Origin of the sequence: Ruminococcus sp. AM42-11, from assembly GCF_003480145.1 — a bacterium.
Taxonomy (GTDB): Bacteria; Bacillota; Clostridia; order Lachnospirales; family Lachnospiraceae; genus Blautia_A; species Blautia_A faecis.
In genome coordinates this window covers 1-42,575 of sequence record NZ_QUIO01000036.1, presented here as the reverse complement: position 1 = coordinate 42,575, position 42,575 = coordinate 1, and the positions used below count along the sequence as shown (strand labels likewise).

The following is a 42,575-nucleotide window of genomic DNA, read 5'->3' as shown; positions in this document are numbered from 1 at the left end:
TGGCAGACAGCTCCGGATTATCCCATGGAAGTGTAGCCATCGGTGCCAGTGAAACTGCCCTCAATATTTTCCTGCTGGATAAATTAAAAAGTTTTCACATGACTTATCCTGGAATCCGGCTAAGACTATACAACCATTCCACACCGGAAGCCATTGAATCAGTTAAGAGTGGAAAGATTGATTTTGCAGTAGTTTCCACTCCGGCAGAGGTGGATTTCCCATTGAAACAGATCATGCTCATGCCGTTTCAGGAGATTCTGGTTGGAGGCACTACTTTTACCGCCCTTAGCAGTCAGGAGCTTTCCCTTCGGGAGGTAAAGAACTATCCGCTGATTTCTCTTGGGCGGGAAACTATGACCTATAAATTCTACAACAGTGTATTTTTATCACATGGTCTGGATCTTTCCCCGGATACGGAAGCTGCCACTGCGGATCAGATTCTGCCTCTGGTAAAATGCGAGCTCGGGCTTGCCTTTTTGCCCCAGCCGATGGCCGCACCTTCCCTTTTGAAAAAAGAGATCGTACAGATTCCATTAAAAGATGAAATACCGGAGCGCCAGATCTGCCTGGTGTATGACAGCCAGCATCCTATGGGAGCTGCGGCAAGGGAATTAAAAAATACCATTCTATTAGGGCATGTATAAAAACAGCGTATGGAAAAAATCTTGGTAATTAGAAAAAACTTGGAGAAAGTACTTTATGGATTACATAAAAGAAGCGAAAAAACTTGGTTTTTCAAATACGGCAATCATGGACACAAAAAAACTCGTATTCAAACCGGAATACCGAAAGTTTTGTGAAGAAAATCAGTGTGGATGTTACAACGTAAATCCAGCATGTCCACCTGAATGCGGAACGGTAGAAACTATGAAACAAAGGGTATTTGCCTATGAAAAAGCGCTTATTCTACAGACGATACAAAGTAAGGATATGGACTATAAAATGGCGAAGCTTGCGCACAATAAACTCACCGAACAGTTGGCCTCTAAAATAATGGAATCTGGAAATACCGACCTGCTGATCATGTCCGCTGGTCCTTACAGGCACTATTCTTGCCTGTCCGCCTACTGTGTTGATGCCCAGGAAATGGCAGATGCGGTGGGAATGACCTGCTGGGGGACCGATGATAAGATACGGTATTTTTCACAAATTTTATTTCATGGAAACTTATAATGGAAAACACTTACAACGGTCTGTGATATGGCAGACATAAAAATATGATATGAAAAAGAAATCTCTCATCCTATTGCGGTATGACTATAACAATGCTATAATCCCTCCCGAAAAGAGACAGGTACAGTTCTCATTATGATCCAAACAGAAAAAGAGGCGTTTTAGTATGAAAACAGTTTTACCAAGAGAACAAGCTGTAGAAGATATTTTTTCCAGAATCCTGGCTTCCCCGGAGGCATCAGGAAGGCTTCGGAAAGTGTTTTACCAATATCTGGACGATGAACATATGCTGGTGGATGAGGATCCGGACCACTTTTTGCAGGTACTCTTTCACGCTTACCAGAACGGGGATGTAAGTGCTCTTCTTCTGGAATTGTGTGGCAAAAGTATGTTTGATCTGCTCCGCGAAGCCTACCTGATTCCAAGAAAATTCCATGGAAAAGCAGGAGAGAACCCGGTTCTTCTTACTAATGTGGAAGGAGAGCTTCTTCCAGAAACAGGGAAGATGGTTTCCGCTCATGAATACGGAAAATTTAAAGAGACATTTGACAGGCATGAGTGTGTACCCAGGTCCGGGCTTTACCTTGCAGATGGATATGACATTGTACATTCTTACACGGACGGACTGGAAATTAAAGAAGAAAAAGAAGAACGCCAGCGTGGAATCTTGATCCTTTATGCACTCCCGGATACCTGTAAGCTGGGTCTTACAGAAGCCCAGACTTATGCCGTTGTATGGAAGACTTTCCAGGAAATCCAGCAGGCAGCACCGCATGCCGTCGTATTCTATGGACAGGAGACCGGTATAAAAAAAGAAAGTCCCGATAAACCCTTTGATGAGCTTGGCGTTCTCCTTCCTATCCATGAGTTTGAGAAGAAAATGCTTCAGCGCATGGAGGAAATTGATGGAATCGTCCTTGCCTGCAGGGAACGGATGATGGAACAGGCTGGAAATGACAGCCTGAAATTATAATGAGACTTTTTTGAAGGAAGTGGCTTTATGCAGTTGGAGAGGGTCAGAAAAAATCACATGGACGTGGAGTGGCATGAATACACCGATGAAAATGGCAAAAATACTCCCGTTATAAATGCGAGCATCACGGAAAAGGCTTCCATTATAGGACGTGTAGGGATTATGTTTTTATCCTGTGGAACTGGAGCATGGAGAGTCCGAAGCTCTATGAATGCCCTGGCGGAAGCGATGGGGATTACCTGCACCACAGATATCGGGCTGATGTCCATTGAGTACACCTGTTTTGATGGGGAAAACGGATTTACCCAGTCGTTATGTCTTACCAATACAGGGGTGAATACGTCAAAGCTGAACCGGCTGGAGCATTTTATCCGCAATTTTGAAACAGAGGGGAAAAATATGTCCGGGGAAGAGCTTCATAGCTATCTGGATGAGATTGAAAGAATTCATGGCCTTTATTCCCCGGTAGCCCTGGGGCTGGCTGCCGCCATTGCATGCTGTGGATTTACCTTCCTTCTGGGCGGAGGACTGGTAGAAATGTTCTGTGCTTTTGTTGGCGCAGGACTTGGAAATTTCTTTCGCTGTAAATTAACAAAGCATCATTTTACCCTGTTTCTTGGAATTGTTTCCTCGGTTTCTCTGGCATGCTTTGTATATGCAGGACTTTTGAAATTAGGGGAAATCCTGTTTGGGATTTCCATTCAGCATGAAGCAGGATATATCTGTGCCATGCTTTTTATCATCCCTGGTTTTCCCTTTATTACCAGCGGAATTGACCTGGCAAAGCTGGATATGCGTTCTGGCATGGAAAGGCTCACTTATGCACTGATCATTGTTCTGGTAGCCGCCATGTCTGCCTGGATCATGGCTATGCTCCTTCACCTGCAGCCAGTGGATTTCATAAAGATCCGTATGTCTGCTGCAATGTGGATCCTCACACGGCTTGCTGCAAGCTTTTTCGGCGTGTTCGGTTTTTCCATCATGTTTAACAGCCCAGTCAGGATTGCCTGTTCTACGGCAGTACTTGGTGCAATTGCAAATACCCTCCGTCTTGAACTGGTGGATCTCGTAGCTTTACCTCCGGCAGTAGCTGCATTTATAGGGGCACTTACAGCCGGACTTCTTGCCTCCCTTTTGAAAAATAAGGTGGGTTATCCAAGGATTTCCGTGACAGTGCCTTCCATTGTGGTCATGGTACCGGGGCTTTATTTATACCGTGGATTTTATAACCTTGGAATCATGTCCTTATCCGTTTCTGCATCCTGGTTTGCAGCTGCGCTTCTGATCATTGCATCGCTTCCGCTTGGACTAATCTTTGCAAGGATTTTAACAGATAAGACGTTTCGGTATTGTACCTGACTTGATTTGTGCTTGTAACAAAGACCGTAATAAATGTGATTGGTGAAATTGTGAAAAGGATATCTGATATTTTCTTCTGACCGGTGATTTTGACCATACAGGCATTGACTGGGAACCGATTGGAAATATGAATGATATGGAGAATCCTCCGCCTTTAGGCGGGGATTCTCTGCGTTTATGGATAAAGTTGTGCAAAATAATAAACCTTATCATACGGAAAGGCAGAAAAGCCCGAAAATACAGTATTTGTGCGGCTTTGGGGAATTTTGTACTTATCGTATTTTATCGTAATTTATCGTATCTTGATGAAAAAATGGTGTACTAATGGTTTAAAATGGACGTAATAAATGGGAATGTGCAAATTGAACAAAGACCAGATATCAAGATTAATACTGCCGAAGCAGACCTTATAGAAATAATCATCGTAAGACTTGGCGGAGAAAATCAAGATCAAAAAGGACTCGTTGATTTTTTATATGGATTGTTTTCAGGTAATCAGGAAAAAGTATTATCATATATTCCGGACTCTGATAAACCGGTCCGACAAAAGGAGGTGGCTGATATGTTAAGTATGATTTCCTATGCCGAGGAAAATGGTATAAAAAAAGGCGAAAAAAAAGGCGAAAAAAGAGTGAAAACCGTTTAGGAACATTTATGAATATTCTTCTGAAGAACAAACGTTATTCGGATGCAGAGAAGGCCTCTGAGGATGAAGAGTATCGTGAGGAGCTTTATAAAGAATATAAATTATAAGCATATTAAGAAGTACATCGGTAGAAATTATATGCACTGTAAAAAATAATAAAATATAAAAGGGCAGGTCTTTTTTAGGCTTGCCTTTTATAAATGGAAACTCAAGAGATTATGCAATTTCTGCAACAACTTGGACAAAATGAAACTGCATGTGTTCAAGCATTTCAACGTTGTCATTATGAATATCAGGATATCGGCTTTGCACATTATGCTGGGATAAAGGGAGACAATTAGAATAAAAGAGCCATTGATTTTACTGTTGAAGGAAACATTGCAGATATAACGATGTTAAAAAATATAAAATCGAAATTAAAATCTGCAGTTGAAAAAGCAATCAAACCAGCTGAATCAGCTAAGCATATAAGGCCATAATACTATATATTAAAACGATAATGTTATAAAAATCAGAACAAATTTTTGTATGTAATATACAAAATATCAATTCCTTTTAAAATTTAATTGACATTTCTAATAATAAGTGGTATTACTAAAGCATAGTTAATGCAAGCGCTTTCATAAAGGAAGCGCATATATTAAATCACATTATGCAACCGCTTGCATAATGCGTGAATGGAAGGAGGTTTTCACAAGAAAATTATTTTTTTACCATGGAATGCAACCGCTTGCATAATATCTGATATAAGGTTATAATAATGACACCAACAACACGGATAATGTAAAGAATCCTATAAAAATCAGAAAAAAATCTTATATCAGGGAGGATGTATATGGGGGCAACGTTAAATGATATCGCAAAAAAAGTGGGAGTTTCTCAATCTACTGTATCAAGAGTGATCAATGGAACTGCACCAATTTCAGATGAGATGAAAAATAAAGTTTATAAAGCAATGAAAGAGCTTAATTATCATCCAAACAGCCTTGCACGAAACCTTGCGAAAGGAAAGTCCCTTACGATCGGGCTAGTGGTAGATGCAGATAATGAAAATGCATTTGCCAATACCTTTTTCACGCGAAGTGTTTATGCAATGGAAAAAGTAGCACAGAGAAATGGATACAGTCTTCTGATCACAAATGATGTGGAAGAAAAAAGTTCTCCTGCATGCGAGCTCATTTTTGGACACAGAGTTGATGGATTAATTTTGACTGCGTCAGACTTGAACCAGAATATTTTATTAGCCCTGAGAAATGAAAACATTCCATGGGTGGTAATGGGAGAAACATCAGAGAAAAATGAAACCATGAACTGGGTAGATATGGATAATCTTCAGGGAGGCGTAAAAGCAGTCGAGCATTTACTTAAATGCGGTTATCGAAAAATTGCTTATGTTGCAGATGATCTGGAAGCCATGTTTACCAAACGAAGGATCCAGGGTTATGAGAAAGCTCTGGAGGGAAAAAATACCTGTATTATTTTTAAGGAAAAGAATGAAGAAGAATTGGAAAGAAAAATTATAGAGTCAACAGAACATAAACATGTAGATGCATTTTTATGCTCCAACAATATAATTGCCTTTCAGGTTCTGCAAGCATTGAAAAAACTTGGAAAGCAGGTACCCACAGAAATTGGAGTTGTAACTTTTGATAATTATCCCTTTGCAGAATATATGGATCCGCCGCTCACTGTAGTGGATATCGATACTTACAAGCTTGGGGAAATGGCAGCAGAGGTTTTGATAAATAAGATAAAAGATCAAAACTTTATACAAAGAGAGAACCTGATTTCAACTGAGTTGATTCCTAGGTTGTCTACTCGAAAGGTATAATAGAGTGAGGATATCAAAACCAATGCAGAATTGGAGAAAAAATGAATATACCGGCAGTACAACATCACGCAGGCTATCCGGATGTGTATCTTGCCAGCAGAAAGAAATTGGTGGTGACGATACATGCCGCTGCAGGCGATATTAGAACCTGCGAATTGCTGATTTTTTCAAGAACTTCACCAGAGAAGATCAGCAGTTACCTTATGCAGCGTGTTACTAGAGATGGTGTGAGAGATCATTTTACAGCAGAAGTGATTACAGAAGATACGTTAAGGTATTTGAAATATTATTTCAGATTAACTGACACCGCAGGAAAGATTTATTTCCAGAATGCATGGGAAACCAGTGAAAACGAACCAGAAGATGGATTTTATGAATTCCTCTATGCGAATGAAACTAATGTTTTAAAAGTTCCTGAATGGGCAAAAGGAGTTATTTATTATCAGATTTTCCCGGAACGCTTTGCTAATGGGGATTCTTCTAATGATCCTTCTGGCTGTCAGGAATGGGGAACATCCCCTAACAGAGAGAATTATATGGGAGGCGATCTCTCCGGAATTCTGAAAAATCTGGAATACCTGAATTCTCTTGGAGTGGAATGCCTGTATCTGAATCCCATATTCAAAGGGGATTTTAATCACAAATATGCTACAACGGATTATTTGGAGATTGATCCTTCTTTCGGAACAAAGGAAACATTTCAGGAACTGGTTGAAACCTGTCATAAATATGGGATAAAAATCGTTCTTGATGGGGTATTCAATCACTGTGGCATACATTTCGCTCCCTTTCAGGACATACTTGAAAAACAGGAATTATCCAGGTATTGTGACTGGTTTTATATCATAAAATTTCCTGTAGAAGTATCGGAAACAGATGCAGTTTATGAGTGTGTCGGGGACTATGGATATATGCCAAAACTGAATACGGCAAATCCGGAAGTACAGGCCTATATTTACAATGTGATGGTCTTCTGGCTGAACGAGTATCATATTGATGGATGGCGCTTAGATGTCGCAGATGAAATCGATCCCTCTTTGTGGACAAGAATCAGATATCGGATTAAGTCAGCGTATCCGGATTGTCTCCTTTTGGGAGAAACATGGGGAGATGGATTTTCCTTGCTGGATGAAAAATCCGTAGACAGTATCATGAATTATGTATTCCGGGATAGTGTGAGGGATTTTCTTGCCAGGGGCAGCATTGATGCAAAAATGTTTAACCACAGAATTTGCCAGATGCGTTCCCATTATCCGGAAGAAATCAGGCAGGCGCTTTTCCAGCCGCTGGACAGTCATGATACGGAACGATTTTTATGGAATTGCAGCGGTGATATTCGCCGTTTGAAACTGGCCGCTTTGTTCCAGATGTGTTTCCCAGGGGCTCCAAGCATCTATTACGGTGATGAAATTGGCTTAAATGGTGACAATGATCCCGATTGCAGAAGATGCATGGAATGGAACCCCGCAAAACAGAATGCAGATGTATTATCTTTTTACAAAAAAATAATCCGTATCCGAAAAAAGAATCCATGTTTAAGAACAGGAAACATTGTACCACTTGTATGTGAAAAGATGACATACGGGTATTTATGCCAGTCAGACAACCAACAAATTTATGTACTCATTAATGTGGCAGAAGAAGCGACTGAAGTGCGGCTTCCCGTTCTTAAGATTGCAGAGTACAAAGATTTATTGACAGGAAAAAGTTATCAGGCAGAAAAGCTGGTAAACGCAGGATATTTTAATGAAGACATGATTTCCTGCCAGGGAGCTTTAAAGTTATCATTGAGAGCATTTGAAGGCATCATTTTAAAAACAGGAGGAATGAAAAATGAGAAAAAGCAGTAAGTTATTTACCATTTTATCAGCAGCAATGTGTGTAACAGCATTAGGTGCAGCACCCTGTTATGCAGAAGAGGTTACCATCAATTTCTGGCATCATTACAGCGAACAGTCTGCCGAAAATGAGACATTGAATAATGTTTTGATCCCTGAGTTTGAAAAAGAAAATCCTGACATTAAGGTAAATGCAGTTTCTCATGAATGGTCAGATCTTCATGAAAAAATCCTGATCAGTGCCAAATCTGAGACGCTTCCAGATGTAGCACGACTTGACAGTGCCTGGGTACCTGAATTTGAAAAAATGGGAATTTTAGTACCTCTGAACCAGGAGATGGATGATTATCAGGAAGTAGCGGACGGTCTTCTGGAAAGTGCGATGAGTACCGCTCAGATTGGACAGGATACTTACGGACTTGCGTTAAATACAAATACGAAAATACTGTTTTATAATGTAAAGGCCTTCGAAGATGCCGGACTTTCTGCGCCGACTACTATGGATGAATTTATAGAGGACTGCAAGAAGCTAGCGGGCGAAAATGAAAATGGCCAGCAGATCTGGGGCTATGATGAACCAGCATTAGCAGGATGGAATTTATGTCCGTTTATCTGGAGCATGGGTGGTTCCATAACCAATGAGGATCAGACCAAGGCTACCGGATACTTAAACAGCGCTGAAACCGTAAATGCAATCCAGACACTTGCGGATCTGTATAAAGAAGGTGCGATCACTGGATGGAATAGTGGAGATATCCCAATGACGGATGGTTTTGGAACTGGAAGATATGCCATGATCATGGATGGTCCGTGGAAAATCTCTGAAATGGAAGGCTCATATCCAGATTTTGAATACGCAACAGCTCCAATGCCAGAAGGCGAGGGCGGTTCCCATTCTGTTCTTGGCGGCGAGGATATTTCCATGTTTAATACGGCAAACAAAGATGCTGCATGGAAATTCATGAAATTTATGACTGGTGAGTTTGCGCAGGAAGAAATGGCAAAATGCAGCCAGATTCCGGTAAATAAAGCTACTCTCGAAAGCGATACCGTAAAAAATGCTGATTTTGCACCATTTATCGAGGCTATTAAATCCGCAGAATCCAGACCTACCGTATCCTGCTGGTCTGAAATCGACAGCGAACTGGCAACTGCTGTAAGCGCTGTTATGAATGATGAAAAGAGCGCACAGGACGCCATGGATGAACTAGTAGAAAAAGTAGACGCTTTATTAGCAGAAGAATAATAGAACAGATTCTTAAGTTAACGGGAGGGATTGTATGAAAACAAAGAAAAGCCAAAATATCCAGATTGGATTTCTTCTCCTTCCAGGTATTTTGATTTTTGGATTCTTTACCATTTATCCAATCGTAAAATTATTTATCACAAGCTTTTTCAAATGGGATTTTGGCTCTATGTTTGATCAGGAGTTCATCGGATTTGCCAACTATAAAGAGGTTTTAACGGATCCATATTTTCACCTGTCATTTTCGAATTCCATTGTGTATACATTGGTAACAGTACCAGCACAAATGATACTTGGACTTCTGATCGCAATGCTCATAAACAATATTAATAAATTTTCCATTAGTTATCGAGTGGCATATTACCTTCCCGTTATTACTTCATGGGTAATTGCATCCTTAGTGTTCAAGTATGTTTTTAACACGGAAGGATTGCTAAACTATTTTCTTACCAAAGTAATACATCTGATCAGTGGAAACATCCATTGGCTGGACAGTCGGTGGGGCGGCATGAGCGTTGCAATGCTTTTGGGAACCTGGAAGGGAATCGGATGGAATATGGTAGTCTTTTTAGCTGCTTTACAGACTGTTCCAAGAGACTTATATGAGTCTGCAGCATTAGATGGTGCCGGAACTATTGCCAAATTTATCTATGTGACAATTCCTTCCATAAAAGGAACGATCCTGTTTGCACTGGTAATGCTCACCATTGGTGGATTTAATGTGTTTACATCGATTAAAATGATCACAGATGGAAATCCAGGACATAAAACAGAAAGTGTGCTGACCTGGATGTATTATAAGGCATTTAGTACAGGTGAATTTGGTTATTCCGCAGCACTTTCCTTTATTATTGCGGTGGTATTAGGAATATTGGCAGTTGTTCAATTCCGGATGATGGATCACAGTAAACTGGATTAGGGGGTGGGGAACTTGAAGATATCCAAAAAAGCTGTTTATAAAGGAATCACATACATAATCCTCACTCTCGGTCTTATCATTGTTGTTCTTCCAATGATCTATATGCTGAGTACTGCATTGAAGCCAAATGGTGCATTATATGAATATCCTCCCAGATTTTTTCCAAAAATAAAAGAAATTACCTTGGAAAATTTTCAGTATATTCTGCACCAAAAGAAGTTCGGAAACAATTTTATCAATAGTATTTTTGTTTCCACTGTGACGGTAACAATAGCAGCAATTGTTGCGGCAGCAATGGCATTCTGTATTGCGAGGTTTAAATTTCCGGGACGTAAGTTCTTATTCACGTTTATCATGCTGACCATGATCATACCTGGGACTACTTTGATTGTTCCCCAGTATGAGTTAGCGGTCAAACTGAAGGTGATCAATAAATTAAGCGGGTTAATTCCGTTTTATGTTGCATGGGTTATTCCCTATTCTACTTTCATGATAAAAGGGTTTGTAGAGAACATTCCCGGGGAGTTGGATGAAGCAACCTATATAGATGGTGGAAGTGTATTTACTGTTTTTTTCCGAATCATTCTTCCATTAACGAAACCAGGAATTGCTTCTGTATCTATTTTTAATTTCCTTACTGCATGGGAAGAATTTCCGTGGGCCAATACAGTCATTAATGACGATCTGAAAAGAACATTGCCCATCGCTATTTCCGGATTTTTCGGACAGCATCAGTTTACACAGTGGGGATATGTTTTTGCACTCTCTGTACTGAGCTTAATTCCAATACTTGTAGTTTTTATTTCCTGTCAAAGATTCTTTATTGAAGGATTAACGGCAGGAAGTGTAAAAGGTTAAATATGAAAATAGAAGAATCGGGTAGAAAGTGATTAACAATAGGCTTTCTGCTCGATTTTTCACGTTATAGGAAAGACCGCTTGCGGCGCTCTCCTAAATTGAAAAATGAGGCTGTCAGGAAATAGGCAGCCCCTTTTTTCATGAAAATTGGATATAAAAAGACAAAGGAAGAAAGGAACATTGGCCTCAATATGTAGTTGCATTTTTGAAATCTATAAAATTGACACATTTCTCATAAAAAGAAGCCTATTTTGTTTTAAGGGATTTTGGTAAAACATTATTAGAAGAATATGCAAAGGAAAAGAATAAGAGTGAGGTACTGTAAATTACAAATTGCCTGTTTTATTATTGTATGGTATATGATTTTTATTAATTCTTGATACATTTGTTTTGCAATGATTATGTATTTGATGCATTATCTTCCAGCAGATATTATAAAGAGCCAATGCCATTGAAGCAATGCTTTGAAATTAAAAAAAATGATGCAGGACAGGAATTTGATCCGTTTTTAGTAGATATATTTTTACAGAATCGTAGGCAGATAGAAAAAATATGTGAAGAAAACAACAATAAAAAGGAATTATTTCGAAAGCAGGAAAAAATAGATTTATCTTTTATAGAGTTTGAAATTTTGCATTTATTAATGCGAAGTCCCGGAAGAATGTTTAGCAAAGAACAAATATATGATATCATATGAAATGAACCTTATTTCGGTGATTATAATGTGGTTATGCGACATATCTGCAACATTAGAGAAAAGAAAACAAATCTCAGTGAGGTTTCTGTGACATTTGGATGCTACACTGAAAATGAAGGAGTGTGATACCATGCGAATTTTAGTAGTCGAGGATGATCGACTTTTGAATAATACTTTATGCTATAACTTGAATACTGCGGGCTATGCGGTTGATTCTGCACTGACAAAATCAGCGGCCAGTAGTTTCTTGACGAAGCAGGACTATAACCTGATTGTACTGGATGTAAATTTGCCGGATGGGAACGGTTTTGACTTCTGCCGGGAGGTAAAAGAGCGCCGCCCCGATACCGCTATTATCTTTCTGACCGCAAATGATATGGAAAGCGATATGCTCAAAGGGTATGAACTGGGCGCAGAGGATTATGTGACAAAACCTTTCCCTATGAGCGTCTTTCAAAAGAAACTGGCGGTGGTGCTGGGGCGGCTGACAAAACAATATGGTGGTGATACTTATGAGAATGGCACACTGACCATCAATTTTTCAGAGATGAGTGCTGCCCTGTCAGGAAAGCCACTTACATTCACCCCACTGGAATATCGACTTTTGAAAATCCTGATGAAAAATCCACAGATTGTTTTGACGCGGCAAGTCTTGTTGGAAAAACTGTGGGACGCAGACGGAAATTTTGTGGATGAACACGCTCTGACTGCGGCTATCAGCCGGGTACGAAACAAAATCGAAACACCCGACCGTCAGTACATCAAAACGGTATATGGTATGGGCTATATGTGGATCGGAGGGGCGCTGAAATGAATGTGCGAAAACTTTCCGTCAACAAAGCCTGTATCTTTTTAGCTGTTCTCCTGCTAGCAGCAATGGTGACGGTTTCAGTGGCTTTATATGCGTTGATCCAAGATATAACCGCTGTTTGGTATGTACTATTGTTCGGCATCTTTGTGCTGTTTTGCTCTATTTGTTTTATGGTGCTGGTTCGCCGCAAATTGGCGATGTTCTCTGATGCTTTTTGCAGTTTGATGGATGATATGTTGTCCGGGAATATGCAGCCGAAACAGACTGTGGAAGAAGAAAGCCTTTTCTATAAAATTGAATATCGGCTGAACCGTTTGTATGAAGTCATGCAGGAAAACAAGAACAGCATTGCACAAGAGCGGGCTGACTTGCAAGAACTAATTTCCGATATTTCCCATCAGGTCAAGACCCCGATTGCGAACTCGAAAATGATTAACAGCACCCTGCTTGAAAATGAAGTCCCTGTGCAAAAGCAAAAAGAGTTTCTTACAGCACAGGCCACCCAACTTGATAAACTGGATTTTCTCATGCAGGCTATGATTAAAACCTCGCGTCTGGAAACAGGTGTCATTTCTCTGGAAAAGAAAAGCCAGCCGCTTTATGACACGCTTGCCGCCGCATTGGGAGGTATCCTTCTTAACGCCGAGAAAAAACAGATCAATGTTCAAGTGAACTGCCCGGAGAGCTTGATCGTTTCTCATGACAGAAAATGGACAGGTGAAGCGCTGTTCAACATTTTGGATAATGCGGTGAAATATACGCCGGAGGGCGGTCAAATCCGGTTTTCGGTTGAAAGCCTGGAAAGGTATGTGAAAATTGACATTGCTGATACAGGCATTGGCATCTCAGAACAGCATCAGGGGGCAATTTTCAAGCGGTTCTATCGGGAGGACATCGTACATGATGTAGATGGAATTGGTATTGGTCTGTATCTGGCTCGTGAGATCGTAACCTTGCAAGGCGGTTATATTCGGGTAACATCCGAGGTTGGGAAGGGGTCAACCTTTTCTGTTTTCCTGCTTCGAGAACAGAGTAAGTACGCCGAAGAATAAATGTCACAGGCTTATGACATTTAGAACCGAATTGTCCAGAAATAATTTATAGCTCGTGACATTCCTGTGAGGTTTGGTCGTTACAATGGGCTTAACGAAAGAAAGGATGGTGTTCTTTATGAGCATTTTGCAAACGACTGAACTAAAAAAATATTATGGTTCAAAGCCCAATATTACGAAAGCACTGGATGGCGTAACCCTCTCCATTGAGGATGGGGAGTTCGTGGCTATTGTTGGTACTTCTGGCAGTGGAAAATCCACACTTCTGAATATGATGGGAGGTTTGGATACTCCAACTTCCGGCAGTATCAAAGTAAAAGGAAAAGAATTGTCGAAATTCAAGGATGAACAGCTTACCATCTTCCGCAGACGCAACATCGGTTTTATCTTTCAGAATTACAATCTTGTTCCTGTGCTGAACGTCTATGAAAATATTGTTTTGCCGGTGGAGCTGGATGGTGATACCGTTGATAAGCATTTCATGAATGAAGTCGTGAAAATGCTGGCTCTCGATGAAAAGCTGAACAGTATGCCTAACAATCTGTCCGGTGGTCAGCAGCAGCGTGTAGCGATTGCCCGCGCCCTTGTTTCTAAACCGGCTATCATCCTGGCCGACGAACCTACTGGAAACCTTGACAGCAGAACCAGCAGCGATGTATTGGGTCTTTTGAAAATGACCAGCCAGAAATTTCATCAGACCATTGTGATGATTACTCATAACAATGAGATTGCCCAGCTTGCCGACCGCATTATTCGTATTGAGGACGGCCGGATTTCCGAGTAAAGGGGGCGAAAACATGACGGATATTTTATTTGGGAATAACAACAGACTTGTCTTGAAACTTCTGGCAAAGCGCTCGTTGAAAGCTCAAAAAAATACGATTGCGGTATTGGCAATCATGCTTGCTACGTTGCTTTTTACCAGTTTGTTTACGATTGCCATTAGCTTGCAGGCTGCTATGCAGGAAAGTAATATGAGGACAACCGGCACTTCTGCCCATGCTGGTATCAAGCGTTTATCCTGGGAGGAATATGAGAAGCTATCATCGGATACAGGAATAAAAGACATCGGATATTCAATTATCATAGGAAATGCCGTGGGAGATGATTTCAATAAGACGCCGACGGAACTGCGATATGGTGATGAAACTTATTCGGAACTGACCTTTAATACTCCTGATACCGGACATCTGCCGGAACAAAAAAATGAGATCGCCACCAGTCGTATTGTTCTGGATGCGATGGGACTGCCGGATAAAGTCGGCACACAAATGGAGTTGACCTTTACAACCGATACGGATACATTTACCGATACCTTTACGCTTTGCGGCATTTGGGATGGGGATGCTGTGGCGTACCGTCAAACAATGCTATTATCCAAAGCATATGCGGAACAGGTAGCTCCGGTCATCCACGGGGAAACGGACGGAACAACCCCACCTGTGGGAACCGGTTATATTGATGCTGTTATGATGATGCCTACGGCATGGAATATTGAAAAGCAGGCATTAGAGGTGACTTCCAAATACGGTTTAGATGAACGGGTAAGTATTAACGACGCTTACCAAATGGCAACGGTCAATCTTTCTTCCATGCTGCCCCTTGTGACCGGTATTGCGGTTATCTTTATCGCAGGTTATCTTCTAATCTACAATGTGTTTTATATTTCTATCGCGCAGGATATTCGGTTTTATGGAATGTTGAAAACACTGGGAACCACCGCAAGACAAATAAGGAAAATCGTTTATAAAAAAGCAATTAAGCTATCTCTTATGGGTATTCCTATTGGACTATTGTTGGGATGGCCGATTGGTCGGTTGTTGTTGCCTGCGATTGTAAATATGCTAACTGATGATATAAGGGTCGTTACTACGGTAAATCCATTGATCTTTTTGGTAGCGATTGTCTTTTCTGCAATTACAGTTTTCATTAGCTGTCAAAAACCTGCGATATTGGCGGCTAAAGTTTCTCCGATGGAGGCACTGCACTATATTGAACAGACTGGTGGAAAGAAAAAGCAGCGGCGCAGTAAGCATATCAGCACAATGATGATGGCAAAGAGCAATCTGACTCGAAACAAGAAAAAAGTAATGATCGTTACTTTGTCTTTTGTCCTTAGTATTGTTCTCTTGAATAGCGTTTATACCTATGTGACCTCCTTTGACTTTGATAAGTTTGTGGCTGATTTCAGCCTTACAGATTTTACAGTTTCCGATACAACAGTAATTAACAATTATGCGCCATATAACACAGCGAATGTAAGCCAGGATTTTATTAGCCAGACAGAAAGTTTGAATGGTCTTGAAGATATAGGAAATATCTACTTATGGACTTCCAAACAGCCGCTTTCTGAAAACGACCTCGCCCGATTACAGGAACTCTCTGCTTCTTCCAGTGATATTGCAAATGAACTGGAAAATTATAGGGTTCGACAGGAACATGGTGTGAATGTATATGGCTTGGATGATTTTCCGACAGAATATGTACAGGTGTTAGACGGTGAACTAAACACGGAACAGTGGAAAGCCGGAACCGGCGTGTATGTAACTCCATTGCGAATGATGGGTGATGGTTCTCTTTGCTTGTATAAACCGGGCGATCAAATTAGCGTGACACAGCTTGATGGTACAAATAAAGTGTATGATGTGCTGGCTGTAGTACGTATTCCAAGCGCATTACAAACTCCTTTGCAGGTAGACATGGGATTGGACTATATTTTCCCGACCAATGAACTTTTGGGAAATATGGTACCCGCCGATCAGCCGGCCATGAAAACAATCTTCAATGTGGATCATGAACACCAGCTTGCAACCGAAAACTGGCTGAAAAACTACACTAAAAATACGGACACCTCTTTGGATTATCTTTCAAAAGTGACCCTGCGGCAGAACTTTGACAGGATGATCAATATGTTCCGTCTTGTGGGCGGCACTCTTTGTGCGATATTGGCTCTGATCGGCATACTGAACTTTATTAACTCCATAACAACGTCTATCTTGTCTCGATACAGAGAAATTGCAATGCTACAATCGGTAGGTATGACAGGATGGCAGGTTAAGCAAATACTGATATATGAAGGGATTGGTTATTCTATCTTGGGCCTTTTAGGTTCTCTGATACTTTCCGTTATAGCAAGTCTAACGGTGGTTCGGATGATGGGTGTGGAATTAACCTATTTTACATGGCATTTTACCCTGCTTCCGGTATTTCTCTGTATTATCCCTCTGCTCCTCATTACAGCCATTGTTCCTTTGGTCTGCTATAACAAAATGGCACAAAAAACTGTGGTAGAGCGGTTACGTATTGCTGAATAAAATACGCAGATACGAAACGGTCATCCAAAAGGGGTGGCCGTTTTCAAATGTCACAAAATTTGGGCAACGAGTGAAATCACTGCCTTACCTGTATTGTGTTGAAAAATTTCGCCTAACCTTAGAAAAAGTTGTTTTGTTGATTGCTGAAAACTCTATTAACTTATCATACAGAAAGGCGGAAAAGCCCAGAAATACAGTATTTGTGCGGCTTTGGGAAATTTTGTACTTATCGTATCTTGTCGTAATTTATCGTATCTTGATGAAAAAATGGTGTACTAATGGTTTAAAGATCAACATCATCTGCTTTTTCCAGAATCAAACAGTTGGAGTTAAATGGATATATCCGCAGAATCCCGGCATCGCCAAGAGCAATTGAGATTTTATAGTGGGGTGTCGGCATGAACAAAGTATATGTAGATGTAGTAGCAGAGTTTCGGAAAGACGGACAGCTGGTTCCCATATTTTTTACATGGGAGGATGGAAGAAAGTATAGCATTGACAGAATTTTGAAAATCGAGCGGTACGCCAGCAGAAAGGCAGGCGGTGTAGGAATGATGTACACCTGTATGATACAGTGGCAAGAAAACCACTTGTTTTACGAAGTGGATAAATGGTTTATGGAGAGAAAAACAGCATAAGGAGAGATTGGTATAGACGATATTATTTGGATTATTAATCGACAGGGATAGTCACTTTTCCTTTATATTCCTGCAGGTTTTACATAAGAAGATGGATTTCGGTCAGCAAAGGCAGCTCCCACAATGCCTTTTGGATATCCGCTTCTGCAAGTTGTAGTAAGTAATTGCTTCCCATCAAAATCATGAGATCGTGGTACCGCAGGCAAAGGATAAAAGATTTAAACCGTCACTGGGCGTTGAGGAAGAGTAGGTGAGTAATATGAGATACGAAGATTCGATGAAAGGTGTAGCTGATCAGATAATCAAAGAACAGCAGCGAGCCAGTAAAATTAAAAACAATCCAGAAGAGTTCCATTGGCATGACGAATATGCAACGTTGAATTTCTTTCGGTTTATCTGCAAAAATATCGGTAACTTGAGAAATGGAGAAATTGAAAAAATGGTCACACGTTTAAAGTACATAGATCAGAAAGCAGTGGAAAACCATGTGAATGGTGCTGTTTGGGCATTTGATTATGATAAGATGTTCTGTGTATTGATGGAAAATGAAATTTGTCGAAAGGTGTGTGAAAAGAATAAATATAACAGTTGGATGAATCTGATTGGACAGTATTGTGTTTCAAGGACTTAAAGACGAAGAGAGTTGTTGGAGAGAAATAATTTCCAGCAACTCTGTCTTTAATGAATAGAGTTCATTTTTTTATTCAACTATTCCCATGATATATACAATATGTAAATGTGCAATTCAAATATCAGTTTATGCTAAGTGTAAAAAATAATAATAATTACTATTATTGACAAAAGAATAATTATCATGTATAATACAGATACATAAGAAACAAAGTGTTAGAAAAATTGCTAGGAACTTGGTAACAAAAATAAATCGACATTGAAAAGGGAAAATGACTATGAAAAAATATGAATGTGAACCATGTGGATATATTTATGATCCGGCAGTAGGAGATCCAGACGCCGGTATCGCTCCAGAAACTGCATTTGAGGATATTCCAGATGACTGGACATGCCCAATCTGCGGATTAGGAAAAGATGTTTTCGTTCCTGTAGAAGACTAAGCAGAAAATGCAGGTACGAAACTGCCAGACATTAAAAGAGCCTAAGAGAACATATAAAAGAAATGGAGGTCAAATTATGACTTACGATTTAAACATTACCTTTGATGACAATTTAGTAACAGGAAATAAAACAATCGATACACAGCACAAAGAATTGATTGACCGTATTCAGAACTTTGTAATTGCCTGTCAAAATGGCGACAGCAAGGTAAAGGCGATCAAACTTCTGGATTATCTTAACGAGTATACTGACTTTCATTTTAAAGAAGAAGAAGCACTTCAGGAAAAAGCCGGTTATCCAGAGCGTGAAAAACATTATGAAAAACATGAAGAGTTTAAAAAGACAATTCAGGAACTGTATGAATACCTTCAGGAGTATGAAGGACCAACAGATCGGTTCAGTGAACTTGTACAGAAAAATGTAATCGACTGGCTGTTTGGACACATTAAAACATACGACCGCTCTGTGGCAAAATTTATCTTTATGAAGCAAAATCCAGATCGATGCTAAAATAAACCAGGGAACGAGTTCACTCAGAATGTAGACAACGTGATGAAGTAAACTAGGGGCTGTCATAATGCAGCCCCTTTCCTGTTATAGCGATATTCTAGGTAATATATTGCGCTGGCATGACATATTATTTTACTACTATATGGGAAGAGCAAGCAGCTCTTCTTTTTTTGTCCTTTTTATCCAATTTTAAGTTGTAAAGTCTCTTTTCATGCCAACAGAAATATGCTAAATTGATTTTATAGAACAAGATATAATTCCACTTATATATCTGAGGAAAATGAATGAGAGAGAAAACTATATATGAGAAGATTGCAGAAAAGTATAACACAACACCAGAAGAAGTACGCAGAAAAATGCAGATAGCCATAGATGCAGGATTTGTTAATCCTGACCCGGCAGTGCAGGAAGAATGGAAGAAAATGACACTTAAAGGAGACAGGCCTACACCGGAAGAAGTAATCAATTACGCAGTAAAAAAATTAAAAATATGAAGAAAAAGATAATTGCAGTAATTTCAGGAACAGCAATCTTGATAATTGCTGCAGGAAGTATTTATGGGAAATTTGAATCCAGTCATAAAGAAGGCGAACCAGATGTAGTTGGAACTTTTTCTGTAAATCGGGATGAAAATATAACCGTGGTCGCAAATAGGGAAGATATTGAGGATAGAGAAGCGTTTGCAAGAAAACTTTTGCAGATGTACAAGGATGATTCTTTACATTCGACAAAATTCTCCACAGACAGAGGATATGCGACGAGCATTGATATGAACATCTATTTATGGAAAGAAGATATTGAAGACGGGGAATCGGTAATGACAGCCGAATATAGACCTGTAGAATACGGAAAGGACTATGATGTTGTCAATAATCCTGATAAATTTCAACTATATATAGATGGAAATGAGATTAAATAGTAATCTCCTGAAAGCAAGCTTTTTGTCAATTATTTCAAAGAAAAATTAAAGGATAACAATACATAGTTTTGACAATAATATTTTGAAAAAATTTATAGGAATGTTCTATTATCAAATTGACATAGGAATATGGTAGCGTATAATTAGAATTGAATACACTGAAAAAATGGAGGAATTACATGAAAGCACATAAATATTGGTCAGTAGGAGCATTGATCACAATGCTTGGGACTTTTTACACTGGATATAAAAAGCAAAAATCAAGTCACAAATACTTTGCTTTAAGTTCTATGTTATGTATGGTAATGGCGATATATACAGGTCATAAAATGATTACCGGGAATAGGAAGAAAAAGGCGAATAAAGAGAAAGATACAGAAAGGGAGGGATAAATAATGTTGGAAGTAGGGGTTAAGGCACCGGATTTTGAGTTGCCAGATCAAAATGGGAAAATACATAGATTATCGGATTATACAGGAAAAAAAGTGATTTTATATTCTATCCCAAGGATAATACAGCGGGATGCACGAAACAGGCATGTGGGTTTTCTGAGCGATACCCTCAGTTTACCGAAAAAGGAGCAGTTATTCTTGGAGTCAGTAAGGATTCTGTATCCTCTCATAAGAGATTTGAGGAAAAATATGGATTGGCATTTACACTTTTAGCAGATCCAGAGCGGAAAGTTATTGAAGCATATGATGTATGGAAAGAAAAGAAAAATTATGGAAAAGTCTCTATGGGAGTAGTAAGAACCACATATCTTATTGATGAACAGGGGATTATTATAAAGGCAAATGATAAAGTCAAGGCTGCAGATGATCCTGAAAATATGCTCAAGGAATTAGATTAATGAAGATAATATTATCCCCTGCTAAAAAGATGATTACAGATACTGACAGCATAGCGCCGGATGGATTGCCTGAATTTATTGAAAAGACGACAGAGATACAAAGTTGGTTGAAAAGTAAGTCAAAAGAAGAACTGAAGACTATCTGGAAATGTAATGACAAAATTACAGAACAGAACTTCAATAGATTGGAAAACATGGATCTTTATCATTTACTTACCCCAGCTGTCTTATCATATGAAGGAATTGCTTTTCAATATATGGCTCCATCCGTGTTTGAGGACAGTCAGTTCGAGTATGTACAAAAACATTTGAGAATAATATCTGCATTTTATGGTGTGTTAAAACCAAGGGATGGTGTGACGCCTTATCGTTTGGAAATGCAGACGAAGGTTGGAATAGGAGAAACAAAAAATCTGTATGAGTACTGGGGAGATTTATTATACCGCTCAGTGATTGATAACAGCAGGATTATAATCAATCTGGCATCGAAAGAATACTCTAAGTGCATAGAAAAATATCTGACACGACAGGATAGATACATTACGATTACATTTTGTGAGTTATCAGGAGATAAACTGGTGACAAAAGGTACATATGCTAAGATGGCCCGTGGTGAAATGGTTAGGTTCATGGCTGAAAACAGAATTGAAAATCCTGAGGATATTAAGAAATTTGATAGACTAGGCTATTCATTCCGCTCTGATTTATCATCAGATGCAGAATATGTTTTTGAACGGAAAAAATGATGATTGAATGATTATTTTAAATAAAAGGTAATCAGTAATATTGATTATTATAATAATAGAAGGAGGAACAAACTAATGAAATATGTATGTGACGTTTGCGGATGGGAATATGATGAAGAGGAAGGTTATCCTGAAGGTGGTATTGCACCAGGAACAAAGTGGGAGGACGTTCCAGAAGATTTTGAATGCCCATTATGTAATGTTGGAAAAGATCAGTTTTCAGAAGTTGAATAAAATTCTGATTATTTAAATACGGCTAGATAAACAAAAACCCTGGTGCGTGTGAGCAACAGGGTTTCAGACTGTAGACAAACTTGGTGTTGGGTGTTATGCCCAGCACCATTTTTCTTTTAAAACTTCTTTTCTTTTTATTTTCTTCAAAATCAACAAAAATCTGGCTGTGTTCCAACCTCGTTTTTCCAGGATCTTTGCCAGTTTTTTCAGATTCATGCATGCAAAGGTAAGCCCGGCTTTCATTTCCATCCGTGCTTTTTTCCAGAATCTTTGAAAAGATATGCTCAAAAAGGTCTGCATCTTTGAAACGGCGGGTATAATTCTTTCCAAATGTAGAGAAATGAGGTACTGGATCTAACATGTCTAGTCCGAGAAACCAACGGTATGCAACGTTTACCTCGATCTCTTTCATGGTCTGACGCATGCTTTTTATCCCATAGAGATACTGAATGAATGGTATCTTTATCAGCATGACGGGATCCATACTGGGACGGCCGTTATCCGGACAGTATTTTTCTTCAACCAGATCATAAATAAAATTCCAATTGATTGCTTTATCAATCAATCGCAGCATATGGTTTTGAGGTACCATGTCATCCATGGAAAACATCATCATTTGTTCTCTGTTTTTATCTGCATTTTTCGTCATCATAAAAAACACCGCCCTTCTGATATTTATTATATCAGAAAAGCGGTTCCAACAATAGCAAAACCCTGCAAAAGCAGGGCTTTGTCTACAGTCTGAAGCAGCTGGATTACAGCTGCTTCAGTACGTTTAAGAGTTTTGTATTATCGTCGTGCATCATGATGCAGAAGCGGACAAATTCGCCGTCCAGGCACTGGAAGGAAGAACAGTCGCGGATCATCAGGCCTTTTTTGATGCAGGCCTCAAAGACATCGGCGGAAGTCAGACCGTCCCGGCGGATTTTTAATAAGATGAAATTGGCATAGGCAGGATAAACTTTAAAAGTAGGGATATTTTGAAGTTCCTGCTCCATGCGGTCACGCTCATCGAGGATCAGATCACGCGTTTCCTGAATGTAGTCGTGGTCACGGAGCATCAGCTCTCCGGCAAAGGCACCAAGACTGTTCAGTGACCATGGCGTCTGTTTTTCTCGCATTTTGGAAAGAAATTCCATATTTCCGGTAATTCCGTAACCGAGACGCATGCCCGGTGCAGCATAAAATTTAGAAACACCACGCAGTACCATAAGATTGGTAAATTCTCTGGTCAGAGGAATTGCAGTTATTTCTTCGACATCTGGTGCGAACTCTACGTAAGTTTCATCGATCATGACAAAAATATCTTTATCTGCACAGAATGCGATCAGTTTGCAGAGATCTTCCTGCATGATCGCAGAGGAAGTCGGATTATTCGGATTGCAGAGAATCAGGAAATCATAACCGTTTTCCAGAGTTTTGCACAGATCCTCTACATCGAGAGTGAAATTTCGTTCTTCTCGCAGATGATAATATTCCTGTGTGCTTCCGGAGAAAGAAAGTTCTCTGGAATATTCGGAATATGTCGGTCCGAGAATCAGGGTGTGTTTCGGCGCACGTTCCTGAATCAGAAGTGAGATCAGTTCACTGGAACCATTTCCCGGTAAAATAAATTCAGCGGGAATCCTGCAGTATTCTGAGATCGTATTTCTGAGAGATACATAATCTCTGTCCGGATAAGAAGAAAAAAGATCGACATTTTCTGCAATTTCTTTTTTTACAGAGGCGGAGAGGCCAAGAGGATTGACATTTGCCCCGAATTTAACGATATCTTCTTTATTTAAATGATAGTAGTCACATATTTTTTCTATGTCACTTCCATGAAAAACCATTTTTGTAATCATAAGGTTACACTCCTCATTATTTCGCTATTTACTATAATAAATCATCGAAGCGTTTTTTACAATAGACAACCGCCGAAGATGTGTTATACTAGAAAAACAGGTGTTGCTGTGAACACAGGCAGTATTCCGCGAGGTGTTTTGGAATGGATTTTGACCAAGTTGCTGTGAACGGAGTGAACAGTAACAAACAGGTGTTGTTGTGAACAGCAATAACTAATAAATATGCAAGATGGGGGAATGAATATGAGATTGCAGACAGTACAGGATGCATTGAATCAAAAAAATATCAGGTTTGAATATACCGAAGAAGACGGATGCGGAAGTCTGGATTTTATGTTCCGCGGACTGAAATTCCATGTGTGGGAATATCACGATGGAGTCTGGGGTGCAGAGACAAATATCTATGAGGCAGGCAGAAGTGAGGATATTGAGGGCGATTATGAAGAAAAGATTGCCGGAGAAATTCTGTCATGGCCGGATATGATCAATAATTAAGCAGGAGAGAAAAATGAAACTTGTAAACATTGCCGATGAAGGCGCAAAATATAAATGGCAGCTTTATGATCTGTATAATAAAGCATTTCCGGAACAGGAGAAAAAGCCCCTGCAGGTAATGGAAAACCTGGTAGCAGATGGAAAGATGGAGATGCTTGCAATGGTTGACGAAGATGAATTCGTAGGACTGGCAATCAATCTGATCGATGCGGAGCAGGATAGGGCGCTTCTGGATTATTATGCAATTGTACCGGAGAAAAGAAATTACGGATATGGAAGCAGGGGACTGGAGGCATTACTTAAAAAGTTCAAAAATCATAAATATATTTTTGAAATAGAAACACAGGATGAAAAAGCAGAAAATGCTGAAGAACGCAAAAAAAGAAAGGCTTTTTATCTTCGGAACGGACTTCAGGAGACGGGATTGTTTGTAAATGTGTATGATACAGATTTTGAAATCCTTACACCGGACGGTGAGCTGACTTTCTGGGAATATGTAGATTTTCTGCGAGAAGTAATGTATGAAGAATACGTACAGATTCTTCGCCCGACATTGATTGCGATGAAAAAATAATAAAAATACAAAAGGAAATTAAGGACAGGGAACGTGGGAGAAAATGTGGTTTTAGTTTATCTGGTAGTATGTTTTTTTGTATTTCTGGCAGGATTTGTGGATTCGATTGCCGGAGGAGGCGGACTGATCTCACTTCCGGCATATATGATTGCGGGACTGCCGGTACATACTGCAATTGCAACAAATAAAATGAGCAGCTCCATGGGAACTTTCGTGGCATCTTTTCACTACATGAAAAAAGGCTTTATGAAATGGAAAATCTGTATTCCGGCAGTTTTTGGTGCAATTGCCGGATCCTGGATAGGATCTCATCTGGCTCTTCTGATTTCGGAGAAAGCTTTAAAGATCGCCATGCTGGTTGTGCTTCCGGTCATTTTGTTTTATGTACTGAGAAGCAAAGCACTGAAAGGAAAAGACGAAAATGCAACAGAAGTAATCAATGGAATGCTGATTTTTAAAAGTATTCTGATCGCAGCTGTAGTTGGTATTTATGATGGGATTTACGGACCGGGAACAGGAACATTTCTGATGCTTTTATTTACCGGTTTCTGTCATATGACATTAAACGATGCAGCAGGTGCCACAAAGGCAATCAATCTGACAACCAATATCACAGCACTTGTCGTATTTCTGATCAATGGCAAAGTGCTTTTGCCACTGGGAATTGCAGCAGGAGTTTGTAACATGGCAGGGAATTATCTTGGAAGTCATAGCTTTACTTCAAACGGTCACAAGATCGTAAAACCGGTTATGATTGTGGTGATCGTGATCTTCTTCATTAAAGTATTAACAGAACTGATTTGAAACACACAAAAGGGGACTTATTTCACATTCACATCCCCCTTTGTCTACAGTCTGAAACCCTGGTGCGTGTGAGCAACAGGGTTTTTTATTGCGATAGTTTGTGATGATATCACAGAAAATGATTTACCTTTTGCTTATAATGTAACTACAAACAAAGTAAGGAGGTAGTCTAAATGAGATTAAAAGATAAAGTTGCAATCATTACGGGTGGAAGCCGTGGTATAGGATTTGCTACAGCTGATAAATTCTTGAAGGAAGGTGCTTCAGTTGTGTTGGCAGCAAGTTCACAGGAATCGGCAGATGTTGCTGTAGATAAATTAAAAGAAAAATATCCCAATGCAATAGTTGCTGGAATTAGTCCAAATCTGGCAAGCATGGAGTCTGTCAGAAAGGCTTTTAAAGAGGCAACTGAAAAATATGGATGTGTCGACATACTGGTAAATAATGCAGGGATTTCAGAAAACACCTCATTTATGGATTATACAGAGGAGACTTTTGATAAAGTCATGGATCTAAATGTAAAAGGAGTATTTAATACTACTCGTGTAGCAGCAGAATGTATGGTGGCAAGAGGCAAGGGGGTCATTCTATCAACTTCTTCCATGGTGAGTATTTCGGGACAGCCAAGTGGGTTTGCTTATCCGGCATCGAAGTTTGCAGTAAACGGATTGACTGTATCATTAGCAAGAGAACTAGGACCTAAAGGTATTCGTGTTAATGCTGTTGCACCTGGGATTACAGAAACTGATATGATGAAGGCCGTGCCAAAGGAAGTTATCGAACCTATGATTGAAAGAATTCCATTGCGTCGTCTTGGACAGCCAGAAGATATTGCCAATGCGTTTGTGTTTCTTGCTTCAGATGAGGCGAGTTACATTACAGGCGTTATATTAAGTGTAGATGGTATGGCAAGAAGTTAAGTTAATGAGGTATGGTGATGTAATCACGGAAAATAAATGAAATTAAGACTATAATAAATCTACAAAAAGAAAAAGATAAGGAGGACTGTAAAATGTCTGCTATTAATATCAATAAAAATAATTTTCAGAACGAAGTACTGAATTCCGATAAACCCGTTCTTTTAGATTTTTGGGCATCTTGGTGTGCGCCTTGCCGCATGGTAGTACCTATTCTAGAGGAGATTGCAAGTGAGCGTAGAGATATTAAAGTTGGAAAGATTAATGTAGATGAAGAGCCTGAACTGGCAAATAAGTTCAGTATTATGAGCATTCCGACTTTAGTGGTTATGAAGAATGGGAAGATTGTACAGCAGGTTTCAGGGGCGAGACCTAAGAATGCGATTTTAGAAATGCTTTAGGGAGGTGTGCTAATGGGATTTTTTGATCTCTTTAAACAGTCGAATATTAATCAAGGCATAGAAGAATATAAAAGGACTGATGATGCAGTTCTGCTGGATGTACGTACATCGCAGGAATATCAGGAAGGACATATACCAGAAAGTAAAAATGTGCCGTTGCAGCAACTTGACAATATTGCTTCTGTAGCGAAGAATAAGGATATCCCACTGTTTGTATACTGTTATTCCGGTTCACGAAGCCGCCAGGCAACTGGGATACTGCAACGAATGGGATATTCTAAAGTAAATAATATCGGTGGCATTGCAGCTTACTCAGGAAAGGTGGAAAAATAAGATGAAGGTAATAATTGTAGGAGGTGTAGCCGGAGGAGCTACAGCCGCAGCAAGAATACGCAGACTGAATGAACATGCTGAAATTACTGTGTTTGAAAGATCCGGATACATATCCTATGCAAATTGTGGACTTCCATATTATATTGGAGACGTGATCACAGACCCGGAAGAACTTACACTACAGACACCAGAGAGTTTTTTTAAACGCTTCCGTATTAACATGAAAATTCATCATGAAGTTATCTCCATACATCCGGAACGTAAAACGGTTTCAGTGAAAAATTTAGAGAATGGTGAGATATTTGAAGAAAAATATGATAAGCTGATCCTCTCTCCAGGTGCAAAGCCAACACAGCCGAGACTTCCCGGAGTAGGTATTGATAAACTTTTTACACTTCGTACTGTAGAAGACACTTTTCGGATAAAGGAATATATAAATAAGAATCATCCAAAATCGGCTGTATTGGCAGGTGGCGGTTTTATTGGTCTGGAACTGGCAGAAAATTTGAGGGAGCTTGGCATGGATGTTACGATTGTCCAGCGGCCTAAGCAGCTGATGAACCCTTTTGACCCGGATATGGCATCCATGATCCATAATGAAATGAGAAAGCATGGGATAAAACTGGTACTGGGCTATACAGTAGAAGGATTTAAAGAAAAAGACAACGGAGTGGAGGTCCTGTTGAAAGATAATCCATCCCTTCAGGCTGATATGGTAGTTCTGGCAATCGGAGCCACACCAGACACAGTATTAGCAAAAGAAGCCGGTCTGGAACTTGGCATCAAGGAAAGTATTATAGTGAATGACAGAATGGAAACCTCTGTACCGGATATTTATGCTGCAGGCGATGCAGTTCAGGTAAAACATTATGTTACGGGTAATGATGCGCTGATTTCTTTGGCAGGACCAGCCAATAAACAGGGCAGAATCATCGCTGATAATATTTGTGGCGGTGATAGTCGTTACCTGGGCAGTCAGGGAAGCTCCGTTATAAAAGTGTTTGATATGACAGCAGCCACTACAGGTATCAATGAAACCAATGCCAAAAAGTCAGGATTAGAGGTAGATACAGTAATTCTTTCTCCTATGAGTCATGCCGGTTACTATCCTGGTGGAAAAGTGATGACCATGAAGGTGGTTTTTGAAAAAGAGACCTATCGTTTGCTTGGTGCTCAGATTATTGGATATGAAGGAGTTGATAAACGTATTGATGTGCTGGCAACAGCAATCCATGCAGGGCTGAAGGCAACCCAGCTGAAGGATTTGGATCTCGCATATGCACCGCCTTATTCCTCTGCCAAGGATCCTGTAAATATGGCAGGATTCATGATAGACAATATAGCAAAAGGTACCTTAAAACAATGGCATCTGGAAGATATGGATAAGATTTCTAGAGATAAAAGTGTTGTGTTGCTGGATGTGAGAACTGTAGGTGAATTTAACAGGGGGCATATGAATGGATTCAAAAACATTCCTGTAGATGAACTAAGGGAACGTATCAATGAAATTGAGAAGGGAAAGCCTGTTTACCTGATATGCCAGAGTGGGCTGCGAAGTTATATTGCCAGTCGTATTCTGGAAGGAAATGGATATGAAACATACAACTTCTCCGGCGGATTCCGCTTCTATGATGCAGTTGTCAATGACCGTGCGCTGATTGAAAAGGCATATGCATGTGGTATGGATGATTAAAAATAATCATAATATTTTTATAATTTTCTCGTAATATAAAAAGATCCCCCATTTATTAGAATGACTTTCATAATTCTGATAAATGGAGGATTCTTCTTTATATGTTACAGAAAAACAATTTTATGACCTTTGGAGTGTTTCCAGTCTTTTTGGATCAAGGATTGTGATTTTGCCGCGGGAGAGTTTGACGAGACCCTCGCCTTGAAAGTATCGAAGCATTCGAGTGATAACTTCCCTGTGGGAACCAAGATGATTAGCAATCGTCTCATGAGTGATTTTCAGCTCGTTTGTTCCTTCGATAGAGGTCTCTTCTAAAAGAAATGAAGCAACACGCTTATCCAAACTCTTCCACATGATTTGTTCAATCAGCCACATGACATCAGAAAAACGGGTGGCTATTAACTCATTGGTATAGTTTGCGACGGGAGCAGATTCCTTCATAATGCCCTTATAGATTTCAGCAGGGATGATCCAAAGATCAGTATCTTTTTCTGCTTCAATGGTTACTTCAAATTGAATGGAGCGTATGATACATGAGGCGGATAAAAGACACATATCCATATCGAACAGACGGTAAAGTGTAATCTCTCGTCCTTCATCTGAAAGTATGTAGGTTCGAAGCTGCCCGGATTTAACCAGTAATAATCCAGTGCAATCCAGGTTTCCATTGTGAATGATTGTCCCTTTTTTTACATACTGTGTGATTAAATTGTCTGAAATTATTTTTTTCTGTGTTGTATTTAAGTCATTCCATAGTGGAAAACAATTTTCGAAGTTCATAACCGTTATCTCCTTTACGAACATAGTATACTTGCTTTTTTTAGATGCGTCAATTATATAACTGGCATATGCCATAAATAGAAATAAAAAGAAGTGTAATAAAGTAAATTATCTTTTCTGTGATATCATCACGGAAGCAAGCACTTATTTGGGGTATATTAAGTTCAAATAGGAGAAGGAGTTGAAAAATATGACATCTATAAATATAAATAAAGAAAAGTTTGGACAATTAATTCATAAGGAAAAACCGGTTCTGGTTGATTTCTGGGCACCTTGGTGTGGTTATTGCCGTAGAATTGGAGCGGCTTATGAAAAAATAAGTGAAGAATACAGCGATATTCTTATTGCTGGAAAAGTAAATATTGATGAAGAACCACAGATTGCAGAAGCTGAAAAGATTGAGATAATTCCTACGCTGGTTTTATATCGAGATGGAAAGGCAATAGGTTCTATTGTTGCACCTGAATCAAAAATAATGATAGAGAATTTTATTAATGAAGCATTGGAAAAATAAAAGGAGGACTGCTGTATGAATGAAAATCATGTTTACGATATGATTATCGTGGGGGGAGGACCTGGAGGGTATACTTCAGCATTATACGCAGCCAGAGCAGGATTTGATACAATTGTTTTAGAAAAATTATCTGCAGGTGGTCAGATGTCATTGACCTGGCAGATTGATAACTATCCTGGTTTTGAAAATGGAATTGACGGATTTTCATTAGCAGAGAAAATGCAAAAACAGGCGGAAAAATTTGGCGCTAAAAGTGAATATGCTGAAGTTTTTAATATGGATTTAACAGGAAAGCTTAAGAGAGTAGAAACTAGTTCGGGAATTTATATTGGGAAAACAGTAGTGATTGCTACTGGAGCAAATCCAAGAGAACTTGGTCTCGCTAAAGAAAAAGAATTGATAGGTCATGGGGTTGCTTATTGTGCCTCCTGTGATGGTATGTTTTATAAAGATAAGATCGTGGTGGTTGTTGGTGGTGGAAATTCTGCTGTATCAGATGCTGCTCTTTTAAGTCGAATTGCTAAGAAAGTCATCATTGTTCATCGTAGAGATACATTACGTGCAACGAAAATCTACCATGACCAGCTGATGAAAACTGAAAATATAGAGTTTCGATGGAATAATACAGTAAATGAACTGATTTATGGAGAACGATTGACTGGTGTGCGGTTGAAAGATACAGTTACAGGAGAAGAAAGCATTATAGAATGTGACGGCCTGTTTGTGAGTATAGGAAGAAAACCGACAACAGATTTTTTAGATAATCAGATAGAACTGGATAATAAAGGATATATTGTGGCAGGTGAAAACACTGAAACGAGTATTCCGGGTGTTTATGCTGTAGGAGATGTCAGAACAAAGTTACTTCGTCAGATAGTAACAGCAGTGGCAGATGGTGCTATGGCAGTACATATGGCAGAAGAGTATATGGAGAAATAATAATCAGAATTTGAATAGTGAACTTTTTATACTGAAATATGTACGATTTCAATAATGACATGAACTTATGGGAACGTATTGCGGATACTTTGTGAACTTTATCCTGATACAATGATTATGCTGATGAAAGAAGGCATTCAGAATGGAATTACACTAGAAATACTTATGACAAAAAAACATAAGAAAACACCGGAAGAAAAAGCAGCTGTTGCGAAACAAAAGAAACAACAGATGAGAGCAAAACTGAAAAAAGAAACAAGAGATAATCTGGCTAAAGAAGAGATCTTGCAAGATGACCGATTTTTCTTTATTGCCGGTTATACCTCCGGAGGTGCACCGTATGGTATCACCTGGGAGGAAATGGGTCTGAAACCTTGGGATGATTTGGAGGAAAATAAAATGGTGTAAAAGTGGTGTAAATAAACAAAAATCAGCTGTGAAGACTATTGAAAACTATTGAAAACAATACGCTTCTCATATAAATATGCAAAAAAAAGTGGGTTGTTATAATTTTTTACATATAAAAAGAAATTGTGAAATTTTTATCTTTAAATGTGCGAAAATTATGAAAATTGTGCGTATTCATATACTTATACAGAAGAATTTTCATGTAATAAGGCTAAAAAATGAAGCGTAGCGGTAGAATACGGAGCTGATTTGCACAATAAAATATAAAAAAACCAAATAAATCAATACGTCATTTAAAAACAAATTCTTAACAAATAATGAATTTTGTATATATTCAAACGTTTTTGTTGCACTTCTTTTGTCAATTTGCTATAATTGGTACAATAAACAGAAAGAAATGGGAGAGGTGAACTATGAATTTAGGTATCATTGCACATAATAGTAAAAAAGTTCTCATTGAAGATTTCTGTATCGCTTATAAGAACATCCTGGCCAAGCATGAAGTATATGCTACCGGCACTACAGGAAGAAGAATTGAGGAAGCCACCGGTCTTCATGTCCATAAGTTTTTACCGGGCAGTATCGGAGGCGATAAGCAGTTCATGGAAATGGTAGAGCGGCAGGATCTGGATATGGTAATACTTTTCTATAATCCTGTTATGATAGATCCAAAGGAGCCAGACATCACAGCTATTGTAAAGCGCTGTGACCAGTATAATATTCCGGTGGCGACCAATATCGCTACTGCAGAACTTCTTATTCTTGGACTGGCCCGTGGTGATCTGGATTGGAGACTGAATCTGAAATGAGAGTCATCGCAGGAAAAGCAAGACGACTGAACCTTAAGACTGTGCCGGGTATGGACACACGCCCGACCACAGACCGCATCAAAGAAACTCTTTTTAATATTCTTCAGCCTGAACTTCTGGATTGTCACTTCCTTGATCTGTTCAGCGGAAGCGGTGCAATCGGCATTGAGGCATTAAGCCGCGGAGCAGCTCGGGCTGTTTTTGTTGAAAAAAATCCCAAGGCATGCACATGCATAAGAGAAAATCTGACATTTACAAAACTTGCAGATAGTGGTACACTGCTGAATATGGACGTGATGCAGGCCCTTCGTTCCTTAGAAGGAAAGGGCGTTTTCGACTGCATATTTATGGATCCCCCATATAACCATGAGCTGGAGCGTCAGGTTCTGGAATACCTTCAGGACAGCAGTATTCTGGATGAGAATACACTGATCATCGTGGAAGCTGACCTTACTACAGATTTCGGTTATGTGGAAGATCTTGGCTACAGACAGCTGCGTTCCAAAGAATACAAAACTAACAAGCATATCTTTTTATGCCGGGGAAAGTGAGAAAAATACATGGTAATAGCTGTTTATCCAGGAAGTTTTGATCCGGCCACTTATGGTCATCTGGACATAATCAAGCGTGCAAGCGTATCTTTCGACAAAGTAATCGTAGGAGTTTTGCATAATTCTGCAAAAAGTCCGTTGTTTTCTGTTGAAGAACGTGTTAATATACTAGAAAAGGCAACAAAAGACATGGAGAATGTAGAAATCAAGGCATTCAAGGGTCTTTCTGTGAACTTTGCCAGAGAGAATCATGCACAGGTGATCGTGCGCGGGCTTCGTGCAGTTACAGATTTTGAATTTGAACTGCAGATGGCACAGACAAACCGGGTGCTTGCTCCGGATATTGACACCGTGTTTCTGACGACAAGCCTGGAATATGCATATCTTAGCTCTACTATTATGAAAGAAGTAGCAGGCTATGATGGCGACCTGAGCAAATTTGCTCCGCCAGAAATTACCGAAGCTGTTAAGAAAAAGATGCACGATTTGAAGAAATAGAATAAGGAGAGTTTACTATGAGCAGCAGAATTGAACAGATCATTGAAGAAATCGAAGAATATGTAGACAGTTGTAAATATCAGCCACTTTCTACAACTAAGATTGTAGTGAATAAAGAAGAAATCGAAGAGCTTCTTCGTGAACTTCGTCTTAAGACTCCGGACGAGATCAAACGTTATCAGAAGATCATCAGCAATAAGGATGCCATCCTTGAGGATGCACAGACCAAGGCAGATGCACTGATCGCAGATGCACAGAATAAAGCTCAGGAGCTTGTTACCCAGCATGAGATCATGCAGAAAGCATATGCGCAGGCAAACGAGACTATCAATGCAGCGAATCGTCAGGCTCAGGAGATTCTGGATTCCGCTACACAGGATGCTAACAGCATTCGTCTCAGCGCGATCACATACACAGATGACATGATGGCAAACATCGGTTCCGTACTTACCCAGACTCTTGAGGATGCTGGCGGCAAATATAAAGGATTCATCGATGCTCTTCAGGCATGCATGGATGTTGTAAACCATAATCGTCAGGAGCTTGCGCCACAGACTGCTCAGGCAGCTGCAATGTCCGGCTCTTATCAGCCGGCTGATACAGAGGCTTCCAAGGAAGATGAAGCTCTTCTGGACGAGATTGGCGATAACTAATTTTGCTACGCGAAATATAGCAGACTTTATCTGATTGTGATTCACTAAAACTATTCTATAAATGTTTTATGTGAGCAGTGATCATGTTTATAAGAATATAAGTATGAGAGCAGCAGTAACTGCTGCATTCATACATTTGGCAGAAGCGTACGGATGAAGGGAGAGTTCCTTTCCAAGTACGCTTTTTGTTTGCGCCATAATACAGAATCCTCCGAATGCACTCATACACAGTGCAAGAAGTACACGAAGTGAATAAGAAAACCCGGACAGCAGGAGCCCATGGAGACCAGTGGTAACTTCTATCAGTCCGAGAAGAATATATTTTCCCTGTGCCGGAAGATACCAGAAATGACTTATGGCTGCGGACAGAATAGAGAACATAAGAATATAACCCCCCAGTTTTGCCATAGTTTCAAAACTATTCATAATGACAAAATCCAGGAGCCCGGCAGAAGTATATTCCTGCTCAGATATTTTTGGCGTACAAAAGGAAAGCAGTGAGTTTTTTCTATAGAATGTAAAGCGAAAAAAACACATGCAGATCATGTCTGATAGAAACAGAATCCCCACAAGAAAACCAATATGTAATTTTCCCTCAAGACAGATATGTCCCACATAAGTAATAAGAAAGGCCGGACTTGGATTATTGCAGAAAGTTAACAAATATTCAGCCTCCTGCCGGCTGATTTTTCCAGCATAATACAAATCTGCGGTTAATTTTGCCCCCATAGGGTAACCGGTGAGAAGTCCCAGAAGAAATACATAGGCTCCTCCCGGAGAAAGCCCAAAAACGACCTTGAAAAAAGGAGCAGTTGGTTGTAAAATTTTTGTAATCCAATCTGTGTGCACCAGAATTCCTGTAAGGATCATAAACGGAAGAAGGGTAGGCAGTAAGGTCTCCAACCACAGTTTCAGTCCGTTTCTTGCCGCAGCAAGAGCTTCGGCCGGGTAACACAGAAGGAAGAGTAAAAGCAGGATAACAGAAAGCAGGATTATTTTTTTCTTCATTTTGACCTCGTTATTAAAATAAAAGCCCAACATGTGAAGTTATAGTCAGGTTGTGTTCAGCAGCCTGAAGTATGTTTAAAAAATCATTATATAAAATTTATATTCTGTTTCTGTCTTAAAATGCCGAAAAGATAAATACAAACCATATATAAAATTTTGGAGGTAACCCATATGGCAATTTTAGAAAACTTCGAACCCAAAAATGTGTTTCACTATTTTGAGGAAATCTGTGGTATTCCACATGGTTCAGGAAATACCAAACAAATCAGTGATTATCTGGTGAATTTTGCAAAGGAACATGATTTGAAATATGTTCAGGATGACATGAATAATGTTGTGATTTATAAACCTGCAACACCTGGCTACGAAAACGCGCCCACAGTCATCCTTCAGGGACATATGGATATGGTTTGTGCGAAATGCCCGGAAATCGAACATGATTTTACAAAGGATGGACTAAAGCTGGTTGTGAAAGATGGCTTTTTATCAGCCGAGGGCACTACTCTTGGCGGCGATGACGGAATTGCAGTGGCTTATGGCCTTGCGCTTTTAGACAGCACAGATTTGCCGCATCCGGCTTTGGAGGTTGTTTTCACCGTCGATGAAGAGACGGGGCTTCTGGGCGCTGACGGATTCGACTGCAGCCTTTTGAAGGGAAGAAGAATGATCAATCTGGATTCTGAAAAAGAGGGCTGTCTGTGGGTAAGCTGCGCTGGTGGTGTTGCTGGAAATTCTTATCTGCCAGTCCGGCGTGTGGACGCTTCCGGCAGAAAAGTTAACGTAAAAGTCTGTGGACTTGTGGGAGGCCATTCCGGAGCTGAAATACACAAAAACCGCGCAAGTGCCAATATTCTTATGGGACAGTTTCTTTATGAACTTTCCCATGTCTGTGGCTATGCATTAAAAGAATTAGAAGGTGGTCAGCAGGACAACGTTATTACAAAAGAATGCAAAGCGGTTCTTCTTGTGCTTCCGGAAGAAATTTCTCAGATCACTTCCCTTGCAAAGAAAATGCAGAAGGATTTCCGGGCAGAATACACTGGTACAGATGATACTATTACAATTCAGATAACAGAAGAAGGGGATATGGATGCACAGGTTCTTCATCCCACCAGCCAGGAAAAAGTGCTTTTTTATCTGATGAACATGCCATTTGGTGTTAAGAAAATGAGTGGTACCATAGAAAATCTGGTGGAAACCTCCTGCAATCCCGGAATTCTGAAGCTGTATGGGGACGAGTTGTTTGTACAGACCAGTATCCGAAGCTCTGTAGGAACTGCCAAAGAGGCTCTTTCCCATAAAATCCAATATCTGACAGAATTTCTGGGAGGCGAATATGAGACTGAGGGGGCTTATCCTGCATGGGAGTATCGTAAAGCTTCTCCTCTTCGTGACAAGATGGTAGAAATTTATAAAAACATGTACGATAAAGACCTGGACGTAGTTGCCATTCACGCCGGACTGGAATGTGGTATTTTTTATGAGCGAATGGAAAACCTTGACTGTACCTCTCTTGGACCGGATATTCTGGACATCCATACCAGCAAAGAACGCTTGGATATGGCATCTGTGAAACGGGTTTGGGAATATCTGACAGAGGTATTGAAAAATTTGAAAGACTGATAATTACATGTATATTTAAAAGCCTGTTTTTCATAAAGCTTTTGGCATACCCCCATTAAATAGTAACTGTGGCTGCCATAGCCTTTGATCATTCGAATCAGCTGTATTTGGAAAAAATATTTTCCATACAGCTGATTTTTTGTTCTAATTTTTCTGATTTTCCATATATTATCTGAGGGTGAAAAAATCGTTACTATTTACTGGTAACAAAAAAATCATCCACCTTTTCCCATATATTAAAGAGAGGAAATGCCATGAAAAGAAAGACCGGGAAACACTTACTCCTTCTTCTTTTTCTTTTGCCGCTGCTTATCTTGCTTCAGAATTTTATTCAGCAAAGAAGCCAGGCCTCCCTGTTAAAACCGGACACCTGTTTTACAGAAAGCTTCCGGGAACAGGCTTTGTCGTCTGCGCTATATGCAGAGTTAGAAGAAAGAGTACATTCGGATGGAGAATTTGCCGATCTTCTTACAACAACTATGCTGAATGGAAAATTTTTTCCAAAATATCTTTCCGGGAACAGGGAAGCATATCTCCGCTTCAAGCCCAAAGCCTATTATGACCTGAGAAGCTGTTATCTGGCTGTCTGGAAAGACCTGGAAAATTTTCCCATTCCAATCAGAAACGATAGAGAAATATGGCAAGAGATTTTTTATGAAAACACCTTTGGCGCTGCCCGAAGCTATGGTGGAAGCCGGACGCACGAAGGCTGCGATCTCTTTGGCAGGGTTTCTCAATCCGGATTTTATCCTGTGATTTCCATGACTGATGGCAAAATAGAAAAAATCGGATGGCTTCCTCTTGGCGGATACCGGATCGGAATCCGTTCTTCTCATGGAGGGTATTTTTATTATGCCCATCTTGCATCCTATGAAAAATATTTTCAGACAGGTGAAGCAGTGGAAGCGGGGCAGATTCTTGGATTCATGGGAGATACCGGATACGGAGAAGAAGGAATGTCCGGAAAATTTCCGGTTCATCTTCATCTGGGAATCTACATAAATCCACAGGGAAAAGAGGAACTGAGTGTGAACCCTTACTATGTCTTACAGGCAATGGAGAAAAAAGTAAAAAAATACACTTATTGATAACAAATTTTTTGAAATATATGCTATAATGATTAAACATATGGGCAGACACACTTAAATTTAACTGCAGAATATTTTTCATAATACAATGCCCATATTCTGTAAGGAGCGATTTATATGGAAATACAGTTATGGAGAAGCATTTTATGCCCCTACGAACTGGCAGTCAGGGAACTGATTGTCAAATTTGAACACATTATCAGCGAACATCGAGAAAATGATCTGTATTCCCCTATTGAGCAGGTAAGCGGACGAGTGAAAAGTGTATCCAGCATTCTGGAGAAAATGCAGCGCAAGCATATTCCTATGGAACGCATGGAGGAAGAAGTAGAAGACATTGCCGGAATCCGTATTATCTGTCAGTTTGAGGAAGATATTGAGACAGTAGCATCCCTGATCCAAAACCGGTCAGATATGACCATTAAGAGTGAGAAGAATTATCTGAAGCATGTGAAACAGAGTGGTTACAGAAGTCTCCATCTGATCATTTATTATACAGTAGAAACATTAAATGGTCCCCGGAAGCTGCAGGCGGAAATTCAGATCCGCACCATGGCTATGGACTTCTGGGCAACGATCGAACATTCCCTTCAGTACAAATATAAAGGGGACATGCCGCCGCATGTGGCAGAGCGTCTGACGAATGCCGCGGATGCTATTATTTTGCTGGATCAGGAAATGTCTTCTGTGCGCGATGAAATCATGGATGCCCAGAATTCTTCCCAGATGCAGTCCAATCTTGTAAAAGATATTCTCAATAATATAGAAAATCTTTACCGCGTATCCAGCGAACGGGAGATTACCAAAATTCAAACAGAATTTCTTCGTGTTTTCCATACCAAAGATTTGAAACAGCTGGAGCGTTTTCACAGACAGCTTGATATTATCGCGGAAGGTTACCGCGCCCAGGCTGTTTACCATAATATCGGACATCAGCCAGGCAAGAGCTGTATTTCATAAATCTGTCCGAAAATACGTTACTGTTCATTTTGTTCACATCATTCTTGGAACACGCCTTACAGAATGAGCAGTGCATAGGAGAAAAATATAGATGTCACAATTTTTACCAGTTACAAAAAAAGACATGGAGGACAGAGGCTGGGATCAGGTAGATTTTGTCTACGTGACAGGAGATGCTTACGTAGATCATTCCTCTTTTGGAACTGCTATTATCAGCCGCCTTCTGGAGAGCCGGGGCTATAAAGTGGGAATTATCCCTCAGCCCGACTGGCGCAGGAAGGAGAGTATTGCCATATTTGGAGAGCCTCGCCTTGGCTTCCTTGTAAGTGCCGGCAATATGGATTCCATGGTTAATCACTATACCGTTGCAAAAAAGCACCGCCAGAAGGATTCTTATTCTCCTGGCGGTAAATGGGTTTGAGGCCGGACCGTGCTGTTATTGTATACAGTAATCTGATTCGTCAGACTTTTAAGAAAACTCCTGTAATCCTTGGTGGAATCGAGGCAAGCCTCAGACGTATGGCACATTACGATTACTGGGAAAATAAGGTGAAGCACAGTATCCTCATAGATTCCGGCGCAGACCTGATTTCTTACGGAATGGGAGAGCATTCTATTATTGAGATTGCAGAGGCTCTTGACAGCGGAATCCCTGTCAGCGAAATTACCTATGTGGCAGGAACCGTCTATAAATGCAGGGATCTGTCCCGCACTTACGAGCCGATCATACTTCCTTCTTTTGATGAAGTACAGGCGGATAAGCAGGCTTATGCCAGAAGCTTTGCCATCCAGTATCAGAATACAGATCCTTTTACAGCAGGAACCATGGCCGAATTCTACGGAACAAAGGGTTACGTGATCCAGAATCCACCTGCATTACCTCTTACACAGGAGGAGATGGACGATGTATATGATCTTCCTTATGCGGGAAATTATCATCCCATGTATGAGAAAGACGGCGGAATTCCTGCATTAGAGGAAATTAAATTCAGCCTTACCAGCAACAGGGGATGTTTCGGAAGCTGCAGCTTCTGTGCATTAACTTTTCATCAGGGGAGAATCCTGCAGACCAGAAGTCATGAATCAATTCTGAAAGAAGCGGTCCACATGACCGAGGAGAAAGATTTCAAAGGATATATCCACGATGTAGGCGGACCTACAGCAGACTTTCGCCAGCCTTCCTGCCAGAAACAGCTGACCAGAGGCGTTTGCAAGAACCGTCATTGTCTGTTTCCGGAGCCATGTAAGAATCTGACCGCGGATCACAAAGATTACGTTTCTCTTCTTCGTAAGCTCCGGGATCTTCCAAAAGTAAAAAAAGTATTTGTCCGTTCCGGTGTGCGTTTCGATTATGTGTTGGCAGACCCGGACAAGACTTTTCTTAATGAACTTGCCAAATATCATGTAAGCGGACAGCTTCGTGTAGCTCCTGAGCATGTTTCCAATCAGGTGCTGAAATATATGGGCAAACCGTCCCACGAAGTGTATGAGAAGTTTTTGAAGGAATTTGACAAGGCAAATAAGAAGGCTGGCTTACAGCAGTTTGCCGTGCCATATTTTATGTCCTCCCATCCGGGATGTACCATGAAAGAAGCTGTGAAGCTGGCAGAATATGTCCGTGATCTTGGCTTTACTCCGGAGCAGGTGCAGGACTTTTACCCAACACCTTCTACACTGTCTACCTGTATGTATTACACGGGAATCCATCCTCTTACAGGCGAAAAGGTTTATGTGCCGAAGAGCGCCCATGAAAAAGCCATTCAACGTGCGCTTATGCAATATAAGAATCCGGTCAACAGAGAACTGGTTCTCGAAGGATTGAAAATTGCAGGGCGTATGGATCTGGTTGGGTATGGGGAAAAATGTCTGATCCGGCCTGTCAGAAAAGAGCATGGCGACAACAAATATACAGAGAATGCCGGGCGTAACAGAGAATCAAAGCATGGTCCGGCACCAAAGAAAACCATCCGCAATCATCACACAAGAAAAAAGCAGAAATAGGAGTGTTTTCATGAAACTAATGCAGACAAACAAAGGAGAATTCGGATATCTGAAGCGTGAACGAAAGCGCAGGATCATAATTGCTGCCATTATGCTTGGTGTCCCCGTTTTTATTTTCATCAGTATGTGGATTTACCTGGGTACCAGAAATTCTATCTGGACTATCATTGCTCTGGTAGGATCTCTTCCAGGCTGTAAGGCTGTGGTAGATGTGATCATGGTCTATCTGGCAAAGCCTGTAGATCCGGTTCTGTACAAGAAGATCCATGCGCATCAGGGTGATCTTGTAATGGCGTACGAGATGTATATGACTTTCTATGAAAAAAAATGCACCATAGATGCCATTGCAGTATGCGGAAATACTGTAGTCGGTTATACCAGTGATCCGAAAGCAGATACAAATTTTATGGCTGCAGAAGCCCAGAAACTGGTTCGCAAAAACGGCTATAAAGTAGATGTAAAAATTCTTGGAGAGCTTCGTCCTTTCCTGGAACGTCTTGATTCTATGAACAAACACAAGGAATCCTTAGAAGAAGGGCTTCGCTTTACACCAGATCCAAGATATCCTGATTTTACCAGAGATGAAATGGTGAAGCATGTGATCCTGAATTTGTGTATCTAAGAGGATATCCAGCATGAAAGAGTTTATTATTAATGAAAATGAAGCGGGACAGCGCTTTGACAAATATTTAGGAAAGCTTCTCCGTGAAGCTCCCAAAAGCTTTTTTTACAAAATGCTCCGCAAGAAAAATATTACCTTAAACGGCGGTAGGGCCACTGGAAATGAGAAGCTTTCCACTGGTGACCACGTAAAGCTTTTCCTTTCGGATGAGACTTTCGGGAAATTTGCAGGAGTACAGGAAACTGTAGCAAGAGCTCATCAGAAGCTTGATATTATGTATGAAGACGATAATATCCTTCTGATCAACAAACCTGTGGGAATGCTTTCCCAGCCTGCAGATGATAAGGAACCATCACTGGTAGAATATCTGACGGGGTATCTTCTGGAAAGCGGAGCGGTTACAGAGGCGTCTTTACATACCTTCCGCCCATCTGTCTGCAATCGTCTGGACCGTAATACCAGCGGACTTGTGGCTGCGGGGAAGTCCCTGACAGGACTTCAGGAGCTTTCTTCATTGTTTCATGATCGAAGCCTTCACAAATTTTACCGCTGCCTGGTAAATGGTGTTATAAAAAATGAAAAATATATCAAAGGATATTTGCATAAAGACGAAAAATGTAATAAAGTAACAGTACAGGAAACGGAAACATCCGGAGCACTTCCCATTGAGACCAGATACCGTCCCCTTGAAGATAACGGAACCGTTACCCTTCTTGAGGTGGAGCTGATCACCGGACGCACACATCAGATCAGGGCACACCTTGCAGGAACTGGTCATCCCCTTATTGGAGATTACAAGTACGGCAGGCGTACCTTAAACGATGAATACCGCAGAAAGTATGGTCTGAAATCGCAGCTGCTTCACGCACACAGGTTGGAAATTCCGGAAATTGAAGGGCGTCTTTCCTATCTGTCTGGCAAAGAGTTCACGGCCCCTTTGCCTTATCTGTTTCAAAAAATCCTGAAAGAAGAACACGTAGAGGAGAATAAATAATATGAAAATCTGGCATGAAGTATGGGACTATGTAAAAATGATCATCATTGTAGTTGCTATAGTCCTGGTTATCAACAATGTAGTACTGATCAACGCAAAAATCCCTTCTCCGTCCATGGAGAAAACTATTATGACCGGCGACCGTATCTTTGGATTCCGTCTTGCATATGGTATCAATCTGGATCTGTTTGGACATGAGATTTCCAAGAAGGTCAAGGATCCAGAGCGCTTTGACATTGTAATTTTCAAATATCCGGATGATGAAAGCCAGCTTTTCATTAAACGTGTGATCGGACTTCCGGGAGAGACTGTTGAGATCAAAGACGGAAAGGTATACATCGACGGTTCTGAGACTGCCAGCTCGATATGGAGTACACG

The 42,575-nt window shown here is 40.2% G+C and carries 47 protein-coding genes and 3 pseudogenes; 46 read left to right on the top strand and 4 right to left on the bottom strand.

The window, feature by feature from the left end; all coding sequences use genetic code 11:
- The 25 genes and pseudogenes from DW904_RS17545 to DW904_RS17420 all read left to right on the top strand — a co-directional run.
- On the top strand, positions 1 to 644 hold a 644-nt coding region (locus tag DW904_RS17545), incomplete at its 5' end, for a LysR family transcriptional regulator substrate-binding protein (RefSeq protein WP_118583166.1).
- A gap of 55 nt (positions 645 to 699) precedes the next feature.
- A complete protein-coding gene (locus DW904_RS17540; protein ID WP_118583164.1) occupies positions 700 to 1,173 on the top strand; it encodes a DUF2284 domain-containing protein in 474 nt (157 codons plus the stop codon).
- 166 nt (positions 1,174 to 1,339) lie between these two features.
- Positions 1,340 to 2,146, top strand: a complete 807-nt coding sequence (locus DW904_RS17535; protein ID WP_118583162.1) for a DUF4866 domain-containing protein — start codon at positions 1,340 to 1,342, stop codon at positions 2,144 to 2,146.
- 27 nt (positions 2,147 to 2,173) lie between these two features.
- The gene (locus DW904_RS17530; protein WP_118583160.1) at positions 2,174 to 3,505 is read left to right on the top strand and encodes a threonine/serine exporter family protein; all 1,332 of its coding nucleotides are present in this window, start codon (positions 2,174 to 2,176) and stop codon (positions 3,503 to 3,505) included.
- A gap of 334 nt (positions 3,506 to 3,839) precedes the next feature.
- The gene (locus DW904_RS17525) at positions 3,840 to 4,151 is read left to right on the top strand and encodes a hypothetical protein (RefSeq protein WP_118583158.1); all 312 of its coding nucleotides are present in this window, start codon (positions 3,840 to 3,842) and stop codon (positions 4,149 to 4,151) included.
- A gap of 835 nt (positions 4,152 to 4,986) precedes the next feature.
- Positions 4,987 to 5,982, top strand: a complete 996-nt coding sequence (locus DW904_RS17520; RefSeq protein ID WP_202187760.1) for a LacI family DNA-binding transcriptional regulator — start codon at positions 4,987 to 4,989, stop codon at positions 5,980 to 5,982.
- Between the two features lie 41 nt (positions 5,983 to 6,023).
- Positions 6,024 to 7,832 (top strand): glycoside hydrolase family 13 protein, encoded by a 1,809-nt coding sequence (locus DW904_RS17515; protein WP_118583154.1) that lies wholly within the window; start codon positions 6,024 to 6,026, stop codon positions 7,830 to 7,832.
- Positions 7,816 to 9,066: an extracellular solute-binding protein gene (locus tag DW904_RS17510; protein WP_118583152.1), complete on the top strand. Its 1,251-nt coding sequence runs from the start codon at positions 7,816 to 7,818 to the stop codon at positions 9,064 to 9,066. The genes DW904_RS17515 and DW904_RS17510 overlap by 17 nt, the downstream gene beginning before the upstream one ends.
- A gap of 34 nt (positions 9,067 to 9,100) precedes the next feature.
- Complete coding sequence (locus DW904_RS17505; RefSeq protein WP_118583150.1) at positions 9,101 to 9,985, top strand: sugar ABC transporter permease; 885 nt, start codon at positions 9,101 to 9,103, stop codon at positions 9,983 to 9,985.
- A gap of 12 nt (positions 9,986 to 9,997) precedes the next feature.
- Entirely contained in the window at positions 9,998 to 10,843 is an 846-nt protein-coding gene (locus DW904_RS17500) for a carbohydrate ABC transporter permease (protein ID WP_118583148.1), read from the top strand.
- Between the two features lie 451 nt (positions 10,844 to 11,294).
- Positions 11,295 to 11,540: a winged helix-turn-helix domain-containing protein gene (locus DW904_RS24195; RefSeq protein ID WP_243110478.1), complete on the top strand. Its 246-nt coding sequence runs from the start codon at positions 11,295 to 11,297 to the stop codon at positions 11,538 to 11,540.
- 130 nt (positions 11,541 to 11,670) lie between these two features.
- Positions 11,671 to 12,354, top strand: a complete 684-nt coding sequence (locus DW904_RS17490) for a response regulator transcription factor (protein ID WP_118583146.1) — start codon at positions 11,671 to 11,673, stop codon at positions 12,352 to 12,354.
- On the top strand, positions 12,351 to 13,403 hold the full coding sequence (locus DW904_RS17485; protein WP_118583144.1) for a HAMP domain-containing sensor histidine kinase: 1,053 nt from the start codon (positions 12,351 to 12,353) through the stop codon (positions 13,401 to 13,403). Before DW904_RS17490 ends, DW904_RS17485 begins: the two co-directional genes overlap by 4 nt.
- A gap of 118 nt (positions 13,404 to 13,521) precedes the next feature.
- Complete coding sequence (locus DW904_RS17480) at positions 13,522 to 14,187, top strand: ABC transporter ATP-binding protein (RefSeq protein WP_014078567.1); 666 nt, start codon at positions 13,522 to 13,524, stop codon at positions 14,185 to 14,187.
- A gap of 13 nt (positions 14,188 to 14,200) precedes the next feature.
- On the top strand, positions 14,201 to 16,717 hold the full coding sequence (locus DW904_RS17475; RefSeq protein WP_118583142.1) for an ABC transporter permease: 2,517 nt from the start codon (positions 14,201 to 14,203) through the stop codon (positions 16,715 to 16,717).
- Between the two features lie 398 nt (positions 16,718 to 17,115).
- Positions 17,116 to 17,355 (top strand): hypothetical protein, encoded by a 240-nt coding sequence (locus DW904_RS17465; RefSeq protein WP_118583140.1) that lies wholly within the window; start codon positions 17,116 to 17,118, stop codon positions 17,353 to 17,355.
- A 259-nt stretch (positions 17,356 to 17,614) separates the two neighbouring features.
- The gene (locus DW904_RS17460) at positions 17,615 to 17,986 is read left to right on the top strand and encodes a hypothetical protein (protein ID WP_118583137.1); all 372 of its coding nucleotides are present in this window, start codon (positions 17,615 to 17,617) and stop codon (positions 17,984 to 17,986) included.
- Positions 17,987 to 18,263: 277 nt separating this feature from the next.
- Entirely contained in the window at positions 18,264 to 18,428 is a 165-nt protein-coding gene (gene rd, locus DW904_RS17455; protein WP_015524975.1) for a rubredoxin, read from the top strand.
- Positions 18,429 to 18,504: 76 nt separating this feature from the next.
- Positions 18,505 to 18,939 (top strand): hemerythrin family protein, encoded by a 435-nt coding sequence (locus DW904_RS17450; protein WP_019161195.1) that lies wholly within the window; start codon positions 18,505 to 18,507, stop codon positions 18,937 to 18,939.
- A gap of 284 nt (positions 18,940 to 19,223) precedes the next feature.
- Entirely contained in the window at positions 19,224 to 19,433 is a 210-nt protein-coding gene (locus DW904_RS17445; RefSeq protein WP_118583134.1) for a sporulation initiation factor Spo0A C-terminal domain-containing protein, read from the top strand.
- Positions 19,430 to 19,858: a hypothetical protein gene (locus DW904_RS17440; protein ID WP_118583131.1), complete on the top strand. Its 429-nt coding sequence runs from the start codon at positions 19,430 to 19,432 to the stop codon at positions 19,856 to 19,858. Before DW904_RS17445 ends, DW904_RS17440 begins: the two co-directional genes overlap by 4 nt.
- A gap of 179 nt (positions 19,859 to 20,037) precedes the next feature.
- Positions 20,038 to 20,250, top strand: a complete 213-nt coding sequence (locus DW904_RS17435; RefSeq protein ID WP_005421604.1) for a DUF6219 family protein — start codon at positions 20,038 to 20,040, stop codon at positions 20,248 to 20,250.
- 3 nt (positions 20,251 to 20,253) lie between these two features.
- Positions 20,254 to 20,708: pseudogene (locus DW904_RS17430) on the top strand (peroxiredoxin).
- Positions 20,708 to 21,454, top strand: a complete 747-nt coding sequence (gene yaaA, locus DW904_RS17425) for a peroxide stress protein YaaA (protein ID WP_118583128.1) — start codon at positions 20,708 to 20,710, stop codon at positions 21,452 to 21,454. The pseudogene DW904_RS17430 and the gene yaaA overlap by 1 nt, the downstream one beginning before the upstream one ends.
- 75 nt (positions 21,455 to 21,529) lie before the next feature.
- Complete coding sequence (locus DW904_RS17420; protein ID WP_005339874.1) at positions 21,530 to 21,688, top strand: rubredoxin; 159 nt, start codon at positions 21,530 to 21,532, stop codon at positions 21,686 to 21,688.
- A 262-nt stretch (positions 21,689 to 21,950) separates the two neighbouring features.
- Here the strand turns inward: DW904_RS17420 and DW904_RS17415 are convergent.
- Positions 21,951 to 22,340, bottom strand: a pseudogene (locus tag DW904_RS17415) (transposase); the annotation flags it as partial.
- A gap of 103 nt (positions 22,341 to 22,443) precedes the next feature.
- Complete coding sequence (locus DW904_RS17410; RefSeq protein WP_118583125.1) at positions 22,444 to 23,532, bottom strand: histidinol-phosphate transaminase; 1,089 nt, start codon at positions 23,530 to 23,532, stop codon at positions 22,444 to 22,446.
- A 243-nt stretch (positions 23,533 to 23,775) separates the two neighbouring features.
- Between DW904_RS17410 and DW904_RS17405 the strand changes: the two genes are divergently transcribed.
- From DW904_RS17405 to DW904_RS17375, 7 genes are all read left to right on the top strand, one after another.
- On the top strand, positions 23,776 to 24,027 hold the full coding sequence (locus DW904_RS17405) for a kinase (protein ID WP_118583122.1): 252 nt from the start codon (positions 23,776 to 23,778) through the stop codon (positions 24,025 to 24,027).
- 13 nt (positions 24,028 to 24,040) lie between these two features.
- Entirely contained in the window at positions 24,041 to 24,601 is a 561-nt protein-coding gene (locus DW904_RS17400; RefSeq protein ID WP_118583119.1) for a GNAT family N-acetyltransferase, read from the top strand.
- A gap of 45 nt (positions 24,602 to 24,646) precedes the next feature.
- On the top strand, positions 24,647 to 25,405 hold the full coding sequence (locus DW904_RS17395; protein ID WP_118583172.1) for a TSUP family transporter: 759 nt from the start codon (positions 24,647 to 24,649) through the stop codon (positions 25,403 to 25,405).
- A gap of 173 nt (positions 25,406 to 25,578) precedes the next feature.
- The gene (locus DW904_RS17390; protein WP_005421611.1) at positions 25,579 to 26,325 is read left to right on the top strand and encodes a 3-oxoacyl-ACP reductase family protein; all 747 of its coding nucleotides are present in this window, start codon (positions 25,579 to 25,581) and stop codon (positions 26,323 to 26,325) included.
- A 92-nt stretch (positions 26,326 to 26,417) separates the two neighbouring features.
- A complete protein-coding gene (gene trxA, locus DW904_RS17385; RefSeq protein ID WP_118583116.1) occupies positions 26,418 to 26,723 on the top strand; it encodes a thioredoxin in 306 nt (101 codons plus the stop codon).
- A gap of 12 nt (positions 26,724 to 26,735) precedes the next feature.
- Positions 26,736 to 27,056, top strand: a complete 321-nt coding sequence (locus DW904_RS17380) for a rhodanese-like domain-containing protein (protein ID WP_118583113.1) — start codon at positions 26,736 to 26,738, stop codon at positions 27,054 to 27,056.
- Between the two features lies 1 nt (position 27,057).
- Positions 27,058 to 28,749 (top strand): FAD-dependent oxidoreductase, encoded by a 1,692-nt coding sequence (locus DW904_RS17375; protein WP_118583110.1) that lies wholly within the window; start codon positions 27,058 to 27,060, stop codon positions 28,747 to 28,749.
- A gap of 120 nt (positions 28,750 to 28,869) precedes the next feature.
- Here the strand turns inward: DW904_RS17375 and DW904_RS17370 are convergent, their stop codons facing one another.
- Entirely contained in the window at positions 28,870 to 29,604 is a 735-nt protein-coding gene (locus DW904_RS17370; protein ID WP_347562194.1) for a Crp/Fnr family transcriptional regulator, read from the bottom strand.
- A 115-nt stretch (positions 29,605 to 29,719) separates the two neighbouring features.
- On the opposite strand from DW904_RS17370, the gene DW904_RS24185 reads away from it, so the two are divergent.
- The 7 genes from DW904_RS24185 (at position 29,720) to DW904_RS17340 (ending at position 33,901) form a co-directional block, all read left to right on the top strand.
- Positions 29,720 to 30,043 carry a thioredoxin family protein gene (locus tag DW904_RS24185; protein ID WP_243110479.1) on the top strand — a complete coding sequence of 108 codons (324 nt, stop codon included), beginning with the start codon at positions 29,720 to 29,722 and terminating at the stop codon, positions 30,041 to 30,043.
- 15 nt (positions 30,044 to 30,058) lie between these two features.
- A complete protein-coding gene (gene trxB, locus DW904_RS17365) occupies positions 30,059 to 30,982 on the top strand; it encodes a thioredoxin-disulfide reductase (protein WP_227201101.1) in 924 nt (307 codons plus the stop codon).
- Between the two features lie 117 nt (positions 30,983 to 31,099).
- Positions 31,100 to 31,390, top strand: a complete 291-nt coding sequence (locus tag DW904_RS17360) for a hypothetical protein (protein ID WP_243110477.1) — start codon at positions 31,100 to 31,102, stop codon at positions 31,388 to 31,390.
- Between the two features lie 413 nt (positions 31,391 to 31,803).
- Positions 31,804 to 32,199, top strand: a complete 396-nt coding sequence (locus DW904_RS17355) for a methylglyoxal synthase (protein ID WP_021926957.1) — start codon at positions 31,804 to 31,806, stop codon at positions 32,197 to 32,199.
- Positions 32,196 to 32,750 (top strand): 16S rRNA (guanine(966)-N(2))-methyltransferase RsmD, encoded by a 555-nt coding sequence (gene rsmD / locus DW904_RS17350; RefSeq protein WP_118583107.1) that lies wholly within the window; start codon positions 32,196 to 32,198, stop codon positions 32,748 to 32,750. The genes DW904_RS17355 and rsmD overlap by 4 nt, the downstream gene beginning before the upstream one ends.
- 9 nt (positions 32,751 to 32,759) lie before the next feature.
- A complete protein-coding gene (coaD, locus tag DW904_RS17345) occupies positions 32,760 to 33,248 on the top strand; it encodes a pantetheine-phosphate adenylyltransferase (RefSeq protein WP_118583104.1) in 489 nt (162 codons plus the stop codon).
- A gap of 17 nt (positions 33,249 to 33,265) precedes the next feature.
- On the top strand, positions 33,266 to 33,901 hold the full coding sequence (locus DW904_RS17340) for an ATPase (RefSeq protein ID WP_118583101.1): 636 nt from the start codon (positions 33,266 to 33,268) through the stop codon (positions 33,899 to 33,901).
- An 87-nt stretch (positions 33,902 to 33,988) separates the two neighbouring features.
- Here the strand turns inward: DW904_RS17340 and DW904_RS17335 are convergent, their stop codons facing one another.
- Complete coding sequence (locus DW904_RS17335; RefSeq protein WP_118583098.1) at positions 33,989 to 34,909, bottom strand: hypothetical protein; 921 nt, start codon at positions 34,907 to 34,909, stop codon at positions 33,989 to 33,991.
- Positions 34,910 to 35,080: 171 nt separating this feature from the next.
- Between DW904_RS17335 and DW904_RS17330 the strand changes: the two genes are divergently transcribed.
- The 7 genes and pseudogenes from DW904_RS17330 to lepB all read left to right on the top strand — a co-directional run.
- Positions 35,081 to 36,532, top strand: coding sequence for an aminoacyl-histidine dipeptidase (locus DW904_RS17330; protein WP_118583095.1), 1,452 nt, complete (start codon positions 35,081 to 35,083; stop codon positions 36,530 to 36,532).
- A 254-nt stretch (positions 36,533 to 36,786) separates the two neighbouring features.
- A complete protein-coding gene (locus tag DW904_RS17325) occupies positions 36,787 to 37,620 on the top strand; it encodes a M23 family metallopeptidase (protein ID WP_243110476.1) in 834 nt (277 codons plus the stop codon).
- A 117-nt stretch (positions 37,621 to 37,737) separates the two neighbouring features.
- Entirely contained in the window at positions 37,738 to 38,580 is an 843-nt protein-coding gene (locus DW904_RS17320; protein ID WP_118583092.1) for a GTP pyrophosphokinase family protein, read from the top strand.
- 91 nt (positions 38,581 to 38,671) lie between these two features.
- Positions 38,672 to 40,518: pseudogene (locus DW904_RS17315) on the top strand (YgiQ family radical SAM protein); the annotation flags it as partial.
- A 73-nt stretch (positions 40,519 to 40,591) separates the two neighbouring features.
- Positions 40,592 to 41,203 (top strand): hypothetical protein, encoded by a 612-nt coding sequence (locus DW904_RS17310; protein ID WP_118583089.1) that lies wholly within the window; start codon positions 40,592 to 40,594, stop codon positions 41,201 to 41,203.
- A 13-nt stretch (positions 41,204 to 41,216) separates the two neighbouring features.
- A complete protein-coding gene (locus DW904_RS17305) occupies positions 41,217 to 42,197 on the top strand; it encodes an RluA family pseudouridine synthase (RefSeq protein WP_118583086.1) in 981 nt (326 codons plus the stop codon).
- A gap of 1 nt (position 42,198) precedes the next feature.
- A partial coding sequence (gene lepB, locus DW904_RS17300; RefSeq protein WP_118583083.1) for a signal peptidase I occupies positions 42,199 to 42,575 on the top strand: 377 nt, incomplete at its 3' end.

Coding starts and splice junctions, on each gene's coding strand:
- DW904_RS17380 (WP_118583113.1), top strand. CDS start 26,736: ATGGGATTTTTTGATCTCTTTAAACAGTCGAATATTAATCAAGGCATA.
- DW904_RS17525 (WP_118583158.1), top strand. CDS start 3,840: ATGGACGTAATAAATGGGAATGTGCAAATTGAACAAAGACCAGATATC.
- trxB (WP_227201101.1), top strand. CDS start 30,059: ATGAATGAAAATCATGTTTACGATATGATTATCGTGGGGGGAGGACCT.
- DW904_RS17460 (WP_118583137.1), top strand. CDS start 17,615: ATGAGATACGAAGATTCGATGAAAGGTGTAGCTGATCAGATAATCAAA.
- DW904_RS17325 (WP_243110476.1), top strand. CDS start 36,787: ATGAAAAGAAAGACCGGGAAACACTTACTCCTTCTTCTTTTTCTTTTG.
- DW904_RS24185 (WP_243110479.1), top strand. CDS start 29,720: ATGACATCTATAAATATAAATAAAGAAAAGTTTGGACAATTAATTCAT.
- DW904_RS17370 (WP_347562194.1), bottom strand. CDS start 29,604: ATGGCATATGCCAGTTATATAATTGACGCATCTAAAAAAAGCAAGTAT.
- DW904_RS17355 (WP_021926957.1), top strand. CDS start 31,804: ATGAATTTAGGTATCATTGCACATAATAGTAAAAAAGTTCTCATTGAA.
- coaD (WP_118583104.1), top strand. CDS start 32,760: ATGGTAATAGCTGTTTATCCAGGAAGTTTTGATCCGGCCACTTATGGT.
- DW904_RS17390 (WP_005421611.1), top strand. CDS start 25,579: ATGAGATTAAAAGATAAAGTTGCAATCATTACGGGTGGAAGCCGTGGT.
- DW904_RS17520 (WP_202187760.1), top strand. CDS start 4,987: ATGGGGGCAACGTTAAATGATATCGCAAAAAAAGTGGGAGTTTCTCAA.
- DW904_RS17360 (WP_243110477.1), top strand. CDS start 31,100: ATGCTGATGAAAGAAGGCATTCAGAATGGAATTACACTAGAAATACTT.
- DW904_RS17420 (WP_005339874.1), top strand. CDS start 21,530: ATGAAATATGTATGTGACGTTTGCGGATGGGAATATGATGAAGAGGAA.
- DW904_RS17305 (WP_118583086.1), top strand. CDS start 41,217: ATGAAAGAGTTTATTATTAATGAAAATGAAGCGGGACAGCGCTTTGAC.
- DW904_RS17485 (WP_118583144.1), top strand. CDS start 12,351: ATGAATGTGCGAAAACTTTCCGTCAACAAAGCCTGTATCTTTTTAGCT.
- DW904_RS17490 (WP_118583146.1), top strand. CDS start 11,671: ATGCGAATTTTAGTAGTCGAGGATGATCGACTTTTGAATAATACTTTA.
- DW904_RS17465 (WP_118583140.1), top strand. CDS start 17,116: ATGAACAAAGTATATGTAGATGTAGTAGCAGAGTTTCGGAAAGACGGA.
- DW904_RS17440 (WP_118583131.1), top strand. CDS start 19,430: ATGAAGAAAAAGATAATTGCAGTAATTTCAGGAACAGCAATCTTGATA.
- DW904_RS17375 (WP_118583110.1), top strand. CDS start 27,058: ATGAAGGTAATAATTGTAGGAGGTGTAGCCGGAGGAGCTACAGCCGCA.
- DW904_RS17335 (WP_118583098.1), bottom strand. CDS start 34,909: ATGAAGAAAAAAATAATCCTGCTTTCTGTTATCCTGCTTTTACTCTTC.
- DW904_RS17330 (WP_118583095.1), top strand. CDS start 35,081: ATGGCAATTTTAGAAAACTTCGAACCCAAAAATGTGTTTCACTATTTT.
- yaaA (WP_118583128.1), top strand. CDS start 20,708: ATGAAGATAATATTATCCCCTGCTAAAAAGATGATTACAGATACTGAC.
- DW904_RS17530 (WP_118583160.1), top strand. CDS start 2,174: ATGCAGTTGGAGAGGGTCAGAAAAAATCACATGGACGTGGAGTGGCAT.
- DW904_RS17535 (WP_118583162.1), top strand. CDS start 1,340: ATGAAAACAGTTTTACCAAGAGAACAAGCTGTAGAAGATATTTTTTCC.
- DW904_RS17310 (WP_118583089.1), top strand. CDS start 40,592: ATGAAACTAATGCAGACAAACAAAGGAGAATTCGGATATCTGAAGCGT.
- DW904_RS17435 (WP_005421604.1), top strand. CDS start 20,038: ATGAAAGCACATAAATATTGGTCAGTAGGAGCATTGATCACAATGCTT.
- trxA (WP_118583116.1), top strand. CDS start 26,418: ATGTCTGCTATTAATATCAATAAAAATAATTTTCAGAACGAAGTACTG.
- DW904_RS17475 (WP_118583142.1), top strand. CDS start 14,201: ATGACGGATATTTTATTTGGGAATAACAACAGACTTGTCTTGAAACTT.
- DW904_RS17410 (WP_118583125.1), bottom strand. CDS start 23,532: ATGATTACAAAAATGGTTTTTCATGGAAGTGACATAGAAAAAATATGT.
- DW904_RS17320 (WP_118583092.1), top strand. CDS start 37,738: ATGGAAATACAGTTATGGAGAAGCATTTTATGCCCCTACGAACTGGCA.
- DW904_RS17510 (WP_118583152.1), top strand. CDS start 7,816: ATGAGAAAAAGCAGTAAGTTATTTACCATTTTATCAGCAGCAATGTGT.
- DW904_RS17340 (WP_118583101.1), top strand. CDS start 33,266: ATGAGCAGCAGAATTGAACAGATCATTGAAGAAATCGAAGAATATGTA.
- DW904_RS17480 (WP_014078567.1), top strand. CDS start 13,522: ATGAGCATTTTGCAAACGACTGAACTAAAAAAATATTATGGTTCAAAG.
- DW904_RS17405 (WP_118583122.1), top strand. CDS start 23,776: ATGAGATTGCAGACAGTACAGGATGCATTGAATCAAAAAAATATCAGG.
- DW904_RS17450 (WP_019161195.1), top strand. CDS start 18,505: ATGACTTACGATTTAAACATTACCTTTGATGACAATTTAGTAACAGGA.
- rsmD (WP_118583107.1), top strand. CDS start 32,196: ATGAGAGTCATCGCAGGAAAAGCAAGACGACTGAACCTTAAGACTGTG.
- rd (WP_015524975.1), top strand. CDS start 18,264: ATGAAAAAATATGAATGTGAACCATGTGGATATATTTATGATCCGGCA.
- DW904_RS17505 (WP_118583150.1), top strand. CDS start 9,101: ATGAAAACAAAGAAAAGCCAAAATATCCAGATTGGATTTCTTCTCCTT.
- DW904_RS17515 (WP_118583154.1), top strand. CDS start 6,024: ATGAATATACCGGCAGTACAACATCACGCAGGCTATCCGGATGTGTAT.
- DW904_RS17445 (WP_118583134.1), top strand. CDS start 19,224: ATGAGAGAGAAAACTATATATGAGAAGATTGCAGAAAAGTATAACACA.
- DW904_RS17400 (WP_118583119.1), top strand. CDS start 24,041: ATGAAACTTGTAAACATTGCCGATGAAGGCGCAAAATATAAATGGCAG.
- DW904_RS17540 (WP_118583164.1), top strand. CDS start 700: ATGGATTACATAAAAGAAGCGAAAAAACTTGGTTTTTCAAATACGGCA.